Genomic DNA, 57,671 nt, shown 5'->3' with positions numbered 1-57,671 from the left:
AAACATCAAACAAGGTAACCACCATCATAGCGATTAAGAAAAAACCGCCCAGTAAGTGCATTCCATGCGTGATACGCTCTATTATTCGAGCTATTGCTTTCATTAACTCTCTCCAACTACCACTACTTTGCTTAAATATCTAAACAGCTTTTATTTACACGCTGTTTTGGACAGCTCAACTGCACGTGCATAGACCTTGTAAGAAGGTAGACCTTTCTTCTGCAGCTCATCCAAATACTCTTCAGTCGCTTGATAAAGAACAGGCTTCCACAATGGATTCTCAGCACCATCTTCGATTACAGTAATTTTATGACCCATTTCGATCGCTTGAGCACGGCCTTTCGCATCTAAATCATCAAATACGGTAGCGGCTTTTTTAGACCACTCCATACCAGAGTTATGATCAATGACTTTTTTAAGGTCTGCAGGCAGACGATTATAGAAAGACTTATTTATCGTCATGACAAAAGCCAATGTATAAAGACCACCAACTTCAGTGTGATAAGGCGTTAGTTCATTTAGACGGAACGTGTATTCACCTTCCCACGGTAAGGCAACACCATCAATTACACCGCGCTGTGCGGACTGATAAGCATCTGGCGCCGGCATACCAACAGGTTGCGCACCTAGACCTTCAAGCAACTTTGCAACCACCGCAGTTGGACGACGGATACGTAAGCCTTCTAAATCTTGAGGAACTTTGATTTCTTTATTTGTGGTATGAAGACCACCTGGTCCATGAGTAAATAAAAATAGCGGTTTGGTTTGGCTGTATTCATTAGAAATAAGGCCTTCATCGTACAAAGACTGCACAACACAAGAGCCTTGAGCTGCATTCTGCGACACACCAGGTAATTCAACAATTTGTGTTAGCGGAAAACGATTTGCTGTGTAGCCTTGAACGGTCACGGTCACATCTGCAATGCTATTCTTCACGGCATCATACTGAGCTGGTGGTTTTGCCAATGTACTAGAAGGATACATCTGAACGTCGATACGTCCGTTAGATTCTGCTTCAACTGCCTCAGCCCATTTTATAAATAGTTTTTGGCTTGGGTCTGATAATTCAGGAAAGAAGTGGCTGAAACGCAATGTATATTCTGCCGATGCATTTGCCTGAGCACTTACAATAGCGGAAGCAGCAACGACCGTTATGGCAGCGTGCTTTATTATTTTTATCATGTTCGACTCCAAAGTAGATTTATTATTGTATTCAGTTTTTAAAAACTGACTAATCAAAAAACAGATTAGCAATCTACTGTTCAGAAAGGTAATTGATTATGAAGGAAAGGCATTGAAAAATTAGATAGAACAACCGTATTTTATAAAAATACACACTCATTAAATTTATTAAAAAAAAACATAAAAAACATCTATATAATTGATATTTATAAATAAAATTTATTTTTAAAAAAATATCTCATCAAGAAAAATTACTTTCATTTTTGATGAGACTCATTCGTTTTTTATGACTCAGGATAGATCTTTGTACGGTAAAACAATGTATTGCATAGCGATGATACGACGAGCCGCTTCAGTGTCTGTGTAGAAGTTCAGTTCAAACTCATAAACTCTTCATAGGTTGCCTAATTACCACCATGAAAATCACGTTAGTCTTACTTGGCGTATACCAATATTTGAATACGTCGAGATACATTTTGGCCATCTTTTTTTGTAGACGGTTCATCACTTTATACAAGGTCATAACACCGGAAATACTCAACAAAAAATAATTCACCTCGACGCGAAAACACGCTATTTGGCGACATTAAAGATACGCGCTAACTACTCTAAATTCTGTTAGAATGCGCTGCATTGAGCCACTCGCTGTGAGTGGTTTTACATATCATTAGGAACACCTGTGTCAAAATTCTTTTATCGTGGTAGACCCGATATCATGGGCAAGCATAACCTAGGCAATTATCAGCCTAAGCCTAAAGTGAAATCTGGAAGCGAAGAAAACCCGCTAATTTTGCAAGTACAAAGTGCCGAGCGTGAGCATGAAATAAACGCTATATTGGCCGCTAACGGCTTATTTGCAGAGATTCGCATTGACAGTGAGATGCCTGAGGACATTACACCTTTAGACGTAGCCCTTAACAAACCTGTGCCTCAAATTGTTGAAAAAGCACCACAACGTAACGACCCATGTCCATGTGGCAGCAATAAGAAATACAAAAAGTGTTGCGGCTAAGCTAGTCAAGCCCTTTATAAAACGAAAAAGCGGCCGTAATAAAGATTACGTGCCGCTATTTTTTACTACAAGACCGTGCTTATCACTTAAACCAGATCTTCATACGGCAAACCAACATATTGCATAGCAATAATACGGCGCCCTTCTTCATTATCCGTGTAAAAATTCAACTCCGAACTCATAAATTTACCATGGGTTGCAGCGTCATTATCATGCTCATCGGCCTGACCAAAGTCGTGCAACATATTAGTCATCCACCATGAAAAACGCTCTCCATGCCAAACACGACGCAAACAAATGTCGGAATACTGAGAGATGCACTCTTTATCACCTTCTTTGTAAACACGAGTCATTACTTTATACAAAGTTGCTACGTCAGAAGCCGCCAGATTCAAACCTTTCGCCCCCGTTGGCGGAACGATATGCGCGGCGTCGCCAACAAGAAACAAATTACCATATTGCATTGGCTCACAAACAAACGAGCGTAGTGGCGCGATGCTCTTTTCGATACTAGGCCCTGTCACTAGTTTTTCAGCCACATCGTCTGGAAGACGGCGTTTTAGCTCTGTCCAGAAATCATCATCACTCCAATCTTCGACTTTGTCAGTCAAAGGCACTTGAAGGTAATAACGCGATCTCGTTTCAGAGCGCATACTTGTCATGGCAAAACCACGATCTGTCTTACAATAAATCAACTCTGGGTTTACTGGTGGCGTGTCAGACAAAACCCCTAACCAACCGAATGGATAAACACGCTCAAACTCTTTGCGAGAAGATTCAGGAATGGTTTGACGTGATACACCATGGAAACCATCGCAGCCTGCAATGTAATCACAATCCAACCTGTGTGTTTCACCGTTGTGCTCAAAAGTCACGTAGGGAGCGTCGCTTTTCACGTCATGTAAAGCCACATTACTCGATTCGTAATACGTGGTTAAACCAGCTTCGTCGCGGGCTTCCATCAAATCACGGGTCACTTCTGTTTGTCCATACACCATCACAGTACTGCCACCAGTGAGTTTTTCTAATTCAATCTTTACACGTTTGTTATTAAACGCTAACTCAACACCATGATGCACTTGGCCTTCACGATCCATGCGCTCACCAACACCGGCTTCACGCAGTAAATCTGTCATACCTTGTTCAAGCACGCCTGCACGAATTCGACCTAGAATGTACTCACCAGAAACGCGTTCAATAATGACATTGTCGATCCCTTGCTTTGCCAACAATTGTCCAAGTAATAGACCCGATGGACCTGCACCAATAATCGCTACTTGTGTTTTCATCTTTCTCTCCGATTTATTGTTATTTTCTCGACGTTGATTCAGTGATCAACGTGCTAGTGACAACATAATGGAAGATAAATGGATAATACGTTAGGTAATTTATGATCAAAAAATTGTACTTTTTGATCATGGGTGATTTTTTAAATTAGCAGCCAAAACACGATTTAAAATGACTTTATGGCACTTTTCGCTTATAAAAACCTATAAATATACGTCTATTTGTACATTTTAGACTCATAGAAACAAACAACTAAAAAAGTACATTTGTGTAACTTATAAAAAATTAAGAAGAGCGACATGCAGAAATCTAACATTCCTCACTTTGGACTTTATGGCGAATCCAGCTGGATAAATGACCCAGAGTTTTTTCATATTGAAGACATAGAATCTCGCAGCGGTGACTTAGGCTGGAAAATCAACCCTCATCGGCACGCTCAGCTTTTTCAAATTCTGATTTTAAAATCTGGTGAAGTAAAAGTTCAGCTCGACGAGCAACAACACAAGCTACAAGGTGCATGGGCGATTATTGTTCCCGCTGGCGTCGTACATGGTTTTCGTTTTGCACCCGATACCGATGGACGAGTCATCAGTATCGCCGAGCCTTTGCTTGAAGATGCCTACAAAGAAAAGGCAGCGAAATTTATCCAGCCATTGCTTAGTCAGGCTTGTTATATAGACTTTAATGGCCACCGCAATATGTTCTCTGAGCTTTGGCCGCTCATTCAGCAGCTTGAAAGTGAGTCTTCGTTTATACGCGAAGGTCGCGCTTTAATGAGTGAATACTTGATAAAAGCTATTTTGCTGCTGCTCCATCGCCAACATGTTAACGGCGAGAGCAATGTCACCAACAAAACAGAAAACAGTCATGCACATCAACTCAAAGAACTGATCGAAAAACACTACCGAGAGCATTGGAGCAGCAATCAGTATGCCGATGCGTTAGGCTCCTCCACCAGCCGCTTAAATAGGCTCAGTAAAACCACCTTTAACCAAAGCGTATTAGACTTAATTCACGATCGCGTTTTATTAGAAGCAAAGCGCAGTCTTATCTATACAGCACGTTCTGTAGAGGAGATCAGTTACGACTTAGGCTTTAAAGATCCGGGGTATTTTTCGCGTTTTTTCAAACGATCCACAGGTATTCCACCAGGGAAGTTTAGAGTCCTCAGCAATCAACCATCCATTTGATGAATTTTTCTAACCTATTAGCTGAAAATTGATCGTTTGCTGAATGATTGGTCAGAACCTAGAATAACAAGTGTCAAATATGACTGAACTTTTTTAGGAGAATCACTATGAAAAACGATCTTAAATATGATGCTTTCGGTAACCTTGATGCTGATTACTATGTAGAAAAAGCTTACGAATTGCGTCGTGCATACTACGCAGAATTAACTAAAAAAGCCGTAGCAAGCATTAAAGCATTCTTTGCAAAATTGACTGCTGGCCGTACATTAAAATCAGCTCAACCACAGCACTAATATTTTCAGTACAAAGCTTTTACGTCATCTGTATTTGACTGGTTTATTTCCGTTGTTGTCGCTAATAAATCAACAGCCGTTATAAAAGCAAATAAAGCACGACGATAAAGAACCCAATGTTCCCGATGATCGAAAGGCAAGAATAAGAAATCGATCCGGTAACGGGCTTCTCTTCACAAAGAGCCTTAAAAGGCTTCAATTTTTGTCTAGATAACACCTCCCTTAGCAAAGCATTTTCATCTCAACCCAAGTCATCAAAGTGTCATAAATTTGACATAAAATATCGCTCTAGCCACCTTTTTAACCTAGACGTATCTGAGAGAAAATGAGCCAAATAGACAATAATGCTCTACTTGAGAAAATCCTTTCGAATGGATTAATCACACCATACTTCCAACCTATTTACGATTTAAGTAATGGTGAAATATATGGGCATGAAGCACTTTCTCGTGGCCCAATGAATTCCACGCTTTTTTCTCCAGATCCATTATTTACACTGGCTCAGCAAGAAGGAAAACTTCATAAACTAGAGTTACTTTGCCGTGAAAAAGCCCTATCAAAATTCGCCAAACTCGAATTAAAAGGCCGCTTATTTTTGAACGTTAGCGCCTCTTTATTGGGGTCACCAGATCACCAGTCTGGTATGACATTGGCGATTTTAAATGAGCTGGGATTGGATCAAAAAGACATTGTCATCGAGCTTTCTGAACAGCATCCATACGACCATAATGGCTTGCCGCGCAGTAGTGTCGATCATTATCGTAAAATGGGCTTTCAAGTTGCCATTGATGACCTTGGTGTCGGTTATTCTGGCCTTCAGCTTTGGTCTGAATTGCAGCCAGACATAGTCAAAGTCGATAAACATTTCATTAAAGGAATCGACAAAGACGAAATCAAACGAGAGTTTGTCCGCTCGATTCTGACCATTGCTCAGCGACTAAATTGCATACTCATTGCAGAAGGCATAGAAACACAGCAAGAACTCGACCAACTCATTGAAATTGGCGTCACGCTAGGACAAGGCTATTTTCTTGGGCGTCCTGTGGAAAACCCTACTTTTTCGACTCATCCCTATCTGGTAAAACAAGCTCAGCGACGTTCGCAATTCCAAGTGGATCATGCAGAAACAGTACAAACACTGTGTCGTCCTACACCAAGCTTGCAAGAAAACAGCTTATTAGAAGACGCATCCCAATGCTTTAAAAAGCAACCAGACTTAGTGGCTATTCCCGTACTAAACCACAACAACGAGCCTGTCGGTGTGGTTCGCAGACATCAGCTGCATGAGCTTTTTTCTACACCTTATGGACGCGCTTTGTACGAACATAAACCGGTTACCAATTTACTCAGCAGTGATGTACTAATTGTCGAAAGTAATGTCAGCTTATCTAGTGTTTCCACCTTGATGACCAACCAAGAAGCCGACACACTTAACAACGAAATTATTGTGGTCCGAGAAGGCAAGTTTATCGGCACAGGTCATCTAAGAGATCTATTAAAACGTATTACCGAGCTAAAAATACAAAATGCCACCTACTCCAATCCACTAACCTTATTGCCCGGTAATGTCCCGATTCATCGAGAAGTCAGCCGTCGTTTATTAGCCAACGAAAACTTCTACGTGGCGTATTTTGATTTAAATGACTTTAAACCATTTAATGACTTCTTCGGCTATTCGATAGGCGATGAAGTGATTCAGCTGGTTGGTTCTTTAATCAAAAATCAGGTTAATCCCGATAATAATTTTATTGGGCATATTGGTGGCGATGATTTTGTAGTGATCTTTGGCGACCAAGATTGGCGACAACAATGCGACAACATTTTAGAAATCTTCGAACAACAAGTTAGAGGTTTTTATTCTGCAGACACCTTACAAGAAGGTGGTGTTTGGACGAAAAATCGCCAAGGCGATACCATGTTCCATCCAATTCTAAGCCTCGCTATTGGCGTCGTTCACCCTAACCCAAAACAATGTACCAATCATCACCAAGTGGCAGAACTAGCGGCTCAAGCAAAAAAATCGGCCAAGCAACAAGGCGGCAATCATATTTACCTGCAGCCTTATATAACGACACATACTGATGAGGTAATAAGCGAAAGCGTATTGTGACCTAACTGTCACAAAGCCCTCACAACTCAGTCACATAAGCACCTTATCTTTAAGATAGACCCTAGAGGAGGCGCTTATGCAGACCACATTTCGATCCGTATTTATTTCCGACGTTCATCTAGGCACCAAAGCCTGCCAAGCGTTGCATTTATTGGATTTTTTGCAAAGCATCAAAACCGATACCTTGTATCTAGTCGGAGATATTATCGACCTACAAGAAATGCGTCATCGTGCTTATTTTGTCGATGCTCATCATCAAGTGGTCGAACGCATTCTCGCTATGGCAAAGTCCGGTACCAAGGTCATTTATATTCCGGGAAATCATGATGCGTTTTTCCGCCAATTCGCCGGCCAGACGCTTTCTGGGATTGAGATAAAACTCAACGCTCGCCATAAAACTGCCAACGGCCGAACCTTTTATGTCAGCCACGGCGATGAATTCGATCAAATGGTGAAAATCAGCCCTCTCATGCTCGCCATTGGCGATAAAGCCCACGGACTCATGTTGTCGCTGAATCAATGGATCAACGGCGTGAGACGCCTTGTTGGCTTGCCTTACTGGTCATTGGCGGGCTACTTAAAAAGCCATATCAGCAAGGCAAAAGAGTTTATCGATCGCTTTGAAACCGCCGCACTAAAATCCGCTAAAAACCACAAAGTCGATGGCTACATCTGCGGACACATTCACTTCGCTTCATTTCGCATCAAAGACGATGTTCTCTATTGTAACGATGGGGACTGGGTTGAACACTGCACGGCACTAACAGAATCCACCGCAGGGGAAATGAGCCTGATACATTGGTCGGAAAACCCAAGAGTCTTAGCTACTGAACCAAAAGAAGAAGATTGGGGATTATCGCCATTACCTTCTAGAAGTTAGAGATAAGGCAAAACAATCCATGTTTAAAGAGGTCAGATCTCTTAAACACCAGCTGGATTGAGAAAATTAACAAACACTTATTTTTAAGGGATCTGGCCCCTTTAACCCTCTGAGCATTGAACGCACACAAGTTGATTAGCAGGGTTGAGTGATAACCTATCTAATATTTCTCGGTTTTTTGCTATCTCTCGTGTGTAAATTCCGCTACCCACAAGCACCACATCCACACTACTAAATGGCTATTTTTTCATCTACCCCCATTTCCACTAATGGCTAGAATAAGTGCACTCATTTGATAAACGACTTCAATAACTCGGCCAAATTTTGGCCTTCTAAATGCGTCATCAGTACGTCTTCCATTCCACCCAACACATTATCGAATACACAGTGAATGTTAGAACCTATTGGACAATCTTCATTCCCCATCCCCCTGCTCAACATAAGCTTTGAACTGAAAGAAGCCTCATATATCTGCTTCAGCGATACATCTTTTGCCTCTTTCGCTAAAGTAACACCACCACTCTTCCCTCTGTAAGTTTTGATTAAACCAGCTTCATTCAGCGGGACTAGCAGCTGACGAATCATTGTGGGATTACTTTTAGTGCTACTAGCCAGTTCGCTTGAAGACACAAGCCTTTCTGGGTCTCGATGAGACATATATGCAAGCGCCAACATAATGTGTAGCGAAGTTGAAAACCTGTAATCAACCATATAGTCAATATATCCATACTTCATTTAAATGTTAATTTAATAATAGCATTTAAAAGTAAATAGTACTACCCTACCCTTAAATGCTATTCCTAAACTAACATTAAAGGCAAATAAATGAAAAATCTAACTGGAAAAGTTGCATTGGTAACAGGTGGATCTAGAGGTCTAGGCGTTGCTATCGCATTAGAGCTAGCAGAAGCAGGGGCAGATGTTGTAATCACATACAATCAATCTGCTCAAAAGGCACAAGAGGTAGTCAGTAAGATTGAAAAACTTGGGCAGCGTGGATTGGCGGTACAAAGTGATCAGGGTGACACAAATGCTGCGCCTCTTCTTGTTAAACGAGTGATACAAGAATTCGGTAAGCTAGATATTTTGGTTAACAATGCTGGACTTGCTAATCAAGGCAGCAAAATTGATGATCCAAACGCCGACACTCAAGCTTGGGATCGTATGTGGCAAGTTAACGTTTTGGGCGTGATTTCTACAATTCGAGCAGCGTCACAAAAAATGAGTCATGGTGGCCGCATCATTTCAATTGGCACAGGGCTAGCGACACATGTTGGTGTCCCTGGTGTTACAGAATATGCAGCGACAAAAGCAGCGATTGTAGGCTATTCAAAGGGAGCAGCGAGAGATCTGGGTGCACGCAAAATTACAGTAAATGTAATACAGCCGGGCATCATGCTTACAGATATGCAAGCAGGGATAGAAGACGTACCTGACATCCTTCTGAACATGAAAGCTATTCCAAAAACGATTGAAATTGAAGATGTCGCATCGGCGGTTAGCTTTCTTTCAGGCCCCAAAGCAAGCAAGATCACTGGCGCCGTTTTAGATATCAGCGGTGGATGGACAGCCTAAATATAAGCTTCTCGCAATACCGTGCAAAGCACAGTATTTAACTTTTAGGGGCGGGTGAAAAATAAGGTGAATTTTTCACCCGCCCCTTTAAGGCTTTAAAACTTTGCCCCTTAAAGACCCATTCATGTAATTCACGGAGTAATGTATTTAAAACAACTAACGCGTTGTGAACCTCACTCGCCCGCCACCCAATTGGTTTAAGTCGTGTAGTCGGCAGTCTCTGCCTTGGTAGGCGATTTGTGCGAGTAGTAATTCTGCGGTAGCTAAGGCGTCGGTTAGGGCGTCGTGTCCTTGGTATTCTGGTAATCCGTAGCGTTCTCGGCAGGCGCCAAGGCGAAAGCCGCCGTCTTGAATAGGTTGCTGGGATCGATTGGCTTTGGTGCGTTCAATGGCGAGCGTGTCTAACCAGTTGGCAGAGAATGTCGGTAATGCTTCGGTTTGCCAAGCTTGTTTTAAAAAGCCCAGTTCCATTGGCGCGTGGTGCATAACCAAGACGCGTTCGCGTAGTAGATGCCGCAAGTAACGCAGTACGCTTTCTTGTTTTTTGCCTTGCTGCTGAACATCCGAGTCGGTAATCATGTGAATGCCAACGCTGTCACCAATTTGTGCGCTATCCAACACAATATGCCGTGCTGTATCCAGTTCAATCACGCCTTTGTGAATGCACACCCAACCAAAGCTGACGATATGGTCTTGTTTTGGATCTAACCCTGAAGTTTCGATATCCAATACGAGATAATCCCATTCTGACCAGGCACGTTTAACGGATTGCCGCGACACGTGCCACGCACTGAGTTTTTGCATTAACGCAAACGACATCTAGCTGTACCCTCTTAAAAACCGCTGCTGCGCCACGTCTTGTACATCACTGATTATGCTAAACGTCGTTTTCAGATGTTTGCGCTCTAACGAACTCAAGTCTTTCGGATCCAAGTAAGCGCTGGCTTTTCCGGTTGCTTGCCAGTGACGTCCTTGAGCTTCTAATCGCAAGCCATTGAGTTTGTCCCATGCGTCCATGAGGTTTCGAGCGGTATCGACACTAATGAGCTTTTCTCGAATGGCTTGCTCGATTCTATCCAAGGTACCAGCTCGATAGGTCTTGCATGACAAGCCATACAAGCGAGCTAAATCATTGATCAAGGCCAAACCTTGGTGCTTCAAATCCAATTGATTTTTGTGCTCACCAGATGATTCCAATACAAAATGACGGAAGAAGCCCAATGGTGGTTTGCTTGCTAAAGCAGTGCGCGTTAAAGTCGCCAAAAATACGCTGTTTTTGCTCACCTCTAACTGCATGGCTGTGATCAAATTGTTAACCGCATCACCTTGCCTAGTCCCCGTGTCATACACACAACGAATGTCGAAAAAAATGCTAGCGTGAAGCAAGGCACTGGGCGCACTGCTTTTTATCCAAGTGGAAAAGACTTGCTGCCAACCGACTGTCGTTCTGCGCCATTCAGGATTACTCGCCATAATATTGCCGGGGCAAAGACGAATACCACAAAGCCCCAAACCTTGGCAGATGAATTCAGATAGTTCAGCAAAATACTGGCTTTCTTCTGCCGTAGGTTCGCGTTCTAGCATCAAGCCGTTATCTTGGTCGCTGCCCAAAGATTGATCTCGCCTTGCTTGCGAACCAAACACTAAAAACTGAAATGCCATCGGGGCTGGGCCGAATTTATCCAGCGCCAGCTCAATGACACGGCGCGTCAGGTTATCACTCACGGTCGCTAGTACTTTGCCCACGTCGGCGGGTTTCATATCGGTCACAATCAGATTCATAATCAAAGTCGGCCATTGTTTGCAAACACGGGCTAAATCTTCGATGGATTGTTGACGATGAATCTGATTGATCAATAACAAAGGACTGAGTTCTTGATGTCGAAGTAAATCTGCGGCGGTTAACATGCCAACGGCTCTTTGCTCTTCATCAACGATGGGCAAATGGTGAATATTGCTTTCACTCATTAAGGTTTGCGCCTGCATCACCAAGGCGTCTGGCCTGAGGCTAACAGGATCCCGAGTCATCACATCTTTTACCAAAGAATCAGCCGAGCCGCCCAAAGCCAAAATACGCGAACGTAAATCTCGATCCGTGACTATGCCAGACAGCTTTTCATCTTCCACCACCAGAATCGAGCTGACTCGCGCTTCGGTCATGCGCATGGCAATAGTTTGAACACTTTCTTCTGGGGAAGCTTGGATCAATTGTCGCGTCATTATGTGTGAAACAGGTGTCGATAATTGCAAGGCAGGCGAGGCTAATTCATTACTTTGACTACGAGAAAGTTTGCGTAACCGATTGTGCCTCGTGTGTTCAAAGAAGAGTTCAAAAGCTTCGCTCTTTTCCAGCGTTTCCTTGAAACGAATTTTGTCGAAGCGATACACCAAGCTGTCTTCCATGGCGACCACTTGCAATCCATCTGGATTTTGCGCCATAAGGCTAGATATACCAAAGCATTCACCGTCGGCAATTTGATCCACCAACCCACCTTTGGGAGTGCGGATTTCACAAGCACCACGACGAATCAAATGCACGGTCGCCGCTTCATTTTTTAAGGTCAAAGTCTGCCCCTGGCGAACGTACAGCATAGAGACGCCCATCAGTAATTGCCTGCGCTCAAGCAGATTTAAACTCGAAAAGGGAGGAATCGTTTCAATGAACTTATGGACTTCAGGAATATCTATCGCAGCCATTTTATTATTCTCTTTTTTTGCAGCCGAAGTTTTTTGCAGACGAAGTTTTTTTTACAGACGAAGTTAGCTATCAAGAGTGTGCACTTTTATCTTAGACAACAAAACGTTTCTTAGACCAATGTCTAGGACATAAACCTAGAACTTATATAAAGCCTATATCTATATTGAATGTCTAGGAAAGGTCTCCACCCGTCTTGAATAAGATTTCTTTGCATATCAATCATCTATCATTTCTCAATAAAATTTTGTCGACAAAGGCTTGACTAACCTAAAATGTTATCGGTAACATCACACCTTAGTTACCGGTAACATTCATCGTAACTAAAAGCACTATTCCTAAAAACTGCTACTAACAAAGCGGTTCTTTCAAAAAAAAATAATGGGAAGCAATACCATGAATAAGTTCACTACCACGTTATTGACTGCCGCTACGGCCGGTATTCTATCGACTTCAGCGATTGCAGCGGATTACAACTTTAAGTTCCAATCTTCTGACCCAGCTGGCGACAAAAACTTCCAAGTTCAAAAAGAATGGACTCAACGCGTCGAAACAATGACTGGTGGCCGAGTTCATATCGACTTGCTTCCTGTTGGCAGTATCTTCAAACACACAGAAACACTAGACGGTATTAAAATGGGCATCTTGGATGGCCAAATTACCGCGACTGAATTCTTCTCTGGAAAAGATCCGGCTTTTGGCTTGATTGGTAATACTGTAGGCGCTTGGTCAAACACTCAGCAACTTCTGCAATACGTTAACTACGGTGGTGGTTACGAACTAATGAATGAGCTTTACGCACCTTACGGCGTGAAATTCATTGGCGGTTCTACGACTGGCGTTGAATCTTTGGTTTCTCGCGTTCCACTAGACAGCGTTGCAGATTTAAAAGGTCTGAAGATCCGTGCGCCTGAAGGTTTAGTACAACGCGTATTCGCAGCAGCGGGCGCAGCACCAGTAAACCTACCAGGTTCTGAAGTGTTCACAGGTCTAAGCAAAGGCGTTATCGATGCAGCTGACTACACTGTTTTCTCGACTAACCAGAAAGCAGGCATGAACGACATTGCGACACACCCAGTTCAACCAGGCTTCCATTCTTTGCCATTGATCGATATTTCAATGAACTTGAAAAAATGGGACAAACTGCCAGCTGACATTCAAGCAATCCTAACGGTTTCGGTTCGTGACTTTGCAGAAGACATGACAACGCAACTACGTATTGCTGACCAAGCGGCAGTAAAAGCTGCGAAAGCAGATCCAAACATCACTATTCATGACTGGTCTGAAGAGGAACGTAAAAAATTCCGTGCTATTGCTCGTACACAATGGAAAGAGTTCGCGAAAGGCTCTGCCAATGCGCAGAAAGTCTATGACTCTATTACAACGTACCTAGAAGCAAACGGCCTTCTATAAGCTTTTTGATGTCATGTGTTCGCTGAGTCGAAACACATGACATCAAAACAAACCCAATGCTTATAGTTGCTTTTAAACCTGCAAGATAGGCGCTATACACCCCAAATTGTTATAGCGCTTATTTTTCATTGGATAATGATCATGAAAGACGAAATTCATCCACAGACACTGGACAGTTCTGAACAGCCGAGAAACGCCCTAGATCGTCTGATCTACTGGTTCGGTAATCTCATCAGTTTGCTGTTTATCTTTACCGTTGGCATTTCTTTTTACGAAGTTTTGATGCGTTACATATTCAACGCACCAACCATTTGGGTTCACGAAACCGCCTCATTTCTAGGTGGATGTTTGTTCGTTTATGGCGGCATTTATGCCTTGGCCATCAACAAACACGTTCGTGTGGTGCTGATCTACGACATTGTTTCAGACACAACTCGTCGCTGGTTGAATGTTTTTCATCACATTATGGGCCTTATGTTTACCAGTTTACTTAGCTGGGCTGCTTATCAGATGGTTCAGGACTCATGGTTCACACCCTTTGGTGATCTACGTTTAGAAACATCTGGATCCGCTTGGGATCCCGTTTTCCCTGCCTTAGTTAAAGGCATGATTTTCGCCACCTTATGTATCATGTTTGTGCAGTTTTTCTTGCACCTAATACAAGAATTAAATGGTTTAAGGAAACGCAAAGATGTTTGATTTATCCACTATGGGCATAGGCTACGGCAGCCTACTCATGCTCGGTTCTATGATTTTATTACTGCTAACGGGCATGCAATTAGCCTTTGTTACCGCGTTAGTAGCGCTTATTTTTGCAATCGGTTGGTTTGGAGTTGGCGCTTTGCCGCTGATCACCAGCCGTTTGTACAGCTTCGTTGGCAGCTATGTGTTTCTTGCTGTACCGATGTTTGTTCTCATGGCCGCCTTATTAGATAGGTCCGGTATCGCCCGAGATCTATTTGATGCGATGAAGGTCTTTGGTCGCAAACTACGTGGCGGTGTTGCTGTACAGACGTTATTGGTTGCTATCGTTTTAGCTTCTATGTCTGGCGTTATCGGTGGTGAAACCGTGCTACTTGGCATCTTGGCTTTACCGCAAATGTTGCGTCTTGGCTATAACCGCAAACTGGCCATAGGTGTAACTTGTGCCGGCGGTGCGTTAGGCACCATGCTACCACCAAGTATCGTTTTGATTATCTACGGCTTAACGGCCAGCGTATCAATTGGCGACTTGTTTAAAGCGGCTTTCTTGCCTGCGTTTATTCTTGCCTTCGCTTACATGGCTTACGTGTTGATCATCTGTCGTCTTCACCCTGAATACGCGCCACTACCTAGCGAAGAAGAGCTGGCAGCGGACAAAGACGTCAACTATTTAAAAGCGCTGTTGTTCCCATTGCTTACCGTAATGATGGTACTCGGCAGTATTTATACCGGTGTGGCTTCTGTTACTGAAGCATCTGCACTCGGTGTTGTCGGCATCATCATCAGTGCGGCGATTCGTGGTGAACTGAATTTCGCCATGTTAAAAGACAGCGCCAAAGCCACCATGAGCACATGTGGCATGATCATCTGGATCGGTATTGGTGCAACGGCTCTAGTGGGCGTTTACAACCTAATGGGTGGTATCGACTTCGTTGAAGAAACCATTCTTGCCCTAAGCGGCGGCAGTGTGATGGGCACCATCATGATCATGATGATCATCTTGCTTGTACTCGGTATGTTCTTGGATTGGGTCGGTGTTGCGCTATTAACCATGCCAATCTTCGTACCTATCATTACCGGACTTGGTTTGGATCCTATCTGGTTTGGTGTGGTGTTCTGTTTGAACATGCAGGTGTCTTTCCTATCACCACCGTTTGGTCCTGCGGCGTTTTATCTTAAGTCTGTGGCACCAAAAGACATTAGTCTTGGCGAAATATTTAGCTCTCTAATGCCTTTCATTGGCTTACAGGTGTTTGTTCTGGGCTTGGTCATATTCTTCCCTGAGCTGGCCCTTTGGTGGAAATAACCCATTGAGACCATGCCGTTCAACACGGCTTTTTGAACGACACTGCTGCCTTGCTGACAACAGCAAGGCGATAAGGACTTAAGAAGATGACAAAGAAAATTGTAGTATTAGGCGTATCAGGGTCAGGTAAATCTTTAATAGGCAAAAGCATCGCGGACAAACTAGGCTATCAATTTTTTGATGGTGACGACTTTCACTGTCAAGCCAATGTAGACAAGATGCGCCAAGGCACGCCGCTGACTGATGAAGACCGCAAGGATTGGTTGGCGACACTTAATAGCATATTGACGGACAACCCTACGGCAGTAATTGCCTGCTCTGGATTAAAACCAGAATATCGCACCATGCTGCGTCATGGTCTAGATGATGTCACCATGATCTACCTAAAAGGTAATATCGATACTATTTGGCAGCGCCACCAAAAGCGCGACGGTCATTATTTTAATGGTCGAGAAATGCTAGAAAGTCAGTTTGCCACCTTGATTGAACCAACAGAAGACGAAGCGCTGGTAATCGACATTTCCCAAGATGCCGACGCTGTCTTAAATGAAGCGCTTACGCTTTTAGCGAATAAATAAATGCAAGCAAGAGGCACAACCATAAAGTTGTGCCTCTTTCATAAATAAATAAGTAAATACTCACTTTCAACATAAATCCTATTTTAATTAACACCTGCTCCACTAACAGCTAATTTTTTGTTTCTAGCCATGAATGGCTTATGATAATGTTACTTGTAACAAAACATGGATACGTCACTGGTATGAAAAGTCCGAACATGAAAAACAAGCGTCCTACTCTTCAAGATGTTGCTGACTTAGTTGGCGTGACCAAAATGACCGTGAGTCGTTTTCTTAGAAATCCAGATCAAGTCTCAGCTCCGCTACAAACTAAGATAGCTGAAGCATTGGAAGACCTAGGCTACATACCAAACCGAGCACCCGATATTTTATCCAAATCAAAGAGCCATGCGATTGGCGTTTTATTGCCCTCTTTGACCAACCAAGTATTCGCCGAAGTCATCCGCGGCATCGAGTCCGTAGTAGAACCCGCTGGTTATCAAACCATGCTAGCTCACTATGGTTACAGCAAAGAAGCCGAAGAATCTCGTATTGCCACGCTTTTGTCTTACAGTGTCGATGGGTTAATCATTTCCGAGAGCTATCACACAGAACGCGTGAGAAAGATGCTTGCTGTCGCGGGTATACCGGTGATCGAAATTATGGACTCAGTCTCGCCGCCAATCGAACAAGCTATCGGCATAGACAACGAAGCCGCCGCTTATGCGATGACAGAGTTTATGATCAAAAAAGGCCGACGAAAAATAGTCTATTTCGCTGCCCGAATGGACCAACGGACACTCTTTAAAATCAAGGGTTACGAAACAGCTATGCTCGACAATGGCTTAACGCCTTTGTGCTTAAAAACTAATAGCGCGTCATCCTTTACACTTGGCGCGACTTTTCTAAAAGACGCACTACAGCAGCAACCGGATACCGATGGTATTTTTTGCACCAACGATGACTTGGCTATCGGTGCTCTCTACGCTTGCCAAAAAGCGGGAATTAAAGTTCCACAAGACATCGGCATCGCCGGTTTTCATGGCCATGATATTTCTCGCGCCATGGTTCCCTTACTCACTACCGTGATCACACCTCGTGAAGAAATGGGACGTCTCGCTGCAGAACATTTACTATCTCGCTTACAAGGGAATCCTGTTTCACAAAGAATCATTGATTTACCGTTCAAAATAGAAGCGGGCGAAAGTGTCTAAAAGTCCGCAACACAGCATAAAGAGCGCTATTTAAAGCAGCAATAAACGTTGAAAGCACTTCAAATACTACTGAGAAGTGTTATCATTATCGCGTTTTCTTAACCTCTCAAAGGCTGTTTTATGAAGCGCTTGCTGTCGATTGCCCTCTCCACTCTCTTACTCAGTTCATCTCTTTCTGTTCAAGCCGTTTCTTCGACACAAGACAGCATTAAAAATAGTGTAGAAGACAGCAAAGGCACGTTTAGCATAGATTACGTTCCGAAACGTATCGTAGTTTTGGAGCTTTCCTTTGTAGATGCATTGGCGGCCGTTGGCGTCAGCCCTGTTGGTATTGCTGATGACAAAGATCCAGAACGTATTCTAAAAGAGATTCGCAAAGAAATTGGCGATTGGACTTCGGTTGGCACTCGCTCTCAACCCAGCCTTGAAACTATTTCTGCGCTAAAACCTGATCTCATCATTGCTGATATTTCTCGTCATGAAGGGGTTTATGCTGACCTACAAAAGATAGCACCGACATTAATCCTGCCTTCGCGCCGAGCTACCTATGAAGAGAACCTTCACGCCACAGCCATAATTGGCAAAGCCATTGGCAAAGACAAAGAAATGCAAGCGCGCTTAAAGAAGCATGCTCAAATAATGGCTGATTTTGCTAAACAATTACCAGAAGGCAAAGAAGTTCAATTTGGTGTTGCCCGTGATGACGCGCTGTTTCTGCATACCGCCGATTCCTATGCTGGCGGAGTCATTCGCGCCTTAGGTTTAAAAAATGCTAACACAGGCCGAAGCGACGATGCCTATCGTCAAACCAGTTTAGAACAGTTTCTTGCAGTGAATCCTGACTACTTTATTGTCGGCAATTACGTTACCCCAAGCATTGTCGACAAGTGGAAAAACGAACCGCTTTGGTCTGTCTTAAAAGCCGCTAAAAATCATCATATTTATTCGGTTAACCCTAATACTTGGTCTCGTTGCCGCGGCATTATTTCCGCTGAAACCATGGGGCAAGATCTTATTAAGGTCTTTAACGCGAACAAATGATCTCAATACGCCTGCCTTTTGTCGGCCAATGTCTAATATTGCTGCTGCTTTTATTGGTATGTTCATGGACCAGCTTATTTAGTTGGTCCGTGATCACGATTACACCAATGGATGCTCTACACGCTTTATATAATATGGATAAGGAAAGTATTGCTCAGCATATTGTTCATGATTTAAGGCTGCCTAGAGTCCTGATCGGGATTATGGTGGGTGCCAATCTCGCCGCTGCGGGCGTCATCATGCAAGGACTGACACAAAACCCTCTCGCCTCGCCTTCGGTTTTAGGCATCAATGCGGGCGCTGCGCTTGGCATGGCGACTGTTTCCACTATTGCACCTTGGTTTGGTCTACTCGGTTCTTCGGTCGCAGCCATCATTGGTGGTGGTATTGCTTGGGCGTTCGTCATGTTACTTGGTAGTGCATGGCGCGGTGGCAATGAGCACGGCCGATTGGTGTTGGCTGGCGTCGCTATTTCTGCTCTGTGCGCGGCCTTAACCAAAGCCGTCATTATCATCGCAGAAGATCAAGCCGCAGGCGTACTTACTTGGCTAGCTGGCAGTTTGACTGATGCTAGATGGCAAACCTTTGATTCCTTCTGGCCAGTTTGTGTGATTGGTTTATTGGGCGCTATGCTGATTGCCCCAACGCTCAATCTATTGCAACTTGGTGACGACAATGCGCGAAACCTTGGTGTCTCGCTCATGTGGGTAAAATTAGGCGGCAGCTTTTTAGTTTTACTGTTGGTTGGAAGCGCCATCAGTAGTGTGGGTGCGATTGGCTTTGTCGGGCTACTGGTTCCTCATATGGCAAGAATGCTAGCAGGACAAGATCATCGTAAGTTCTTACCCATTGCTATGATGCTGGGCGCTTGCTTAGTCGTCCTATCCGATACCGTCAGTCGAGCTATTATTTATCCGGCAGAAACGCCCGCTGGCGCTATTTTAGCCTTGATCGGCGCACCATTTTTCATCTATCTCGTCCGCAAGAGAACCTTATAATGGCCACGCGCTCGCTGCCTATTTTACTACTTGCCTTGTTAGGATTGTTGATCGCTAATCTGATGTTTGGCGCCGTTTCCATTCCCTTTAAAAGCATTCTTGAAGGGTTTCAGGTCGGCAATGCCAACTACTTCACCGTTCATGAATACCGTTTTCCTCGTACCATTCTCGCCATGTTAGTTGGCGCTATGATGGCACTTGCTGGCGCCTTGGTGCAGGGTGTGATTCGCAATCCATTAGCGTCACCCGATGTGCTTGGCGTCAGTCATGGCGCTGGATTGGCAGCTGTGTTTTATATGACATTTTTCCCTGATGCCGATATTCGCTGGTTACCAGCTGTTGCGCTAATCGGGAGTTTGATCGCTGCGTTAATGTTGTGGTGGCTGTGTGGTCAACATAGCAGCACCATTAAACTGGCGATTACCGGTGTGGCATTGGCGGCGTTATACGCCAGCTGTATAGACTTTCTGATGCTGGTTAAACCGCTGGAAATAAACAACGCTCTGTTGTGGTTAACGGGTAGTTTATGGGGGCGCGGCTGGAATCAGCTTTCTATGTTATTGCCTTGGTTGCTGCTCATTCCTTTTGCGCTTTGGCTGGCTAAACCTCTGAACCTAATCCACCTCGGCGACGACAGTGCCATTAGTCTTGGTATCAAGGCCAACAAACTGCGTTTAGCGTCTTTGGCGATTGCCGTTGGACTGACAGCTTCTTGTGTCGCGATTTGTGGTCCTATCGGATTTTTAGGCTTAGTGGCCCCGCATTTAACGCGTAAATTGGTCGGTGGACGCCATCAAATACTCTTACCTTCCACCATGCTAGTTGGCGCGATTTTGTTGCTGCTTGCCGATCTTGTGGCTCGTACCATTGATCCACCTATTGAATTACCCGCCGGTATTATGACCGCCATTATTGGTGCGCCGTATTTTCTTTGGCTACTCCTTAGGACGAAATGATTTATGTCTCTTAGCACTCATAATTTATCTGTTGGCTACCATGATAAAGCCATTGTAAAACAGGTCGACCTAACTATTCCTGAAGGAAAAATCATCGCGTTACTCGGCCCAAACGGCTGCGGCAAATCCACTTTGCTAAAAGCCATGGCGCGTATTCTTTCTCCGATGGAAGGCCAAGTTCACTGGCAAGGTAAAAACCTTCACGGCATTGCGTCCAAGAAACTGGCTCAACAGCTAGCCTTGTTGCCGCAAACTCAGCCTATTCCGGAAGGAATTAAAGTCAAAGATTTGGTCGCCTATGGACGCAGCCCATATACTGGATTTTGGGGACGGATTAACAAAGATGATCAAGTAATAATAGACAAGATGATGGAAGAGACGGGCATTACCGAGCTTGCGGATCAATTGGTCAGCGAACTCTCCGGCGGCCAACGCCAACGTGTTTGGCTCGCCATGACCTTAGCGCAAGATACGCCTTATTTACTGCTCGATGAGCCAACCACTTATATGGATTTAAGCCATCAAGTAGAGTTGATGCACCTATTGCGTAAGTTAAACTTGCAAGGCAAAACCATCATCACGGTGCTACATGACATCAACCAAGCCGCTCGATATTGTGACCATCTCATCGTGATGAAACAAGGGGAAATCATCACCCAAGGCTCGCCAGAATCAGTACTCACGCAGAAGCTACTTAAAAAGGTTTTTTCATTGGATGCGCAAATTCATCAAGACCCAATCGCCAAAACACCAATGTGTGTGGTGGAGTAATTAATCCTGGCAATAACCTTGCTGATTGACAAAAAAGTAGCCAACAAGTTTAATGAGACTAATTATCGTTTACACTTATTGCTTATTTCAATCATAGGAGCGATTCCATGCCGCACAATGCGGATCCAAGAGTGCAGCAAAGTGCTATGCACGCGCTATATTCAGATAACCATCATTGGCTGTATACATGGATACGTAAGCGCTTAGATAACCACTTTGACGCGGCAGATTTAACTCAAGATACCTTTCTGAGAATTCACGCTCGTCAAGACGTCGATACTATAACTCAGCCACGCGCCTACTTAATGACCGTGGCAAAAGGAATTGTCAGTCATTTTTATCGTCGTAAATCGTTGGAAGATACGTACTTAGAATACATCGCATTATTTCCAGACCCAGTAACATCTTCCCAAGAACAGCAGCAAATTATTTTACAAACATTAGAACAAATTGATGCGCTCCTTAATGAGTTACCACGTCACGTCAAAACCGTTTTTTTAATGTCGCAAATCGAAGGCAAGAAATATCAAACTATTGCTAACGAGCTGGGGATGTCACTTATCAGTGTAAAACGCCATATGAAACAAGCCTATGTGCAGTGTTTGACTCTTATGGAGGAGGATTTTTTTGAATAAGGCAAACACATTAATAGCAAAACAGAGTCTTGAAGAAGCCGCAGACTGGCTTATACGCTCACAAGAAGCACCGCTGACCAACGAAGAAAAGGCACAATTTAAACTATGGCAAGAAGCCAACTCAGATAACAGCAAAGCATGGTTGCGAGTACAACGACTCATGGGACATGTTGAGACCTTACCCAAAGGTGTCGCGGCAGCAGTGCTCAATCGTCCTGACGACGAAAGTCGTCGTTTCGCTATTGGGAAATTGGCGCTGTTACTGGCGGCTGGACCTACTTTATGGGGCGGCTACAAAGCGATTGAAGTTCAGCAATGGACAGCCGATTACCGGACAGCAAAAGGTGAGTTTCAAGAAATAACCTTGCCTGATGGATCCTTGGTGAAACTAAATACTGCGACCGCATTTGATATGACATTCAACTCTCGATCTCGCCTACTGTCACTGCGAGAAGGTGAAATCGAAATACGCAAAGCGCAAGTAGATCCGCAACAATTCGGCCCATTTCTCATTCAAACACAGGAAGGCACACTAACACCTTTGGGCAACAGATTAACCGTGCGTCAATGCGATGGTTTTACTCAGCTTGCTGCACTAAACGGACAAGTACAAGCCGCTCCAAAGCTCGCTCAAAATAACGAAATGATGACGATAAAGCCTGGCCATCAAGCCCAAATATCTAACTTTAAGTTGCTGTCTAGCCAATTGATATCTCCCACAACAACCGCTTGGTTAAATCAAATGATAGCCGCCCATGATATGCCCCTAAAACAATTTGCTGAGGAAGTTTCCCGTTATCGAAAGGGCTATTTACGCATCTCGCCTGACATCGAAAATATTATGGTGTCAGGTGCATTTCCAACTTCTAACACTGACACCATTATTAATATGCTGACTCACACTTACCCTATTAAAGCCAAGCATCATCTAGGCGGCTATTGGGTCACTCTTGAGCCAGCTTAATACGACATTAGCAAGCTAATAAATTAAACCGCAAAAATTAATGACAATTATTTTCATTTCGATTGATACCTTTTTTCTTTTCAAGTGGCTTATTAAATAGAAAACAAATAATCCAACGATTTTAAAAAAGGAGGTAGCTGTGGCTGCCCAAAGAGAACATTTTTTGAAAACACATTTTCTGAAGTCGCCTTTCTTGAAAACACCTTTCTTGAAAACACCGTTCTTGAAAACAAAGCTACACAGTGCGATAAGTGCCGCTATTATTGGCACAAGCTTGATCATGAGTGCTGGTGTCAGCTCATTTACCATGGCGGAAAATGCTCTGCAGGAAGAAACTCGTCAACAAATTATGATTCCAGCTGGAGAGCTTGGCAAAACGCTCACCGATATTGCGGTACGTCATCATATCGCACTCTCTTTTGATCCGGCTCTAACTCAAGGGCTCAAAAATGAGGCTGTTTCAGGTAACTTCTCTCCTCTTGAATTAATCGATGTCTTGCTGCAAAACACTAATCTCATCATGACACCAAACCAAGACGGCACATACAGCCTGATGGATCAAAGTGATTACACCATGTCCGGCTTGGCGGTTTCAGCCTCACAAATTAACGACAGCATACTGAGCGAATACAAGGGCGGACAAATTGAATCCGGTGGTCGATTAGGCGTGTTTGGTGAGCAGGATAGCTCTAATGTGCCTTTCAGCTTGGTGTCCTATACCAACAAAGCCATCGAAGATCAGCAGCTAGAAAGTATTGCAGAAGTGCTCGATAACGACGCTTCTGTTCAATCCGGGCATGGATATGGAAACTACTCAGAAAAATTCATGATTCGTGGCTTTGAGCTCGACAGCGACGCTATTTCCTACGGCGGACTCTATGGCATCCTACCTCGCCAAGTCGTTTCTACTAACGCTGTAGAAAGCGTGCAACTATTAAAAGGCTCAAGTGCTTTTTTAAACGGTGTCACTCCTGGTGGATCTGGTATTGGTGGCGCGATTAATCTAGAACCCAAACGAGCTGATGATGACCTTACTGCCTTAACACTAGATACAACAGCAGAAGGCCAATTCGGTATTAGCACGGATGTAGCGCGGCGTTTCGGCAGTAACAATCAATGGGGAGTTCGCGTCAACGCATTACACCGCGATGGTGACAGCGCCATCGACAACGAAACCCGTGAAGAAACATCCATCAGTGTTGGCGTAGATTACCAATCAAAAAAACTTAATGTTTCTACCGATGTTGGTTACCAAAAACAAACTATCGATAGCGGACGCTCAATTGTTCATGTGAACAGCAGTTTAACAGAGGTTCCAACCGTCCCTGACGCTGAAACCAACTATGCACCATCATGGGCAAACTCTGAACTAGAAACACTATATGGCATGGTCTCAGCAAATTATAAGTTAAACCAAGACTGGACATTAAACGGCGCGATTGGTGCTAATAAGAACAAAGAATATGGTGATTATTCTTCTCCCACCGTTAATAGTCTAAATGGTGACGCCACTGGCAGACGACTGTCCGTACCTTATGAATCTAATACTTTCTCCTCCTCTGTCAGCCTATTAGGAGATCTAACAACAGGCAGGGTGACCCACCAATTGAACCTTGCTTATTCAGGTTTTGTTAATAAGACCTATACCGCTTATACCATGTCTAATCCAACTTATGACACGAACATTTATAATCCGGTTGATATCGCTTATCCAGATACTGTTTTTGCTGATGGCAATATGGGCAACCCAAATATTCGTTCTAAAACCGATACCAAAGGGCTTTCGTTTGCAGATACTTTAGGCTTTATGGATGATCGTATTTTGCTTACAGCTGGTGTGCGATACCAAGAAATTAACGTCAACAACTACAATTACGATGGCTCTGTCGACACGACTTACGATGACTCAGCCACGTCGCCGATTTACGGCATTGTTTACAAACCGACTGACACCGTATCCTTGTACGCTAATCACATAGAAGCCTTACAAAAAGGAGAGAATGTCTCAACCAGCAGTAGCAATAACTATTCAAACGCAGGCGCAAGCTTAAAACCTTATACCTCTGAGCAAAATGAGGTGGGAATTAAATTCGAAGATGGAACATTGGGTGCTGGTGCTGCTCTTTTCGAAATAACCAAACCCGAAGCCTACGGTGAAGCCGGCAAAGCTTATGGTTACTACGGAGAACAACGTAACCGAGGCCTTGAGCTAAGTTTATACGGTGAACCACTAACAGGTCTGCGTATTAATACCTCGGCGACATGGTTAGACCCTAAACTAAAAGACACTCAAAGCGGCACTAATGATGGCAACGACGCGGTTGGTGTTGCTAAGTATCGAATAGTGCTGGGAGGCGAATATGACATTCGCTCGTTACAAGGTCTAACGCTAGGCGGAAAAGTCATTCGCAGCGGTCCACAATACTTGAATGCGAGCAATACACTTGAATTGGATCCTTGGACACGATTCGACGTAAACGCACGTTATGTCTCTAAAATTGCTCAACAAGATATTACTTGGCGTTTAAACATCACCAACTTGATGAATGAAGGTTACTGGGCATCGGCAGCTGGCGGTTACCTAACACAAGGTAACCCACGCGAAATCAAGTTATCTGTCTCCACCGAGTTCTAAATCACGCTAGTAATCTCGTGATGTTAATCGCCGATAAAATTCATTCCATTGGCGATTAACATCACTCTTCACAAGAAAAAGTCGTAAAACTCGCATTATTTTTTGAAATGACTAGACGAAAATTCCTCGCATTGAATGTCCAAAAACTCAGTTTTTTATGAGGTAACATATTCTCACTAGAGAAGTTCACCTCCTTTAAAAGCCGAGCAGAATAATGACCCTATCCTTTACAGATACAGCAACACCAATTGATTTTGACAAGGTAACTCACACGTTAAAAGAAGCCGGAATTCCCTCTTTGGCACGAGCCTCTATCCGTGAGCTTGTTGCGCTGGTTAATCGTATTGAATCCGCAACAGGTGAGCAATTCATCCGCATGGAAATGGGGGTTCCTGGCCTGCCTGCACCCAGTGTCGGCATAGAAGCAGAGATCGCAGCGCTGCATCAAGGCGTAGCTTCTAAATACCCAATGCTAGAAGGTATTCCTCAGCTGAAACAGGAAATCAGCCGTTTCTGTTCTTTGTTTATGAATATCAACGTCAGCCCAACAGGTTGCTTTCCAACAGTCGGTTCAGCTCAAGGAGCCTTGGCGGCTTTTTTAGTCGGCAACCGCACGAAAGAGCAAGGCGCTACATTATTTATTGACCCAGGCTTTCCAAATCAAAAACGTCAGCTCGATATGATAGGTCAATCTTGGGGCAGCTTTGATGTGTACAATCATCGTGGCGTAGCACTGAAACCAGAGCTCGAAAAACATCTGTCCTCAGGAAAATACGCCACTTTGCTGTATTCAAACCCAAATAATCCTGCCTGGATTTGTTTCAACGAAGAAGAATTACAGATCATTGCTGATGTAGCTAGACGATACGATGTCATTATCATTGAAGACCTAGCCTATTTTGGTATGGATTACCGCGAAGACTATGCAACACCCGGCCAAGCTCCTTATCAGCCTAGTGTTGCGCATTATACCGATCGGTACATTTTATTGATTTCAAGCTCTAAAGTGTTTAGCTATGCAGGCCAACGAGTAGCAAGTTTGGTCATTTCAGATGCGCTTTACCAACAAGAGTTTGCAACCTTAAAAACTAACTTTGGGCAAACACAGTTCGGCAAAGCCATTACCTTCGGTGCTATGGGAGGTTTATCCGCTGGCGTAACTCATTCGGCACAATATGGCTTAGCCGCAATGTTAAAAGCAGCCAATGACGGGGAATTGCCTTTTTTAAACCTAACTAAGGTTTACGAGAAACGCGCAGCCATCATGAAAAAGCTATTTATCGACCATGGTTTTGAAATGGTTTATGCCGAAGATAACGGCAAGGCCCTGAGCGATGGTTTCTATTTTACTTTCTCTTATCCAGGAATGGATGGTGATAGCTTACTGGAAACTCTGCTGTACCATGGAATTAGCGCCATATCATTGATAAATACAGGTTCAGAAAGAGTAGAAGGCGCTCGCGCTTGTGTTTCTCAGGTAAAAGATGAACAACTGGCGGATCTTGAAACACGATTAAGTGCCTTTCAAGCGCGTTTTAACCCTGCTTAACGCTTTACTCCCATTGCTCGCGATTTTTTCGATTGAAACGGAATTAATCAACTTAAATACCCTTCAATCGACACTATCGCGTTCTTTTTTGAAGCAACACCTTTAATTATCTGGCTAATTCAAGAAAGCAGAGCAAACGCTTCATCTTGGCTTATTACGGTAGCGTATTCGCCATGTAGATTGGCAAGTGACATAGCATGTACTTCATCGGCACTGCGCGATTGACCAAAGAAGTCATCCTTTTCAAAAGCGAAACAAGCACTACTAACCACATAAGTCTTAAAGCCTAAGTTACCAGCACTTCTCACGGTTGATTCCACTGAATTATTCGTGCTGACGCCAACGACGACCAAGGCTTGCGCATCTTGTTCCCGTAGCCAAACATTCAAATCAGAATAGGTAAAAGCGTCTGGAACCGATTTTTCAATGATTTTTTCATCGGCTAATGGCTGAAAGGCGTCTTGAAACAACACACCCTCTTGCTCTGGCCAAAACAAAGATTCGGGCTCTGTCGACAAATGACGTACATGAACAATCGGTGCATGACTGGCTCGCCAATGCGCTAATAACTCAGCAATTTCCTGCTCCGCATTTGGATTATTACGTTCACCAGCTTGTGGCCAAGACATGCCTTGCTGCATATCAATGATCACCAAAACAATCGATTTAGACATTACCCTTCCCTTTGATTTTAGTATTTGTATTTAGACGTCTTTCTTTTGCTGCTCACTGGCTTTTTCATCTTCTCGGCTTTCAAGCGCTAACAATCGCTTTTGCTGATTGCGCAATTTAAAAAAGAAAACCACTAACGCCATGCATAACAGAAAGGTTAGGTTGCCAAGAAAATTCACGCGATATTCTAATGATTTAACGTGGGCCATTTTTGTAGCAAGCGATTGGTAATCACCTAAAGACGCAGTGGACAATTGCAAAATAGCCACGCTTCGCTCTAACTCAAAGACAGTTTGAGTTAGCTTCTGCTGGTCTTCCGAAACATTATTGGCGGCCATAGAAACCGATACAAAGCTTCCAAGAAGCAGACACAACAACAATCGATATAACATAACATTCCCTCTGTATAACACGCACAAAAGCATGAATTATAAATTAGTTACTTGGTATACGTACTCTATCTGCTTCTTCGACTTAATGCTGCCTTCATTCTATAAATAAAAATATCTATTTACGACAAAGTACATTACTCAAAGCAAATAACAAAACAAACAAAAATCCCTGAACTACACTTTTATTTTGCATCGACATAATAAGAACACAAATCAAACATAAGGATGTAACTCCATGCGCACAAATCTAACGACCGCTAACCGACTTTGGCTTTTTGCTATTATTGCTATCCTTGGAGCTGCCTCGATAGGAATAAACGGAGTATTAACTATTTCCTCTAGTGGTAAAACCACCCACAACAACCTTGAGACTATTCAGCTTAAAAGCAATAACTTGCTTGCGATTGAAAATGCAAAAATGAACTTACTTTTGCAAGTAAAAGCCTTTAAAGATGCCTTAATAAGAGGAAATGACCCGCAAAACTATACGAAATATAACGCAGAATTCAAACAACATCGTGAAGCAGTTCATGAAGATCTGGTTGAGGCCAAAGCATTAATGAAGGAACTTAATATAGGATCAGAAAAGATCGATGAACTGGCATTACTTCACAATCAACTGAGTGATAGATATCAATCGGCATTAGATAAATTCGATACAAAAGATAGTAATTCTGGTCAAAAAATAGACTTAATGGTGAAAGGAATTGATCGCCCGGCTTTAGCAGCTATGGATACACTTGTAGAAACATCCGAAAAAGAATACGGCACCTTAATTACAGAGCAAATAGGCTTTCTTGATGAGACAAGCCAAAGCGCGTTAAGCCAATCACTAGTCATTTGCTTTACCATCGTTTTACTGATTATTGTAATGGCACTTTGGATTAATCGTAATGTAATGAGCCAGCTTGGTGGCGATCCGGCCTATGCTGCAGGCATTGTTAAAAGTATTTCAGAAGGTAACCTGACCACTGCAATCACTCTAAAATCAGACGATAAAACTAGCTTGCTCGCTCAAATGCACACCATGCAAATAGCCCTCAGGGGCGTCATAGAACAAATCCGAGATGCTAGTCACTCCCTTGTCAGTTCATCTCAGCAATTAGCGGCCTCATCCCATCAAGTTGCGGTTAGCAGCACTCTACAAAGTGATACTTCAGCTACTATTGCCGCGTCAGTAGAAGAGCTCACTTACGGTATCAGCCAAGTCTCAGGCAGCGCAGATGAAGCTCATCAGTTATCGAGTAATGCTCGTGATGCTTCATCAAGTGGTGCTATACAGATGCAAAAAAACATCACCGACATCAAAAACATTGCTCAATCCATTCAAGAAGCCACTCAGTCCATGCATAAACTGGGATCTCAATCGGAAAAAATCTACAGTGTCATCGGCGTCATCCAAGAAATAGCAGATCAAACCAATTTACTAGCATTAAATGCTGCCATAGAAGCAGCAAGAGCTGGAGAAACAGGACGAGGTTTCGCTGTCGTTGCCGATGAGGTGCGAACGCTTGCTGAAAAAACCGGCAAATCCACCGCAGAGATTTCTGACACTATCAACATGATCCAAAGAGATACCAAAATTGCAATTGGCGTTATGGAAAGTAGCGCAAGCCAAATGCAGCCTGTCATAGACGGTGTCGATGCAACTGGCATTGCCATGCGTGAAATAGAAAATGGCACGAGACAGGTTCTAGACTCGCTAGACCAAATAACCATGATACTAGCAGAACAGAGCAAAGCGAGTAACGAAGTAGCACAAAGTGTCGAGGAAAGTGCTCAGCTTAATAAATCAAATAGTGAAGCGGTCAATGAGGTTTCTACTGCCGCCCATCACCTTAAGGATATTGCGCAAAGCCTAATAATCAGCGTACAGAGATTCTCGATTTAACATGCAATCAGCCAAACATTCTAACCAAGCTCTTTTAGTTGAATGTTTGGCCTCATCTATCTCAAAGTTCCTTAACCTAAGGACTTTAATCTAAGTCTTCTAGTTATTTTTTTGGCTATTTCTATCGCAACCTATATCACACTTTAAAAATCGAAATGCTACGGTTTAACGATTCAGCCTGATCTGCAATAGCCTGGCTCGCCTTAGAGTTCAACGCCACAGATTCTGACGTGTCTTCGGTGATTTCACGTATTGTGTCGACGTTCTTACTAATTTCGTTTGCAGCGATAGTCTGCTGTTCAATCGCGGTTGATACAGAACCCGCCATATCTGAAATTTCTTCTACATCAAGAATAATCTGCTCAAGTACGGTTCCAGTCGTCGCCGCTTCATCGCGACTTAACACACCATCCTGACGGCAATTTTCCATCAGAGCTACAATACCTTTGGTGCGTTCTTGCAAGGTAACAATAATGTCAGAAATCTCTTCCGTCGCGGAATGAGTTCGACTTGCCAAGGCACGTACTTCATCGGCAACAACAGCAAAGCCTCGGCCTTGCTCACCTGCTCTTGCGGCTTCAATAGCGGCATTAAGCGCTAGCAAGTTAGTCTGTTCGGCAATACCTTGGATAACGTTCAAAACAGTTCCAATGCTTTCGCTTTCTTTTGCTAATGCACTGACGGTTTCGACCGAGCCTTCAAGTCTGTCTGAAAGCTGACGAATACGATCAATCGCAGAGTTCACTTTAGACTGCCCTTGTCGTGCATTTTCTTGCGTTGAATGAGCCTTCGCCGCAGCCATTTCCATGCTACGGGAAATATCTTCCACTGTGCCCACCATTTCGGTGACCGATACAGCAACCATATCTGTCTCTGCTCGCTGTTTCTGTGCATCGTCTGAGGTTCTTGCTGCGTTCTGCGACAACTGCATTGTGGTGGTATTCATCTCTTGTACAGTAAGATTTGCATTCGCAATGACACGACTAAAATCCGTCAACATGTCGTTAATACTGGAAGCAACAAAACCAATCTCATCTTTCGCCGGCAAATCGACGCGTAAACCTATATTGTGAGTCGTTTGAATGTCTCGCATCGTCGTTTGGATAGTATTCAATGCCGAATTGATCGTACGATTAATGATCCACGCTACAAATACTCCAACAACAATGATGACGCCACAAAGAATAGTTGTCATCATCATGGCGAAGGATGTTTTAGCTTGAATAACCGACGTTAACTGAGCTTCCAATGAATCGAGCGCGGTTTCGGTTTTATGAATAGACTCACGCATGGCCAGTAGTTTTCCTTCCTTACTGGTCAAACCTAAGGCTTTTTTTCCATCCGCATATTGGTTAAAACCTTTTCTATATTGGTCAGAAAGAGACACTAATAGCTGAACCTTATCCGCTGGCAATGAAGCACTGGGTAAGTTGCTTTCTAACTGGTCTAAGGTTTTATTAAAAGAGGCAATATATTTAGGATTACTGCGCAGCATAAAGTCTTTTTCATGTCGACGAAGCTGCAACATAGTCACCAGTAACGCATCTTGGTTCAGAGCAGATAATTCACTCTCAATATTATGAACCGCTCCACGAAGCTCCCCCTGCAATCCTGTCTCTGGTGTTAGGCCCAATACTTTAGATGCCGTTACAACAGAGGTAAAATCTGTCTGATATTCTTTAAAATCGCCGGTGAGCTCCAGCAAAGTATCAGTATCGATGGCAAAGTCACTCATCACGTTTTCAAGTAATGTTTGATCCGCAAAAAGAGAAGTCATTGTCTCGTTGAATTTTGTTTCATAAGAAAGGTCGAGACGAGCAAGAAAATCTTTCTCATTACGGCGCAAGGTAAGCATATTAACTTGTTGGTGTACTACAAGATTCTTGGCATAGTTCAGCTTTTCTAGATTGCTCTGCGTACTATAAAAAAGCCCTAACATGGCAACGAGCGCCACAACCAATAATACGGTATTTAAAATTAATTTATGTTTAATGAGCACAATTGGCTCCTGTCATTCAAAAAAAAACGATCCCTTACTTACACTAAAATAATTCCATCTATCTATATGATAATTCATAAAAAACAGAAGATCCTCGATTCGCACAATTCAATAATAAACATCACAGGAAATAACAAAGCTAACCAAGGTTTGTTACAGAAAAACATCGCGCATCAAAACCGAGCAAAGGACGCTTTTAGAAAATCCAGCAATAAGCGTAACTTTTTAGACTCCGCTGTTCCTGGCGGAAAGACGGCGTAAACATCAATTCCTGTGCATTTATAATCCGGCAAAATTCTTTCTAAACTGCCATTGGCGATACGAGGTAGCGCGTCGTACATAGGAATTCGCCCTATGCCATTACCGCCTTCTAAAAATATTGTCCTTGCTGCAGCGTTGTTGGTACTAACGCCACCATGAACAGACAAACTAAACGACTTGGAACCTTGGCTAAGATGCACTGTATTTGCTGCCGGTGTATACACAACCCAATCGTGGTCATAAAGTTCCTCGGGTTGAGTTGGTAGGCCACGACGGCGAAAATACTCTGGTGAGCCACATAAACAAGTTTCGAAGGTCTTTAACTTACTGGCTTGCAAACCGGAATCTAATAACGGCGCACCGCGAATCGCCAGATCAACACCGTCTTTGATGATATTGACCACTTCATCGCTTAGGGAAACATTCAATTCAATTAAAGGGTAAAGCCTTCGAAATTCATTAAGCGCCGGCACAATCACCTGCAAGCCCAAATTCACCGGACAAGAGATCTTCAATTTCCCTTCTGGCTCTTGCTTGGCTTTTTCTATCTGTAGGTTCGCTTCATGAGCTTGAAATGCAATGGCTCGGCAACGCTGATAATAAGCTTCGCCCGTTTCGGTCAATGACAAAGAACGAGTAGTACGGTTCAGCAACTTCACTCCAAGCTGCTCTTCTAGCTTTTTCAGGTGATAACTCACTACGCCTCGGGAAATCCCCATGAACTTAGCGGCGGCCGTCAAACTGCCTTGCTCCACCACTTGGGCAAACACCACCATACTTTTTAACTGCTCAAAGGAGACTTCCATAGTGACGACTCTTTTTTTAAGATGAATAGTAATAGATTTTTATTGTATCAATTATTTGACTAATGAAGTCAAAATTCACCCCATTATGCTCATTCGATTAATTAGATAGACTAATCACAAGTTAATAAAACAACTCATTCAAACATTTAGGATTCACTTATGAACAGTCTTATGAGCAGCAAAAAAATTCTAGTCGTTCTAACATCACATTCAGATTTGGGCGACACAGGTCACAAAACAGGTTTTTGGGTAGAAGAATTCGCCGCACCTTATTACGCGTTTCTTGATGCTGGCGCAGAAGTAACTGTCGTTACACCAAAAGGTGGCCAAGCACCAATCGATCCAAACAGCACAGCGCCAGATGCGCAAACCGAAGCAACTGAACGCTTCTACAAAGATCAGGCCGCACAAGATGTTATTACTAACACGCAAAAGCTTAGCGATGTGAAACAAGATGACTTCGATGCCATCTTCTATCCAGGCGGCCACGGTCCACTTTGGGATCTAACTGAAAACGAAGAATCCATTGCCTTGATCGAAAGCTTCATCGCAGCGAATAAGCCAATCTCTTCTGTTTGCCACGCACCAAGCGCTTTCTTGAACATTAAAGATGCAGACGGAGAGTACTTCATCAAGGGTAAAACCGTGACAGGTTTCACTAACAGCGAAGAAGCAGCCGTGCAATTAACAGAAGTTGTGCCTTTCTTGTTAGAAGATGAAATGAAAAAACGCGGTGCAGATTACAAAAACACGGCGGACTGGACACCATTTGCAGTTCAAGACGGTTTGATGATCACAGGTCAAAACCCTGCAAGCTCTGAATTAGTGGCTGAAAAACTATTGGCTCAATTGGCTAAATAAGCGCCAATCACCATAACCACTAAAAAACCCGCCGCAAGGAAACTTGAGGCGGGTTTTCTATTTTGCATGACTAAAAAGTGACTAAATATTATTAACAAGATGCTATAAGGCGTAATCGAAAACGATAATGTCTTCTAAAATCGGCCCTAGTTGTGCTTTTAATACTTCGTGTTCTGGGTGAGGAATGTAGGCATCACGCGCGGCTTCGTCCACAAAGGTCATAAACACACAATGGGTATACTCTTTATTGCGCCCTTCTGGACTATTGTTTAGTCCCCACTCAACCGACTCAATGCCATCAATTTTACTTTTAATCGTCTCAAAATTGGTCAAAGACGTGACAATATCCGCTTCGCTGGCTTGCGCTTTATATTGAATAAACAACACATGACGAATCATAAAGACTCCTGATTAGATAAATGATTTAGCAAAATCATACTCCGCTCTTCCCGCTAAAAAAACGCGAATCGTAAACAATCCTTAAAAGGTCAATTTTGTTCAATACTCAACCACCCTAAAAAACGATAGTAAGCATCTATTTGATAGCTTATTTCTTTCTAGGAACACCTTATGACTCTCTCGTTAATCACGTCTATGTCTTTGTTTGCCTTGGCTGCGTCTTTGTCTCCCGGGCCGGTAAACCTTGTCTCGCTAAGTGGCAGCGCTCGTTATGGAATCAAAACTGGGCTTATTTTTGTGACGGGAGCGACGCTCGGCTTTATTGTGCTGTTTTTACTGATTGGCTTTGGACTGCATTACTTAATTGACCAATTAAGCTGGATCACTCAAGTGCTGCAATGGTTAGGCATCGCTTTTCTACTGTACTTGAGCTATCAGTTATTCACCGACAATGGCGAGCTAAATTCGGATAAGCACAATAACGCGCCAACCTTTATGACGGGTGCCATTATGCAATGGCTCAATCCAAAAGCTTGGCTGGCATCGTTGTCTGGTATTGCGGCCTATATTCCCAATGCGGAAGCGATAGAAGTGATGATTTTTGCGAGCTTATATTTACCAATTTGTTGGCTGTCTTTAGGTATTTGGGTGTGGATAGGAAAAATACTCGGGCAATATTTTCAAAGCCCTGCCAAGATGCGCTTGATGAATAAAACCTTGGCGATATTACTGGCAGGAAGTTGTGTATTGATACTTGTTTAGAAGGTCATAGGTTTAGAAGGCGACAGGCCTAGGAAGAAACCGAGCGCCGATACTGGTCTGGTGTTGCTGCTACTCGCTGCTTAAACACGCGCTGGAAATGTGCTTGATCGCTAAAGCCAATAGTCTGAGCAACGTCTGCAATGGCTTGACCCTGTTTCAACGCTTGCTGACCAAGTTGAACACGACGATTCAAACGATATGCGTGTGGCGTCATATTAAAGTGGCGCTTAAACGCACGTACTAAATAGCCAGTACTGAAACCAAATTCAGTACTGATTTGCTCAATCGAGGTATCGTGCAAACAGTATTGGTGCAAATAATCCGCCACTTGATACAAGTTATTCGTAGGCAACGCAGTGGAGGATTCGGTGTTATTAGCGTCTAATTGAGTGAACAAATCCACCAGCATCGCTTCCAGCCTTTGGCCTTTTTCTGCAGACGAAAGATCGCCTGACATTAAACATTCACACACTTTAACAAATGCCTGATACGTCAGCGCTGACAGCAAAGTATCAGACAAGGTATCTTGCCAATGCTGTGTCTGTCTTATGCCATTAGAAAACAATAAGGACGCCAACCAATCCTTATCTAGATGCATCATGTAATAAGCCCAAGGAGAGTCTTGGCGAGGATTACAAGCATGAACGACATTAGGGTTCATCATCACCAAAGTACCACGTTCAACCGCGTGTAAGCGATCTGCACAGCGGAATTCGCTCTGACCATCAATAATGGCACCAATCGACCATTCTTGATGGGAATGCGGTGCGTAGCTCACGTTTCTACCATCCAATACTTGGCGAAGCTCCACATAAGGAAAAGCCTGATCTCGCCAAAAAAGAGGATGGGTAGAAGGTGTCATCTTGTCGTCCTATTCAATCAGGTAGTTTATGGTAAACAACTTAGGCGAAACTTGTCATCTAAAGTGACAGGCAAAACCAAAGTACTAAATTCTAACGCCAACGACTGCTTACACATAGCATTTCGTTGTGCTTCATCATCCACATAAATTCGACGATATTCCGCATTCAATACAGGCTTACCAGCTTTAATAAAACTTGAATAAGAACGGCATTCGGAAAATTCAAAGCATTGCTCTGTGATTGCAAAATCAAAGTCACTACTCAACGCCCGAGCCTGATCAGGGTCATTTTTCAAACCAATTGCCAAACCTCTGGCGTGGGCTTGCGCGGCTAAAAAGCGATTGTAATCTAATTGGTCATTGGCTCGGAATGAAAAACCTGTATTAGTTCGGTAACTGTCGACGTTATCTGGCTCTATACCATCACATCCTTTTGAGACGGCTAGATCAAGACGACGAATCATGACATCACGCACTTGGCTAGAACGAATATCTAACCAGCGCTCATTGTCCCAACCACTCAAGGTTTTACCCAAATCTTTGGCAGCAAAATCGACTGCGTCAGGCCGCCAATCTTCGTATGAACCGGCTGAAAAATAACAAATGACTTTCTTACCGGACGCTTGCAGACGTTGAATCAGTTCAACAGACGAATCAAATAAATCAATGTCGTATAAATCCACGTCGTAACCTTCGTTTACAACACCATCAAGCTGCCACTGCCAAGTCACGGAAACCGGTGGACGATACCAATCATCCGCCGCATAAAGAGGGGAAAAGAGAGACGACAGCAGCACACACAACATAGAGAATGGAAAAAGTAGAACGCGCATAGTGGACTCCATATGCTCAAAAGGCTAAAAAGCCCGCGACAGGTCTTGCCGCAAGCAACCACTCTACTCTGTTATGAGGTGAAAGGCTCTCAATCTAATGGCTTAGATTCTAGTGGAACAGCTGAGACAGGCATTCTGTGGAAATACTGCCATGACAGATGGATGTGACACCGCCGCTCATGCTGACACGAAAATCATCGTTAATTTCAACATCGATCTGGCCGCCCGGCATCATCACCTTGATAGACGAGTCACATAAACCTAACTTATACGCCACTGCGGCAGCGGCGCAACTGCTACTGCCAGATGCCAAGGTATAACCTGCTCCTCGCTCCCAGATTTCGATCACAATGTGATTACGATCAATGATTTGCATAAATTGCACATTGGTTCGATTAGGAAAGTTGGGATGTGTTTCAATCAAGGGGCCAAATTCTTTTGCCATGATTTCGGTTGGCGACTCGACCAAAATCACGCAATGAGGATTGCCAATGGTGACCGCGCTGTAAATATGATTCAGGCTCATTACATTAAGATTTTCTAACAAGACTTCGCGAGATTCACCCCAAACTGGAATGTCTTGGCTAAGAAAAGACACCTTACCCATTTCCACATCCACTCGCAGTCCATTGTCAGACACTTGTGCTTTGACCACACCACCTTTGGTTTCAATGGTAAAAGGTTTATCTTTCACCAAACCTTGATCCCATAGAGAACGACAAAATATCCGCAAGCCGTTACCGCTTTTCTCCGCTTCGCTGGCATCGGGATTAAATATACGTAAACCAAAGTCTGCGACATTAGAAGAAAATGGACCAATCAACACACCATCTGACGCCACGCCATAATGTTTGTGGCAAATGTTTTTAATGATCAAGGCGGCAGGCTCATCAGGAAACTCATCTGGCGATACAACTAAATACACATTACCTAGCGCATGATACTTACGAAAATCCATTGCCTTATTCCTCTGGTTATTCAATTAACTGATTGGCTAAAGCGTATTTTATCAAGCCTGCAGATGTATGAATATCCAACTTGTTTTTAATATTCTGTCGATGTGTTTCGACTGTTCTCACACTGATATTCAAGGATTGACCAATTTCTTTATTAGATAACCCTGCCGTCAGTGCTTTCAACACAGCCACTTCTCGCTTGGTTAAGTCATCAGACTGTTTGGGTGAAGCCGCCAATGAAAACAGCGAATCAGACGCTCCTGAGCTAAAATACGTGCCACCTTGGCACACGGTATTAATCGCTTGGACTAACTCTTCTGATGACACATCTTTTAAAACATAGCCATTCGCACCTGACTGAATTAATGACAAAATATACTCTTTGTCATTATGCATACTAAGCATCAAAATTTTGACATTGGGCTGCTCTGCTTTAAACCGTTTAGTGGCTTCTAGTCCATTTAATATCGGCATAGAAACATCCATCAGAACCAGATCTGGCTGGGCTTCTTTGGCTTTTTCTAACGCTTCCAAGCCATTAGATGCCGTTGCAATAATGTCGATATTGCCCTCTAGTTCCAAACGAGCTTGCAGCCCATCCAAAACTAACATGTGGTCATCAACTAAGAGAACTCGAATATTTTTTATCATTATTAATCTTCTCTATGTACTAAAAGCGTTGCTCAAGAGGCAACAAAGCATGCACTTTTGTGCCCTTGCCACGTTGTGATTCCAACATAAAATCACCACCAATTAATTCGATTCGTTCACGCATATTGATCAAACCAATCCCTGAAAACAGATCTGATTTTTTCGAGATGCCTTTGCCATCATCCAAACACTCAAACATCACATGTCGATGAGATTGCAAAACTTGCAGTGAAATATTTTTGGCTTGAGCGTGCTTTTCAATATTGGTTAACGACTCTTGAGTTAGACGATAAACTGTAATCTCTATTTCATCAGGTAACTTAGTAGACACATCAAAACGATACGTGACCTGAATTTCAGTGCGTTCCATAAATTGGTCAATCAAGGCTTTAAGCGCCGTATCCAAACCTAAATCATCCAATAAGGTTGGTCGTAAATTATGGGAAATCTGCCGCACCTCACTGATGGTCTGATTAATCAGATCACCCGCTTTCGCCAATTCTTGATGAATCACTTCTTTTTCATGACCACGCTTTAATTTATTTTCCGCTAACTCAATACGAAACTTACAACTTACCAATAATTGATTAATGCCATCGTGAAGTTCACGAGAAAAGCCTCGTCTTTCATTAACTTGCAGACGCATAAAACGTTGAGCCAGCTCTTTTAGTCTTGAGTCCGCCAATTTGTGCTCATGAAGATTAATCGCCAAACCTAACAAAATAACCAAAACTACGGTTACTACAACCACGGCAATCACGGTAAAAAAACTACGCTGAATATTGTCATTCATGGTGGCTTTGGTTTTGGCTAGCTCTGCGTAAATATCATCAAGATACAGTCCGGTGCCCATTATCCAATGCCACCGATCAATGGCGACTACATAGCCCAACTTATCTTCTTGCTTCATTAGTGGCGGCTTTTCCCAAATGTATCTGTGATAACCGCCACCAGCCTGAGCCGCACGAATTAAGCCTTGGATTAAATAGTTTCCAGTGCGATCCTGAAAGTTCCATAAATTTTTACCGACAAAATCCGGCTGAGTTGGATGGACTAAATTTATCCCAGACATTTCATAGGCGAAGAAATAACCGTCATCTTCGTAACTTAATCCTTCCAGAATTTTTTTCACTCTACTTTGTGCTTCAGCATCACCTAACTGGTCATCCTCCAATATTGGACGAATAGCTGACATAGCGATATTAACGTGATTCTTCAACGCTAACTTTTTAGCATTTACTAAATTGAATTCATAAATAGACAGTTCTTGCGAAGCCAACTCGCGAGCAGATTGAAAGCCCAGATAGGTAATGATGGCTGTCGCGACAATTAAAGGCGCAACGGCAAGGAGAATAATTTTACTTTTTAATCCCACGGATAAAGACCTTTTTTATTATTTTATGCTGTCAAGATCACACATTTAACTCATTCTTAGTATTCCTGAAATAGCAAAAAAGCGGGCAATACCCGCTTTTAAACTAAAGTCTAAACTATCTTAGAATCAGTCCATTCCATATAACTCAGGAAAAACCATAATACTGACCAAAACGAGGATCTGGATCAATATAAACGGCATGACGCCTTTATAAATATCCATTGTTCTAATCGAACTGGGCGCAACCCCTTTTAAATAGAATAGACTAAAACCAAACGGCGGGGTTAAAAAGGATGTCTGTAGATTCATCGCAATCAAAATCGCGAACCACACCATATTGATACCCAATGCTTCGGCAACAGGAGCCAAGATAGGCACAATGATAAATGCGATTTCAACAAAGTCGATAAAGAAGCCCAAGATCAAAATGGCAATCATCGCTAAGATAATAAAGCCCCATTTTTCACCAGGAAGATTCAGTAAGACTTCTTCGACAATCGCATCGCCACCCGTGTAACTAAACGCCATAGAGAAGGCGGTAGCGCCCATCAGAATAGCAAATACCATTGCCGTAACTTTTACTGTTTCCAATCCACTGTCGTAGAGCATTTTCCAGCTAAATTGACGATAAATAAGAGCCAATACTATCGCGCCCATGCCACCTAACGCAGAAGACTCGGTTGGTGTCGCAATCCCTGTAAAGATCGAGCCCAACACAATCAACACCAAAGCCAAAGGCGGGATAATCGCTTTTAGTGCGCTACGGATTTGTTGTGCGCGTGTTTCATTATCTAAATCCTGCGGCATAGCTGGCGCTAGCTCAGGTTTTAAAAAGGTAAGGATCAAGATATAAACAATATAACAAACAATTAAAATCATGCCGGGAAACAAAGCAGCATGAAAAAGATCGCCAACAGGAATGCCCAAAACATCCCCCAAGATGATCAAAATAATCGACGGTGGAATGATTTGCCCCAAGGTACCAGAAGCACAAATCGTTCCGCAGGCTAAAGATTTGTTGTAGTTATATTTCAGCATCACAGGCAAAGATATTAGCCCCATTGCCACGACACTCGCACCAACCACACCGGTCGATGCAGCCAATAACGCGCCCACTAGAATAGTAGAAATTGCCAAGCCACCGCGAACGCCACCAAACAGTTTGCCCATGGCTTCTAATAACTGCTCTGCTAGCCTCGTCTTTTGCAACACGATGCCCATAAACACAAACAAAGGCACCGCCATCATCACCGTATTTTCCATGTAGCTTTGAATGCGGAACGGCATGAAAGCGAACATATCAAAACCTTCGGCAAAAACACCGAAGATCAAGGCCACACCACCAAAGGTAAAGGCCACAGGGAACCCCAGTAAAAGCAACACTAGGGCAACAAAGAACATGATTATTCCAATCATAAATAACCTATAAGCTTAAAATGGAGACAAGAATTAATGTTGAATAGGCGGATGTGAAAAACCTTCTTCACTTACGCCGCGCAGCACATTGATGCAGCGAATAATCATTCCTAATCCACTGATTGCCATAGAGAAAAAAGCAACAGGAATAACCGCTTTAATGATCCAACGATAAGGCAAACCACCAGGATCACCACTGGTTTCACCAAGGGAAAAAGCCTCGTAAGAAAAGCCTACACCGTAATAACCAACCAATAAGGTGAAAGGCATTAGAAATACGACACAACCAAACAAATCTATCCAAGCTTTACCGCGAATCGATAAATTTTCATAAATCAAATCCACACGTACATGACCACCATGCTGAATACCGTAAGGTATGCCTAATAAGAAAATCGCAGCATATAAATGCCACTCCAGCTCTTGCATACCGATCGACACATCGTTAAAGGCATAACGCATCAAAACGTCGTAAAAAACGTTAAATAACAGGCCAATAAACAATATGGTAGAAAGAATACCCAGTAGATTCGAAAAACGAGCGATACCCCGTTCTAGGCCGATTAACCACATAACAAACTCCTAGAAAAGACAAAGGGCGAGGTCATACTAAGTACTCACTCACCCTGTCAGAGGTTTTATTGATCTAGACGGTCAACGCTTTCAAGATAAGCGCGATCGGAGATATTCGACCAAACACGTGCTGTTTTCATGTACGCGGCCTGAGAATCGATAATTTCTTTCGCCAATGGATCTTTCGCCGCTTCTTCCGTCAAAAGTTCGTCGTTGGCTTTTTTCATCGCATTCAAAACAGGTTGAGGAAAGGTTTTAACTTGAATATCTGGGTATTCAGATTTCATTGTTGCCCAGTTCACACCACTTTCATGGTAGCTCTGAATATACATATCATAAGCTGACACCTTCATAGCTACGCGCAATATTTCACGAAGATCGTCTGGCAGTTTTTTCCACGTCCGTTCGTTCACAAGGAACTGAAGTTCCGTTGCAGGCTCATGCCAACCTGTGTAGTAGTAAGGCGCAATTTTGTGGAAGCCCATACGCAAATCAAGTGACGGCCCAACCCATTCAAGCGCATCAATCGTGTTACGCTCAAGCGCTGTGTATAACTCGCCTGGTGGAATATTCGTTGGTTTTGCGCCTAGTTTTGCTAAAACTTCACCGGCAAAACCTGGAATACGCATTTTCAGACCTTGTAGGTCCTCAACGGAATTGATCTCTTTTCTGAACCAACCGCCCATCTGTACGCCAGTATTACCACCTGGGAAAGAAAGCAAACCGAATGGTTGATACACTTTTTCCATCAACTTCATACCATCACCATAATAGAACCAGCCGTATTGCTCTGGCGCAGTCATACCAAAAGGCATAGTGGTGAAATAAACAGTATTAGGAACTTTACCTTTCCAGTAATAAGACGCGGAGTGGCCTAGGTCGTATTGGCCAGAACGCACCATATCAAACACACCCAAAGGTGCTTTATGTTTGTTAGCAGAATCGATGGTGATTTTAAGACGGCCACCAGACATTTCTTCTGCAATACGAACCATGTTTCTTGGTGCATCACCAAAGATAGGAAAGTTAGTTGCCCAAGTCTCGGCCATTTTCAATTTGTAGACTTTTTCTGCTGCGAGAGCAGGTAAAGAGAAAGCGCTTAATGCCACTGCGGTTGCAGCAACAAGAGTTGTGAGTTTTAAGGATTTCATTGTTTTTATCATCCTGTAGTCTTATTTTTTATAATTTAAGATCGAGCAGGATTAATAATCGCGCGTACAGAAAGTGCAAACAATTCGTACGAATACCGACTTTATAAAGCGGAAACTACGTACTAGACTCAGTATTAATACGTAGAATTAAACGAAAAACCTTCACCATAAAATTAATTTTCTGCCATTAACTCAACTATATAAGGCTCTATGGCATCAGCAAAAATTTGATATTGGCTAGCGTTGGGGTGTAAAAAATCACTCATAATATTACTGGTTAAGCGACCTTTTTCATCCAGAAAAACGTGATTAATGTCTTGGAAAAATATCTTTTTATCATCTGCATAGCTGCAAATAATCTGATTCACTTCGTTGTTCAACATACGCAGTTTCTGCGTTGGTTTCGCACTACGAGGGAAAATAGCCAAGAGCAGAATTTTTGTCTGCGGTAACTTTTCTGCCAATACAGACAAAATCTGCTTAATACCCAACGCTGTATCTTCAGCTTTGTCCATGCGATGACCTGCGTTATTCGTACCAACTAATAAAACCAATAACTTAGGCTGAATATTATCGACTTCCCCATGGGCAAGTCGCCATAAAACGTTCTCTGTTTTATCACCATTGAATCCTAAATTCAGTGCATGCCTTGGTTGATAAAAAGCCTGCCAAACATCCGCGCCTTCTTTCTCCCAAGCTTGCGTGATGGAATCCCCAAGGAACACCAAATCCACTCGCTCCATGGCATTTTTTTCGGCGAGCTTTTCCTCATGACGAGGCAACCACCAAATGGTTTCTTGTGGCATTGCCTTGATAGATAAAGGTTCTGTAGGTAACTTTTTTGATGCTTTCATCACAAATCACACCCTAGAAAATGCGTTCCCGGAATTGGGTTGTAACTCACCGGATCACAAGGCTCAAAACCCAAACGAACATACAAGCGTCTTGCGGTTTCAAAATCTGCCAATACATCAAGACACATACGTTGATAGCCATTTTCCTTGGCACAAGACATAAGCGCAGTGACTAATTTCTCGCCCAAACGATGACCGCGTTCTGTTGGACGAACATAGACTCGCTTCATTTCGCAAACTTTCACATCAACTCGCCGAAAAGCCCCGCAGCCGACGACCTCGTTATCTTTCCAAATAAGTAAAACCACACCATTAGGAAGCGAGTATTTACCATCTAAAGCAACAAACTCTTGTTCATTCTGCTGATAGTCCAAGCTTACTGGTGCCGACGCGATATACTCACGAAAAATAGCTAACACACTGTCATTGTCTTGCGGAAAATCGGCAGGGCGAATGGAAAACATGTAGTGTCCTTACGTTGAAAACTTGATAAGCAAAATAATACCGACAAAACAACCTGAAAAACAAAACTTAATAGAGTCCTTTTAAGCTTTAAGGCAAAACCATACTCCTTTATCATCGCTGCATTCTAAACTGACACGATTAAAGAGATATAACACCTTGGGCATTGTTCTTTTTTACATCAAGAAAATCATCGGCTATATGCTGATGCCAATTCCTCTAACCTTAGTAGCTATGTGCCTTGCGTTTTTACTGATGAAGAAATGGCCGAAAATCGCCCGATTTTTCTTGTTATGCGGCATATTAATGTTGGGATTAACCAGCTGGAACCCTGTCGCAAATACATTGATTGCGACGGTAGAACACGACTTCCCAGTATTTGATACTAAGCAACCTGTTGATGTCGTTATCGTCCTCGGTAGTGGCCATAAAGATCTTAGCAATACACCAACGATCATGGCGCTAGGCAACAGCGCACTGTTTCGACTCGAAGAAGGTTTGCGTATTCTAAAAGCCAACCCAAACGCGCAATTATTTGTTTCTGGTTATTCTGGTGAAATGACAGAACCCCACGCAGAAGTCATGCGCCGAGCTGCCATTGAATTAGGAATACAACCAGACAGGATCAAAGCCTTTCCTCTCGCCAAAGACACAGAAGAGGAAGCCAATATGATGAAACCTTACCTAGAAGAAAAACGAGCAGCGCTGGTAACCGAAGCGTCACACCTAAAACGTGCGTCTATCTTCTTCGAAAAAGCAGGCGTAAATATCATTCCAGCACCGGCGATGTATTTAGGATCAGAAAAAAGTGATTGGCAAATCGACGCCACTGCCAACTACAAAAGCCAAAGAGCATTTTACGAATGGCTTGGACGTACTTGGCAATGGATTAAAGGCTAAAACTTATTTTGCCACTTTTGGAAAGCAGCTAAATGATTCTCTGAAGCATCATGTAAGCGAACAAACACGTCTCTCACATCACTTGGTAAATCTTGCTTCAAAAAGCGTTCATACATTTCAATATTGGCGACTTCTGCAGCGACACCGACAGGGAATGTTTCGGCATAACTCGCAGGCATCACCGCGCTTTCTACGCCACGATCCACCGGTAAGGCGAAACCATAACGCTCAAACAAAGGCTCTAGCCAAGAAATGTGTCTTTCTTCGGCCTTAATGATATTAGTAAAAGGTTTCTGTCCACCAAAAGTACGAATCACCTCTTGATATTCTCCTCGCGCTAAATATTCATCTTCCAAGGCATAGCTCAGCATGGACTCCAACGTCAGCACTTTATCTACTTCATTCTGTGCGCCAGCAGCACCATAGCCTCCAGCCGCAGCAATAGACGGAAAACAAACAATCACCCAAGAGACAAGTACACCACTCAACCATAATTTAACGCTCTTCATTTCGCTCTCCTATCAAGCAATAATACCAGTGCAAAAAAACATTAGAAAACACTAATATATAAATTAAAGCACAGATAATCAGTTACTCCAGCAATAGAAGAGAATTTATTGATATAGGTCGTTAAATGGATGGAAAAATGATTCAGTAGAGTTGGTTGTTATACGTCATGTCTCCTACTAGCATTTATACGACAAAGGACCTTATAAGGCTAAAGAATGAACTCTATAATTACATACGAAGTTGATGAAAAAGGTAACCAAATATCTCATGATGCTTGGTTAACACAGCAAGTAAACGTCGCTTTCGATCGAATGGAAAACGGCCTTGCTGTATTTGTGTCGAACGAAGAAGCTAATGCTCTTCAATTCAAAAAAACAGCACCCACCTATGAGCACTGCTTATCCTTCATTCATAAGCTGAAATTATCGAAGCCAATATATTAATGCGAAACAGTAACCGAGTTCCGCAACGATTCCCCAACTCTCTCTTTGGCAATTTCAATTACCGCATGGGCGAGTTGAACCAAGGTCGCAAAGTTAGGCTTAGTTTCAGGTTTAAGAGATCGATAAGCACTGGTTCGGCTTTTAATCCCCGCTCTTGCAATCACGACACTGTGTCCGAATAACTCAACATAGGAACGAATAGCGGCTTGCAAAATGTCTGGGCGACCTTCTTTCATAGAGTCCCATGAAGCCTGTTTAATCACTTCTTCCATTTGTTCAACATCAAACCGTACGTTTGATGTCTGATAAACACCTTTTGTGATGCCTCGTAATATGCTCGCAGTAAGTTCATTGCCATTCCAATTCAATGCTCCGTCAGAGGTTAAAGCGAAGCGTTTAAAATCTTTCACGTTAGCAAATGGCTGTCTTGAAAAGTAATCAGACAAGTCTGCTTCGCCTTCAAAACCATCGCTAAAGGTTAAAGCCAAGGTGAGATCTTTAACCCAATCTACATCAATAATTTTTAAAATAAATCCTCCAACTTCCCCGGGTTCTCACCTTTCACAGCTTTATTCCACATTTGCACGAGTTGATATCTAAAACTATAGGTTAGTCTCTCAAAAGAGACAAATATTTTATAAACACAAAAAAAGCAGCACCCATTACCGGACACTGCTTTTTAATATTTCAAAGGCACTTAATTTCTAATTAATCAAACCTGAAACAAGAAGTTTTTGATCAGGTCTTTTCCGCCTTCTGTTGCGAAGGATTCTGGATGAAATTGAATGCCTTGGATTGGGTATTCTTTATGACGAACGCCCATCAATTCAAATTTCCCACCTTGGTGGATCTTCGCGATATCCTTGAAGTCAGCGTCTTTTAAATCACCAACTGAGGCTGTGACTTCCAACACGTCAGGAAAGCTTTCTGCTTCGGCGATTAGCGAGTGGTAACGCATGACTTCTAGTTGATCAGGAATGTCGTGGAAGATGCCTTCGCCGTTGTGAGTAATCGGGCTGGTTTTACCGTGCATTGGCAATGGTGCTTTGACCACTTTGCCACCGAATACGTGACAAATCCCCTGCATGCCCAAGCAAACGCCCAACAATGGAATGGTTTTGCCAAATTCCAAAATCACGTCAGCACACACACCAAAGTAAACTTTGTCGTCTGGCGAACCTGGTCCTGGGGAAATAATAATGCGGTCTGGCGCGGCGGCACGAATGTCGTCTAACGTCACTTCATCGTTACGCTTAACAATCACCTCAAACGCGTCAATTTCACCACGGCTTTTCTCGGTTTCTAACACTTCACCAATAAACTGATACAGGTTGTAAGTGAAGGAATCGTAGTTGTCGATAATATAAACTTTCATGTTTCCCTTACTCCTGATTCGCTTTTGGCGCGAAGCTGTCTAACACACGTTTGGTGCCGGCAAATTTGCGTTGAATTTCTTCGTATTCGTCTTCGGCATTGGAGTCATACACATTGCCGCCACAGGTTTGCACATAGGCTTTGTTGCCATTGGCAAACACGGTACGAATCGGAATCGCAAACATACAATCGCCATTGAAAGAGAACTGACCAACCGCACCGCCGTAAGGACCACGACCGTCATTTTCCAAATCGTCGATGATCTTCATCGCTTCGATTTTTGGCGCCCCCGTCAGGGTTCCAGCTGGGAAGTTACTCGCTAAAGCGGAGAACATGTCGTGATCTTCCGCCATAATGCCAACTATTTCGCTAGAAATGTGTTGAACGTGACTAAAACGTTTAATGTCCATCAAGCTACGTACTTTCACTGTACCGAAGCGCGCCACTCGGCCAATGTCGTTACGATGCAAATCGACAATCATATTGTGCTCGGCGATTTCTTTTGGATCGTTCAACAAAGCACGGGCAAAGGCGGTGTCTTCTGCCGCGTCTTTACCACGTTTCGCCGTGCCTGCTAATGGGAAGGTTTCCATTTCCCCTTGGCGCACGCGAAACAAGGATTCAGGGCTAGCGCCAATGACTTTTTGCTCAACAAATTTAATGTAATACATTTGCGGGGATGGATTCACCACACGTAATTGCTCGTACAAATTGATAGTGTCGCCTTCTAGATCAAACCATTTTTTAAAGCCCACTTCACACTGGAAGACCTTCCCTTCGATGATGTCTTGTTTCACCTTAGCAACGGCATCTGCGTGATCGATTTTGCTCATAGACTCGCCCGCAGGACGAACCACAAAAGGGCCATTTTCAGGCGTCGGTTCCGCCATCATGCTGTTCACTAAATCCACACGATTCCCTGTGGAATCGTCGTCGTAATAGAAGTAGAAAACCTCGCCTGTCATCTTGTCCAGAATCAGACCATCTTTGTACAAACCAAAACGAAACGCATCGAACATCTCGCTCGATTGCAGATCCAACGTCGGCTCAAAATAGTTCATGCTGTCATAACCGATATAACCCGTTAAACCACCAGCATAACCGCGCGATAAAATATTCTGCGGCACGATATCGCGCAGCAAATAATAAGGGTTATCAGACTCGAAAGACTCAGTGCTGCCATCTCGTTCTTGGATAAACAGCTGCTTACCTTCGGCCCAGATTAATTTTTCAGGATCAAAACCAATAATCGAGTGGCGAGAAATGTAACTTTCTTCACCAAGGGATTCCAACATAAAACAGTTATCAAAACGCTTCTCGACTTTCTTAAACAAGTCAAAAAAATCGCAAGCAGAACTGATGGTGACATACTTAGGTTTACGCGGCAGCGTGATGCGCTGCGGCTTTTTATTATATGAACTCATATCTCTTTTAATTCCTTCAATGCTCGGGAGCCACGGGTCACAGTGGCAATGCCCACACCTAATTGTTTCGCAATGTCTCGCTGCGGCACGCCTTCGTCTAACAAGGCAATGATCTTCAAACGGCTCACCATTTCATTAATTTCATTCGGTGTCAGTAGCACTTTTAAGCGCTTCTCCAACACCGCTTCATCACCGGCTTCGGTTAAAAACTGGACCAAGTCCTTCATAGGATTCGACTCTCACAAGGAGGTTTGTATTCATGTACTAGTACAATATAGATTTGAAAGAAGAGAAGCAAGATAGAAATGAATTATTGTTTAGGCAAATCAAAAAACACTTCATATTGTTAATAGGCGACTATTGACCTATAGTTTGTACAAATAAACGTACAAATGAGATTATGTATGAGCCGCATAAATTTAGATCAAGACATACAACCATTATCAGAATTTCGTTCTGGTGTGACTTCATTTATTAAACAAATTAACGAAACTCGTCGCCCTTTGCTCATTACACAACGTGGCAAAGGTGTCGCCGTCGTGCTTGATGTTGCTGAATACGAAGCCATGCAAGAAAAGATAGAATTACTCGAAGAAATACGCACTGCTGAATCACAGTTTGCCGAAGGATTAGGCATCTCGAATCAAGAAGCAAGAAAACAAATTTTAGGACGTTTAAAAAAATGAGAGTTAGTTGGTCACCTCTCGCTATAGAAAAGCTTGGGCATGCTGCCGATTTTATCGCTCTAGATAATCCTAATGCGGCAGAAAAATGGGTAAACGATCTATTCGATAAAACAGAGTTACTAACTAGTCAACCAGAAATGGGACGACTCGTTCCAGAACTCCAAAAAGCAAACCTCCGTGAACTCATTTTTGGTAACTATCGAATCATCTACATGATCAGTACCGAAATCCGAATATTAACGGTGCGTAACTGCCGACAGATGCTTACGGAAGATGATTTATAGCTCTAGTCGACTAGAGTTTAGAAATCTGATCTAACTCTTCTTTTAGCTTAGCCTTATCTTTATGTTCTTCGAAGAAACGCGCAAAGGCTTCGACTTGTTCTTTGCGAGGAAATTCTAAGTTTTCAATAACAGGACGAATTTCGTTAAAGCCCCATTCTATAGTTTCGCTTTCAGGGATATCTGCAATCTTGCTGAGCACATAACTAACTGTCGATTCATCAATAATGAAGTTAAGTATTTCCATAATGGCTCGTTTTTCTTTAAAGCCATCTTTCATAAATACAATACCTTCTTCAATAGCTCCTTTAGCTACCCCCTTCTTTTGCAAAACCAGAGTAAGCTTTGCTTTGTTTAACAGCGCGTTTATAAGTTGTTCCTGAACATCAGGATCTTCACTTCCAGTTAATCTATTAACAACATCTTCATAAGCCCTGATTTTATTTTCAATGTCACCAATTAAAGCCAGTTTAATTTTCATATTTACCATGGCTTTCATGACTCTATTTTTAATCCTCTCATCTTTACTATTCTGAAACCTTTCGATCAAAGTCTTATACACATCAACGGCTTCGATTGGACGACTTTGAGCACCTAAAATAACCCCTTTATTAAATAGAACATTAGATATTCTATTTTGAATTTTTCTGTCTTCAACTCCATTAAAGTTTTCAACGATTTCATCAAACAAACTAATCTGCTCTTTATAAAAACCAGGCTTATCTAAGGCAAAAGACTTACCATAAAGAGCATCAACAACTAACCGTTGATGCTCTACTAAATCACTTGAGTTAAATTTTTTAATTACACTATCAAATATAGGAATAGCTTCTTCAGACCTGTCTTTTGCTAAGGCTAACGCTCTATTTATATCAGTCTCAGCCGATTGAATCACTGCATCGTCACGAATCTTCTGGAACTCTTTTTCATGACGATCACTAAGTTCCGTTAACTTGTGACCAAACTTTTCAGTTAGTTCTGCTTCTTTTTCTTGTGTCCACTCAACCAACTTTTCATTCGCTGCCTCTTTAGCCCCATTTACCGCTGCACTTCTAGCAGTTATATTAAAGAAGGCTGCTAAACCAGTAACAATAGTGATCACTATTCCAATTAACCAGCCCATTTGACTAATAAATGAATGAATATCTCCAATCCGCCCACTCTGTTCACTTAGCTTCCCATCAACCCTCAATTGAGACTCTTCAAGCCGCACTTCTACCTTCCCAATCCGTTCTTTCAATTCTTGGATTTGCTCTTTCGATGCGCCCGTTGCATCAAGCACGCTGACGTCTTTGCGAATTGACGAGAGTTCTCGATAAAACCATTCAGGAATTTGAGTATTCGATGTAGATTGCGGCGAAATTTGTGGAGCACTTGGCTCTGTTGAGTTGGATACATTACCTGCCGAGAAGACAGCCGCTGAGGAAAATAGAAAACTGATAAAAGCAAAACGAATGAAAGAGGTGAGCACTCTGTTACGTCCTTGTGAATAAATGAAAGTGAAACAAGAGTAGCGCCTAATAGCGCGTTCAGGCAATTCATACTGACCTTTTTAACCATGCAAAATCGACTTATCTAATTTTCAGACTTGGAAAACAGAAACGAAGGAGTACTATGTACACTATTAAAGTTTACTTAGAGAAACCCTATGACTCTTTTCAACGAATTAAAATCTTCTCTAGAAGAAGCAGTAGAAATCCACCATGGCCGAAAAGAAGCCTCTCGTATTACTCGCTTTGAGATCGCTGATGTGAAGTCTATTCGTGATAGTCTTCAAGTATCTCAGGCTGAATTTGCCAAAGCACTTGGCACCAGCGTAGATACGATTAAAAGCTGGGAAAGTCGACGCCGTAACCCAACAGGTTTGGCGGCTAAAGTGCTGGCAACGATTCAAGATAATCCAAGCTTTTATCAAGAGTTATCTGAACACTGACTAAACCAAGATTAGGAATAGAAGCCTTTAATAGACTTGGCTATACTGAATCAGCACACTCGCTAAAGGAATCAAAATGAGACACAAGCCAACGCTATCATTGACTTCTAAACAGCAAGCCTACTCAAGCAAAAAAGGCGACAACTTCGTTGAAAGCATGCGTTTAGAGGGATATTCTGTAGACAAATCCTTACTTTCTCTTAGCGCATCAGAAAGAAAAGCAAAGAAAGAAGAAATCTTAGAAAAGTATTCCGCTGCAAAGAATAGCCCGTAGATCGTTTTAAAAACGATCTCGTATCAACATTATCATCAATCCTCAGCATCAAACACTTTACCGCACTCAGCCCGTAGTTTGACTTTTATTACCGTCATTTTAACCTAAGTAATATCGACGCCTTGTCTTCAATGCTATGACCTTCTAACGTCGTGTTATCTCTATTATTTAGGAATCAAACCATGATATTCATCAAAGCCAAAGACTTCACTGCAGATCGCGCTTGGGGCGCGTTGGACATTGCTAATATGAACGGTGTGACGACACGCTTGCATTGGACAGATCAGCCGTATAAATGGCACATCAATGATGGAGAAGAAGTGTTTGTGGTGTTAGATGGTAAGGTGAATATGCATTATCGAATCGATGGCAAAGAGCATATTCAACTGATGACGGTAGGCGATATTTTCTTCGCGGCAATTGGCACAGAACATGTTGCACACCCGATTGATGAAGCCCGTATTTTAGTAATCGAAAAAGAAGGCAGCGTTTAAAGTCATGCGTTTATTTACTTCACTATCTTGTTGTTTATTTTCACATTTTCTTACAGAAGAGCCACTGATTTAGACAATAGATTCAATTACTGTGGATTAATAAATTTTATATGATGCTCGCTCATGAATTTTCCACCACCTTCTGATTACAGTGCATACCCTTCCCTTAGTACTACTCAGGTGATCGTTCGTATTGCTGCGATTATTATGGTGTGGGAATTTGTCATCATGCTAGCGCTAGGCATACTAAAGGTAGATATTGGCCTTTATTGGTTAGCGTTTCTGGATATTTTGTTATTATCGATGCTATCTACACCGTGTATTTATTGCTGGGTAATACGCCCTTTTACTCTGGCTCGCGATCAAGCTATTACGCAGATCCATCACCTTGCTCATACCGATCCTCTCACGCAATTAGCCAATCGACGTGGTTTATCTTTGTTTTTAGAAAAATTAATCGCGCAGACACAGCGTCACGGAGCATCTGGGGCTGTGTTAATTATTGATTTAGATGGTTTTAAAGTAATCAATGATATTGAAGGACATGCTGCGGGGGACGCAGTACTTATCGAAATCGCACGGCGCTTAAATGATAATGTTCGTACAGAAGACAGTGCTGGGCGTTTAGGTGGCGATGAGTTTATGGTTCTGCTGACCAACTTAGACAATCAGGAACAAATTTCACGTGCCTCTGCTATGCAGGTCGCCAACAAACTTTGCCACATCATCAAGCAGCCCATAGAGTTTAAAAACAAGCGACTTCATGTGGGCGCGAGCATTGGTATCCGCATATTAGGGTTTGAAAAACTAGATACAGAAACTGCTATTAAAGACGCCGACACAGCAATGTACTTTGCCAAGCAAGCAGGAAAAAGCTGCGCGGTTGTCTTCACACCCAGCCTCACTAATACCTAAGCTCTTTATTGGGCAAGCTCTATCTTAAGCAGTAATCAAATCATCCAACAGCGATGATGTTGCTTTCTATCCTCGGTTTCACCCAGACTTTTAATCCAATAATAAAGAGGATTAAAAAAGCGGCTGCAATGCCAATCGTAACCAACGAACGAACCGGATGATCACCAAAAGTTAATAGCTGAAAGCTGAATACCGCAGCAACATAGGCTACCGTGGTACTCCATGCAACCACTACGCTAGACCACAGTATGCCGCCTTCTTTTACCAAGGCGCCAATAGTCGCAGCACAAGGTGTATAAAGCAGCACAAAGACCAGATACGAAAACGCGCCTTTCCAACCTTCAAATAAAGACACCATGTTGCGATGACCCGGCGTCATAACTTGGCCTTTGGCTTCGCTGACACTGGTCAAACCTAGTGGATCGGTTAATGTCGTTACAATGCCCGCAAGATTACTACCCAATAATGTCACAGCGCCGACGATATTGCTTATTGGAGATTCGTATTCAATGTTGCTCGGCTCATTTGCGGCATTCGAATACAAAGCATCCATGGTGCCGACGACGGCTTCTTTCGCTAAGATACCAGTAAACACACCAACGGCCGCTGGCCAATTGTCATCGCCCATACCAATCGGTGAAAACACAGGCGTTATGACTTGACCGATTTCAGCCAAGGCGGAAGGCTTGCCACTTTCGTCTGCGGCGCGCCAAGATGGTACTGAATTTAAAATGGTTAGAATCGCTGAAACAAGCACTATGGTCTTGCCAGCACGCAGAATAAAGCTGCGCACTTTATGCCAGCTGGACAAGCCGACGTTGCTCCAACGCGGACGATGGTAATGGGGCATTTCCATCAAGACGCTAACGCGCGTATTGCGAAACAGTTGTTTTCTGAAAATCCACGCCGTGCCAACGGCCATGATGATGCCAAACAAATATAAACCGAACACCAGCAGTCCACCGTACTCGCGGAAAAACACCGACACAAACATCACGTACACAGCCAAACGCGCACCACAAGACATAAAAGGCGCCATCGCCATAGTCAACATCCGTTGTCGAACATTGGTCAAACTTCGCGTCGCCATAATAGACGGCACATTACAGCCAAAACCTAATAGCAACGGAATAAACGCCTGACCGGGCAGACCAATCGACGACATAATACGATCAACAATAAACGCCGCTCGCGCCATGTATCCGCTGTCTTCCAAGATACTTAAACATAAATAGAGGAAGCCAATGACAGGGATAAAACTCGCCACCAGCTGAATACCACCGCCTAAGCCATTGGCAAGTATGACAATGATCCACTGAGGAATGCCTAACTGCGCTAGCCAGTAGCTTGGAAAGGTCACAAACCAATAGCCTGCAAACATATCGATAGGATCGATAAATAAGGTGCCAACACCAATAGCCACCGCAAACATGGCGTACATGGCAAACAAAAAGATCGGAATACCAAACCAAGGATGCAGCACGATTTGATCTATTCTGTCAGTGAAATTTTTCGCCTGCGCACGTCCTTTTGTCACGTTAGACAACCAAACTGCCACACTCGGAACGCTTAAAGAATCGGAATACTCATCACTGAGGCTTCGTTGCAGGGCCAATTCACGATCCGTTGGCAAAGCATGAAAATGTGCTAATAGTTGGCTTTGTAAATCAGTTACTGACAACTGAAGACCATCAACTACTGGCACGCCGATATTCTTCGATAATATCTCTAGATTCGGCATAACATTCAGCTTGCGAGCCAAATCGGTCATGGTGAGAACGATCAACATTGGACGACCCAGCGCGACAAGTTCTTGCGTCAATTTGAGATTACGTTTTAAGTTGGTAGCATCCACCACATTGACAATAACGTCGTAATCGCTCTCGGTTAAAAAACGTCGCGCGATGACTTCATCCATGCCGCCAGTCTGATTGTTCAAACTGTAAATACCCGGCAGGTCAGTCATGTCGACACGTTGATCCGAGCTAGTAAAAAAACCTGTCTTACAATCCACTGTAACGCCGGCCCAATTACCTACTTTTTGCCGAGTTCCTGCCAGCTTATTAAATAAAGTCGTTTTCCCTGTATTTGGATTACCGACTAAAGTGATGTGGAATGTCATGCTTGTGGTGATCTCTTGTTGAAGCTAAATACTAATCGCAGAGGTGAATATAGCTTGCGTCTTCAGAATGAATGGCGACCAAAGTAGAGCCGACCTTTATTTGCAAAGAATGGCCAAATGGTGCTTTTGTCATCAACTGCACAGTTTCACCGGGGTCAAAACCTAATGCTAAAAGCTGGCGTTGCATGTCTTCTTGTGGATGAGCAACAGAATGGATTTCAGCAACCGTACCTTTCGGTAACTGTGATAGAAGCATTATCTCTCCAAGAACAAACGTGATAATAATTATCAAATAAAATTGTGCTCATATTATGGCTCACACAGGTAGAAAGTCACCAGAACAAAAATGTAACGATTCGGTAAACACAAACAAAAAAGTCTAAATCTAGAAAGGCATAAAAAAGATGAAAGCCCTCACGAAGAGAGCTGTTGAAGAGTAGAAAAATAAGCAGCGCGGATTATCAAATAGATATGATTAAAGAAGGCATTGATTGCGTGATTCGAGTGGGTAACCTCGACGATAGCAGTCTCATCGCTCGACCTTTAACGCAATACCGAAGCCTCAACTGCGTCTCACCCAGTTATGCGGAACAATTTGGCATTCCGCAAACAATCGAAGAGCTAGCGAATCATAAGCTGATCGAGTATTCCCATTCGCTAGGTAATCTCGACGCACAATTTGAATACCTAGAAGGCGACAAGGTAAAACAACAATCCATGCAAAGTAGCCTAGCGGTTAATGGCACAGATGCTTATTAAAATGCTTGTTTAGCAGGGCTTGGAATTGCCCAAATCCCCGCTATTGGCGCAAAAAACCTCATCAAAAAAGGCCTACTGATTTCTGTCCTACCTCAATTTGAAGCCGAGCCAATGCCAGTATCTTTGCTCTATTCATCACGTAGACAACCAACCAAACGCCTGACTGTCCTTATGGATTGGCTGCAATCAATAACTCTAGCAACGTAATAAAAGTCACAGCGATTTTGGTCAAGTTATTGAAAAATATCTGGTTTGAAAAAAACCTTATGCATATTCCAAAAAAGTTTATTTACAGTCATTGTAATAACTAAATCTTTTAAGTAATCTCTCACTTAATGAAATATTAAGCTTCCCAGATGAGGTCACTATGAAATCTAAGCCACGCTTTTTAAAATCTATTATTGGTACATTATTGTTGAGCGGAGCCGTTCAAGCGTCGGCCGCAGATCAAACTATCCTTAACACATCTTACGATATCGCTCGTGAGCTGTTCGCCACTTACAACCCAACATTTGAAAAACATTGGTTAGAAAAAACTGGCAAAACTATTGAGATCAAACAGTCTCATGCAGGATCTTCAAAACAAGCCAATGCCATCATGAATGGCTTGTCAGCGGACGTTGTAACCTTTAACCAAGTAACCGATGTTCAAGTTTTGCATGACAAAGGCAAGATGATCCCAGCAGATTGGAAAAACGAATTTCCAAATGCCAGCTCACCTTACTACTCGACGATTGCCTTCCTTGTGCGTAAAGGCAATCCAAAAAATATCAAAAGCTGGGGCGATTTAGCGGGAAATGATGTGGCATTGGTGTTCCCAAACCCTAAAACATCAGGCAACGGTCGTTACACTTTCCTAGCAGCTTACGGTTATGCACAAAAAACCTTTGGTAAAGACAACGAAACTAAGATCGACGATTTCCTTGGCACTTTCCTGAAAAACGTCTCTGTGTTTGATACGGGCGGCCGTGGTGCGACCACAACTTTCGTTGAACGTGGAATCGGTGATGTGTTGATTACGTTTGAATCTGAAGTAAACAATATTCGTAACCAATACGGCGCAGACAACTACGAAGTGGTTGTACCAAAAACCTCTATATTGGCGGAATTCCCAGTAGCCGTCGTTGAGAAAAACGCGAAGAAAAACGGTACAGAGGAAGTTTCTCGTGAATACCTAAGCTACTTGTACAGCGAAGAATCTCAGCGTTTATTGGCAGGTTTTAACTACCGCGTACACAACGATGTTGTGAAAAAAGAATTCGCTGATAAGTTCCCAGAAGTAGACTTATTAACAGTAGAAAATATTGCAGGTGGTTGGCCACAAGCAACTAAAGAAATATTCACAAATGGTGGTAAACTAGACCAACTTCAGCGTCGCTAATATCAGAATAGATAACAACTAGCCGGATTCGCTT

60 protein-coding genes and 1 pseudogene (1 of these 61 running past the window's edge) are annotated in these 57,671 nt (G+C 43.0%); 32 read left to right on the top strand and 29 right to left on the bottom strand.

From position 1 onward, the window contains the following. Window positions 1-103, bottom strand: partial view of a TRAP transporter small permease gene (locus BUA59_RS06610; RefSeq protein ID WP_072838926.1) — the 5' portion only. Its footprint begins 407 nt before the window's first position; only the first 103 of its 510 coding nucleotides appear in the window; it begins with the start codon at window positions 101-103; the stop codon falls past the left edge of the window. 47 nt (window positions 104-150) lie between these two features. Beyond that, window positions 151-1,182 carry a TRAP transporter substrate-binding protein gene (locus BUA59_RS06605; protein WP_072838925.1) on the bottom strand — a complete coding sequence of 344 codons (1,032 nt, stop codon included), beginning with the start codon at window positions 1,180-1,182 and terminating at the stop codon, window positions 151-153. A gap of 679 nt (window positions 1,183-1,861) precedes the next feature. On the opposite strand from BUA59_RS06605, the gene BUA59_RS06600 reads away from it, so the two are divergent. Beyond that, the gene (locus tag BUA59_RS06600) at window positions 1,862-2,194 is read left to right on the top strand and encodes a PBPRA1643 family SWIM/SEC-C metal-binding motif protein (RefSeq protein WP_072838924.1); all 333 of its coding nucleotides are present in this window, start codon (window positions 1,862-1,864) and stop codon (window positions 2,192-2,194) included. Window positions 2,195-2,280: 86 nt separating this feature from the next. On the opposite strand, the gene pobA is transcribed toward BUA59_RS06600, so the two are convergent. Next, a complete protein-coding gene (pobA, locus tag BUA59_RS06595; protein WP_072838923.1) occupies window positions 2,281-3,483 on the bottom strand; it encodes a 4-hydroxybenzoate 3-monooxygenase in 1,203 nt (400 codons plus the stop codon). 297 nt (window positions 3,484-3,780) lie between these two features. Here pobA and BUA59_RS06590 point away from each other — a divergent pair, with 297 nt between their 5' ends. The 4 genes from BUA59_RS06590 to BUA59_RS06575 all read left to right on the top strand — a co-directional run bounded on the left by BUA59_RS06590 (window position 3,781) and on the right by BUA59_RS06575 (window position 7,954). Then, a complete protein-coding gene (locus BUA59_RS06590) occupies window positions 3,781-4,671 on the top strand; it encodes a helix-turn-helix domain-containing protein (protein WP_072838922.1) in 891 nt (296 codons plus the stop codon). Window positions 4,672-4,778: 107 nt separating this feature from the next. After that, window positions 4,779-4,964 carry an RSP_7527 family protein gene (locus BUA59_RS06585; protein WP_072838921.1) on the top strand — a complete coding sequence of 62 codons (186 nt, stop codon included), beginning with the start codon at window positions 4,779-4,781 and terminating at the stop codon, window positions 4,962-4,964. Between the two features lie 325 nt (window positions 4,965-5,289). Further along, window positions 5,290-7,074, top strand: coding sequence for a GGDEF domain-containing protein (locus BUA59_RS06580; RefSeq protein WP_072838920.1), 1,785 nt, complete (start codon window positions 5,290-5,292; stop codon window positions 7,072-7,074). A 76-nt stretch (window positions 7,075-7,150) separates the two neighbouring features. Beyond that, window positions 7,151-7,954 (top strand): UDP-2,3-diacylglucosamine diphosphatase, encoded by an 804-nt coding sequence (locus BUA59_RS06575; protein ID WP_072838919.1) that lies wholly within the window; start codon window positions 7,151-7,153, stop codon window positions 7,952-7,954. Window positions 7,955-8,242: 288 nt separating this feature from the next. Here the strand turns inward: BUA59_RS06575 and BUA59_RS06565 are convergent, their stop codons facing one another. Beyond that, complete coding sequence (locus BUA59_RS06565; RefSeq protein ID WP_072838918.1) at window positions 8,243-8,665, bottom strand: Rrf2 family transcriptional regulator; 423 nt, start codon at window positions 8,663-8,665, stop codon at window positions 8,243-8,245. Between the two features lie 114 nt (window positions 8,666-8,779). Between BUA59_RS06565 and BUA59_RS06560 the strand changes: the two genes are divergently transcribed. Continuing rightward, window positions 8,780-9,529, top strand: coding sequence for an SDR family NAD(P)-dependent oxidoreductase (locus BUA59_RS06560; RefSeq protein ID WP_072838917.1), 750 nt, complete (start codon window positions 8,780-8,782; stop codon window positions 9,527-9,529). 156 nt (window positions 9,530-9,685) lie between these two features. Here the strand turns inward: BUA59_RS06560 and BUA59_RS06555 are convergent, their stop codons facing one another. Next, window positions 9,686-10,348, bottom strand: a complete 663-nt coding sequence (locus BUA59_RS06555) for a 3'-5' exonuclease (protein WP_072838916.1) — start codon at window positions 10,346-10,348, stop codon at window positions 9,686-9,688. Then, window positions 10,349-12,226: a DUF294 nucleotidyltransferase-like domain-containing protein gene (locus BUA59_RS06550; protein ID WP_072838915.1), complete on the bottom strand. Its 1,878-nt coding sequence runs from the start codon at window positions 12,224-12,226 to the stop codon at window positions 10,349-10,351. It abuts the gene before it with no gap. Between the two features lie 394 nt (window positions 12,227-12,620). Here BUA59_RS06550 and BUA59_RS06545 point away from each other — a divergent pair, with 394 nt between their 5' ends. The 13 genes from BUA59_RS06545 (at window position 12,621) to BUA59_RS06485 (ending at window position 26,965) form a co-directional block, all read left to right on the top strand. Continuing rightward, the gene (locus BUA59_RS06545; protein WP_072838914.1) at window positions 12,621-13,637 is read left to right on the top strand and encodes a TRAP transporter substrate-binding protein; all 1,017 of its coding nucleotides are present in this window, start codon (window positions 12,621-12,623) and stop codon (window positions 13,635-13,637) included. Between the two features lie 141 nt (window positions 13,638-13,778). Beyond that, window positions 13,779-14,336, top strand: a complete 558-nt coding sequence (locus BUA59_RS06540; protein WP_048813902.1) for a TRAP transporter small permease subunit — start codon at window positions 13,779-13,781, stop codon at window positions 14,334-14,336. Next, window positions 14,329-15,645, top strand: coding sequence for a TRAP transporter large permease (locus BUA59_RS06535; RefSeq protein WP_072838913.1), 1,317 nt, complete (start codon window positions 14,329-14,331; stop codon window positions 15,643-15,645). Before BUA59_RS06540 ends, BUA59_RS06535 begins: the two co-directional genes overlap by 8 nt. Before the next feature lie 86 nt (window positions 15,646-15,731). Beyond that, complete coding sequence (locus BUA59_RS06530; RefSeq protein WP_072838912.1) at window positions 15,732-16,223, top strand: gluconokinase; 492 nt, start codon at window positions 15,732-15,734, stop codon at window positions 16,221-16,223. A 182-nt stretch (window positions 16,224-16,405) separates the two neighbouring features. After that, window positions 16,406-17,416 carry a gluconate operon transcriptional repressor GntR gene (gene gntR / locus BUA59_RS06525; RefSeq protein WP_342742470.1) on the top strand — a complete coding sequence of 337 codons (1,011 nt, stop codon included), beginning with the start codon at window positions 16,406-16,408 and terminating at the stop codon, window positions 17,414-17,416. A 120-nt stretch (window positions 17,417-17,536) separates the two neighbouring features. Next, a complete protein-coding gene (locus BUA59_RS06520) occupies window positions 17,537-18,457 on the top strand; it encodes a Fe(3+) dicitrate ABC transporter substrate-binding protein (RefSeq protein WP_072838911.1) in 921 nt (306 codons plus the stop codon). Continuing rightward, window positions 18,454-19,455: an iron chelate uptake ABC transporter family permease subunit gene (locus BUA59_RS06515; RefSeq protein ID WP_072838910.1), complete on the top strand. Its 1,002-nt coding sequence runs from the start codon at window positions 18,454-18,456 to the stop codon at window positions 19,453-19,455. Before BUA59_RS06520 ends, BUA59_RS06515 begins: the two co-directional genes overlap by 4 nt. Beyond that, window positions 19,455-20,411, top strand: coding sequence for a Fe(3+) dicitrate ABC transporter permease subunit FecD (gene fecD / locus BUA59_RS06510; RefSeq protein ID WP_072838909.1), 957 nt, complete (start codon window positions 19,455-19,457; stop codon window positions 20,409-20,411). The genes BUA59_RS06515 and fecD overlap by 1 nt, the downstream gene beginning before the upstream one ends. A gap of 3 nt (window positions 20,412-20,414) precedes the next feature. Next, entirely contained in the window at window positions 20,415-21,182 is a 768-nt protein-coding gene (gene fecE, locus BUA59_RS06505; RefSeq protein ID WP_072838908.1) for a Fe(3+) dicitrate ABC transporter ATP-binding protein FecE, read from the top strand. A gap of 107 nt (window positions 21,183-21,289) precedes the next feature. Further along, window positions 21,290-21,817 carry a sigma-70 family RNA polymerase sigma factor gene (locus tag BUA59_RS06500; protein ID WP_072838907.1) on the top strand — a complete coding sequence of 176 codons (528 nt, stop codon included), beginning with the start codon at window positions 21,290-21,292 and terminating at the stop codon, window positions 21,815-21,817. Continuing rightward, on the top strand, window positions 21,810-22,781 hold the full coding sequence (locus tag BUA59_RS06495) for a FecR domain-containing protein (protein WP_084122233.1): 972 nt from the start codon (window positions 21,810-21,812) through the stop codon (window positions 22,779-22,781). The genes BUA59_RS06500 and BUA59_RS06495 overlap by 8 nt, the downstream gene beginning before the upstream one ends. Window positions 22,782-22,920: 139 nt before the next feature. Then, entirely contained in the window at window positions 22,921-25,416 is a 2,496-nt protein-coding gene (locus tag BUA59_RS06490; RefSeq protein ID WP_072838905.1) for a TonB-dependent receptor, read from the top strand. A 214-nt stretch (window positions 25,417-25,630) separates the two neighbouring features. Continuing rightward, window positions 25,631-26,965, top strand: coding sequence for a pyridoxal phosphate-dependent aminotransferase (locus tag BUA59_RS06485; RefSeq protein ID WP_072838904.1), 1,335 nt, complete (start codon window positions 25,631-25,633; stop codon window positions 26,963-26,965). A gap of 119 nt (window positions 26,966-27,084) precedes the next feature. Here the strand turns inward: BUA59_RS06485 and BUA59_RS06480 are convergent, their stop codons facing one another. Together BUA59_RS06480 and BUA59_RS06475 are read right to left on the bottom strand one after the other, a co-directional pair. Further along, window positions 27,085-27,639, bottom strand: coding sequence for a cysteine hydrolase family protein (locus tag BUA59_RS06480; protein ID WP_072838903.1), 555 nt, complete (start codon window positions 27,637-27,639; stop codon window positions 27,085-27,087). 30 nt (window positions 27,640-27,669) lie between these two features. Next, complete coding sequence (locus tag BUA59_RS06475) at window positions 27,670-28,029, bottom strand: hypothetical protein (RefSeq protein WP_072838902.1); 360 nt, start codon at window positions 28,027-28,029, stop codon at window positions 27,670-27,672. A gap of 235 nt (window positions 28,030-28,264) precedes the next feature. Here BUA59_RS06475 and BUA59_RS06470 point away from each other — a divergent pair, with 235 nt between their 5' ends. Beyond that, on the top strand, window positions 28,265-29,920 hold the full coding sequence (locus tag BUA59_RS06470) for a methyl-accepting chemotaxis protein (RefSeq protein ID WP_072838901.1): 1,656 nt from the start codon (window positions 28,265-28,267) through the stop codon (window positions 29,918-29,920). 136 nt (window positions 29,921-30,056) lie between these two features. Here BUA59_RS06470 and BUA59_RS06465 read toward each other — a convergent pair whose 3' ends face one another. Both BUA59_RS06465 and BUA59_RS06460 read right to left on the bottom strand, forming a co-directional pair. Then, window positions 30,057-31,919: a methyl-accepting chemotaxis protein gene (locus BUA59_RS06465; protein WP_072838900.1), complete on the bottom strand. Its 1,863-nt coding sequence runs from the start codon at window positions 31,917-31,919 to the stop codon at window positions 30,057-30,059. 173 nt (window positions 31,920-32,092) lie between these two features. Further along, complete coding sequence (locus BUA59_RS06460) at window positions 32,093-32,986, bottom strand: LysR family transcriptional regulator (RefSeq protein WP_072838899.1); 894 nt, start codon at window positions 32,984-32,986, stop codon at window positions 32,093-32,095. Between the two features lie 159 nt (window positions 32,987-33,145). Here BUA59_RS06460 and BUA59_RS06455 point away from each other — a divergent pair, with 159 nt between their 5' ends. Beyond that, window positions 33,146-33,847, top strand: coding sequence for a type 1 glutamine amidotransferase domain-containing protein (locus BUA59_RS06455; protein WP_245813103.1), 702 nt, complete (start codon window positions 33,146-33,148; stop codon window positions 33,845-33,847). Between the two features lie 102 nt (window positions 33,848-33,949). On the opposite strand, the gene BUA59_RS06450 is transcribed toward BUA59_RS06455, so the two are convergent. Next, the gene (locus BUA59_RS06450; RefSeq protein ID WP_072838898.1) at window positions 33,950-34,246 is read right to left on the bottom strand and encodes a Dabb family protein; all 297 of its coding nucleotides are present in this window, start codon (window positions 34,244-34,246) and stop codon (window positions 33,950-33,952) included. Between the two features lie 171 nt (window positions 34,247-34,417). Here BUA59_RS06450 and BUA59_RS06445 point away from each other — a divergent pair, with 171 nt between their 5' ends. Then, window positions 34,418-35,008: a LysE family translocator gene (locus BUA59_RS06445; protein WP_072838897.1), complete on the top strand. Its 591-nt coding sequence runs from the start codon at window positions 34,418-34,420 to the stop codon at window positions 35,006-35,008. A 28-nt stretch (window positions 35,009-35,036) separates the two neighbouring features. Here BUA59_RS06445 and BUA59_RS06440 read toward each other — a convergent pair whose 3' ends face one another. From BUA59_RS06440 to BUA59_RS06395, 10 genes are all read right to left on the bottom strand, one after another. Next, window positions 35,037-35,870 carry an AraC family transcriptional regulator gene (locus BUA59_RS06440; protein ID WP_072838896.1) on the bottom strand — a complete coding sequence of 278 codons (834 nt, stop codon included), beginning with the start codon at window positions 35,868-35,870 and terminating at the stop codon, window positions 35,037-35,039. A gap of 26 nt (window positions 35,871-35,896) precedes the next feature. Further along, complete coding sequence (locus tag BUA59_RS06435) at window positions 35,897-36,703, bottom strand: endo alpha-1,4 polygalactosaminidase (protein ID WP_072838895.1); 807 nt, start codon at window positions 36,701-36,703, stop codon at window positions 35,897-35,899. Window positions 36,704-36,812: 109 nt separating this feature from the next. After that, window positions 36,813-37,661 carry a diaminopimelate epimerase gene (gene dapF, locus BUA59_RS06430; protein ID WP_072838894.1) on the bottom strand — a complete coding sequence of 283 codons (849 nt, stop codon included), beginning with the start codon at window positions 37,659-37,661 and terminating at the stop codon, window positions 36,813-36,815. 16 nt (window positions 37,662-37,677) lie between these two features. Further along, a complete protein-coding gene (locus BUA59_RS06425) occupies window positions 37,678-38,310 on the bottom strand; it encodes a response regulator transcription factor (RefSeq protein ID WP_072838893.1) in 633 nt (210 codons plus the stop codon). A 19-nt stretch (window positions 38,311-38,329) separates the two neighbouring features. Further along, window positions 38,330-39,685, bottom strand: a complete 1,356-nt coding sequence (locus tag BUA59_RS06420) for a cache domain-containing protein (RefSeq protein ID WP_072838892.1) — start codon at window positions 39,683-39,685, stop codon at window positions 38,330-38,332. Window positions 39,686-39,811: 126 nt separating this feature from the next. Beyond that, entirely contained in the window at window positions 39,812-41,101 is a 1,290-nt protein-coding gene (locus BUA59_RS06415; protein WP_072838891.1) for a TRAP transporter large permease, read from the bottom strand. Between the two features lie 33 nt (window positions 41,102-41,134). Beyond that, the gene (locus BUA59_RS06410) at window positions 41,135-41,674 is read right to left on the bottom strand and encodes a TRAP transporter small permease subunit (protein WP_072838890.1); all 540 of its coding nucleotides are present in this window, start codon (window positions 41,672-41,674) and stop codon (window positions 41,135-41,137) included. Between the two features lie 65 nt (window positions 41,675-41,739). After that, complete coding sequence (locus tag BUA59_RS06405) at window positions 41,740-42,825, bottom strand: TRAP transporter substrate-binding protein (RefSeq protein ID WP_100186651.1); 1,086 nt, start codon at window positions 42,823-42,825, stop codon at window positions 41,740-41,742. 173 nt (window positions 42,826-42,998) lie between these two features. Next, a complete protein-coding gene (locus BUA59_RS06400; protein WP_072838888.1) occupies window positions 42,999-43,679 on the bottom strand; it encodes a GDSL-type esterase/lipase family protein in 681 nt (226 codons plus the stop codon). Further along, window positions 43,679-44,143 carry a GNAT family N-acetyltransferase gene (locus tag BUA59_RS06395; RefSeq protein WP_072838887.1) on the bottom strand — a complete coding sequence of 155 codons (465 nt, stop codon included), beginning with the start codon at window positions 44,141-44,143 and terminating at the stop codon, window positions 43,679-43,681. The genes BUA59_RS06400 and BUA59_RS06395 overlap by 1 nt, the downstream gene beginning before the upstream one ends. A gap of 157 nt (window positions 44,144-44,300) precedes the next feature. Here BUA59_RS06395 and BUA59_RS06390 point away from each other — a divergent pair, with 157 nt between their 5' ends. Beyond that, entirely contained in the window at window positions 44,301-45,041 is a 741-nt protein-coding gene (locus tag BUA59_RS06390) for an ElyC/SanA/YdcF family protein (RefSeq protein ID WP_245813102.1), read from the top strand. On the opposite strand, the gene BUA59_RS06385 is transcribed toward BUA59_RS06390, so the two are convergent. Continuing rightward, entirely contained in the window at window positions 45,038-45,550 is a 513-nt protein-coding gene (locus tag BUA59_RS06385) for a ferritin-like domain-containing protein (protein WP_072838886.1), read from the bottom strand. The two genes, BUA59_RS06390 and BUA59_RS06385, sit on opposite strands and share 4 nt — an antisense overlap. Before the next feature lie 216 nt (window positions 45,551-45,766). Between BUA59_RS06385 and BUA59_RS23815 the strand changes: the two genes are divergently transcribed. Next, on the top strand, window positions 45,767-45,994 hold the full coding sequence (locus BUA59_RS23815) for a hypothetical protein (protein ID WP_072838885.1): 228 nt from the start codon (window positions 45,767-45,769) through the stop codon (window positions 45,992-45,994). On the opposite strand, the gene dhiA is transcribed toward BUA59_RS23815, so the two are convergent. The 4 genes from dhiA to BUA59_RS06360 all read right to left on the bottom strand — a co-directional run bounded on the left by dhiA (window position 45,991) and on the right by BUA59_RS06360 (window position 49,019). After that, on the bottom strand, window positions 45,991-46,512 hold the full coding sequence (gene dhiA, locus BUA59_RS06375) for a type II toxin-antitoxin system antitoxin DhiA (RefSeq protein WP_281251012.1): 522 nt from the start codon (window positions 46,510-46,512) through the stop codon (window positions 45,991-45,993). The two genes, BUA59_RS23815 and dhiA, sit on opposite strands and share 4 nt — an antisense overlap. A 194-nt stretch (window positions 46,513-46,706) precedes the next feature. Then, window positions 46,707-47,369, bottom strand: coding sequence for an anthranilate synthase component II (locus BUA59_RS06370; protein WP_072838883.1), 663 nt, complete (start codon window positions 47,367-47,369; stop codon window positions 46,707-46,709). A gap of 7 nt (window positions 47,370-47,376) precedes the next feature. After that, window positions 47,377-48,792, bottom strand: coding sequence for an anthranilate synthase component I family protein (locus BUA59_RS06365; RefSeq protein WP_072838882.1), 1,416 nt, complete (start codon window positions 48,790-48,792; stop codon window positions 47,377-47,379). Then, on the bottom strand, window positions 48,789-49,019 hold the full coding sequence (locus tag BUA59_RS06360; RefSeq protein WP_072838881.1) for a Trp family transcriptional regulator: 231 nt from the start codon (window positions 49,017-49,019) through the stop codon (window positions 48,789-48,791). Before BUA59_RS06360 ends, BUA59_RS06365 begins: the two co-directional genes overlap by 4 nt. A gap of 177 nt (window positions 49,020-49,196) precedes the next feature. Between BUA59_RS06360 and BUA59_RS06355 the strand changes: the two genes are divergently transcribed. Continuing rightward, complete coding sequence (locus BUA59_RS06355) at window positions 49,197-49,478, top strand: type II toxin-antitoxin system Phd/YefM family antitoxin (protein WP_072838880.1); 282 nt, start codon at window positions 49,197-49,199, stop codon at window positions 49,476-49,478. Then, complete coding sequence (locus tag BUA59_RS06350) at window positions 49,475-49,762, top strand: type II toxin-antitoxin system RelE/ParE family toxin (protein ID WP_072838879.1); 288 nt, start codon at window positions 49,475-49,477, stop codon at window positions 49,760-49,762. The genes BUA59_RS06355 and BUA59_RS06350 overlap by 4 nt, the downstream gene beginning before the upstream one ends. A 10-nt stretch (window positions 49,763-49,772) precedes the next feature. Here BUA59_RS06350 and BUA59_RS06345 read toward each other — a convergent pair whose 3' ends face one another. Continuing rightward, window positions 49,773-51,230, bottom strand: a complete 1,458-nt coding sequence (locus BUA59_RS06345; RefSeq protein ID WP_072838878.1) for a hypothetical protein — start codon at window positions 51,228-51,230, stop codon at window positions 49,773-49,775. A 177-nt stretch (window positions 51,231-51,407) separates the two neighbouring features. Between BUA59_RS06345 and nadS the strand changes: the two genes are divergently transcribed. From nadS to BUA59_RS06325, 4 genes are all read left to right on the top strand, one after another. Beyond that, window positions 51,408-51,692: a NadS family protein gene (nadS, locus tag BUA59_RS06340; protein ID WP_072838877.1), complete on the top strand. Its 285-nt coding sequence runs from the start codon at window positions 51,408-51,410 to the stop codon at window positions 51,690-51,692. Window positions 51,693-51,768: 76 nt separating this feature from the next. Beyond that, window positions 51,769-51,966 (top strand): YhfG family protein, encoded by a 198-nt coding sequence (locus tag BUA59_RS06335; RefSeq protein WP_072838876.1) that lies wholly within the window; start codon window positions 51,769-51,771, stop codon window positions 51,964-51,966. A gap of 182 nt (window positions 51,967-52,148) precedes the next feature. Then, complete coding sequence (locus BUA59_RS06330) at window positions 52,149-52,460, top strand: cupin domain-containing protein (protein WP_072838875.1); 312 nt, start codon at window positions 52,149-52,151, stop codon at window positions 52,458-52,460. Between the two features lie 123 nt (window positions 52,461-52,583). Beyond that, entirely contained in the window at window positions 52,584-53,375 is a 792-nt protein-coding gene (locus BUA59_RS06325; RefSeq protein ID WP_072838874.1) for a GGDEF domain-containing protein, read from the top strand. A gap of 40 nt (window positions 53,376-53,415) precedes the next feature. Here BUA59_RS06325 and feoB read toward each other — a convergent pair whose 3' ends face one another. Both feoB and BUA59_RS06315 read right to left on the bottom strand, forming a co-directional pair. Further along, window positions 53,416-55,497, bottom strand: a complete 2,082-nt coding sequence (gene feoB / locus BUA59_RS06320) for a ferrous iron transport protein B (protein ID WP_072838873.1) — start codon at window positions 55,495-55,497, stop codon at window positions 53,416-53,418. A gap of 31 nt (window positions 55,498-55,528) precedes the next feature. Further along, window positions 55,529-55,753 (bottom strand): FeoA family protein, encoded by a 225-nt coding sequence (locus BUA59_RS06315; RefSeq protein ID WP_072838872.1) that lies wholly within the window; start codon window positions 55,751-55,753, stop codon window positions 55,529-55,531. Between the two features lie 173 nt (window positions 55,754-55,926). Between BUA59_RS06315 and BUA59_RS24110 the strand changes: the two are divergent. Continuing rightward, window positions 55,927-56,463 (top strand): annotated as a pseudogene (locus tag BUA59_RS24110) (LysR substrate-binding domain-containing protein). A gap of 160 nt (window positions 56,464-56,623) precedes the next feature. Continuing rightward, window positions 56,624-57,637, top strand: a complete 1,014-nt coding sequence (cysP, locus tag BUA59_RS06300; RefSeq protein ID WP_072838870.1) for a thiosulfate ABC transporter substrate-binding protein CysP — start codon at window positions 56,624-56,626, stop codon at window positions 57,635-57,637. Window positions 57,638-57,671 lie beyond the last annotated feature (34 nt).

The organism is Marinomonas polaris DSM 16579, assembly GCF_900129155.1.
Taxonomy (GTDB): domain Bacteria; phylum Pseudomonadota; class Gammaproteobacteria; order Pseudomonadales; family Marinomonadaceae; genus Marinomonas; species Marinomonas polaris.
The sequence above is the reverse complement of the archived record's forward strand: the minus strand, read 5'-3'. Positions and strand labels throughout refer to the sequence as shown.

Bases quoted from the DNA above. Each gene is read 5' to 3' on its own strand.
- BUA59_RS06605 (WP_072838925.1), bottom strand. From the start codon at position 1,182: ATGATAAAAATAATAAAGCACGCTGCCATAACGGTCGTTGCTGCTTCC.
- pobA (WP_072838923.1), bottom strand. From the start codon at position 3,483: ATGAAAACACAAGTAGCGATTATTGGTGCAGGTCCATCGGGTCTATTA.
- BUA59_RS06590 (WP_072838922.1), top strand. From the start codon at position 3,781: ATGCAGAAATCTAACATTCCTCACTTTGGACTTTATGGCGAATCCAGC.
- BUA59_RS06585 (WP_072838921.1), top strand. From the start codon at position 4,779: ATGAAAAACGATCTTAAATATGATGCTTTCGGTAACCTTGATGCTGAT.
- BUA59_RS06580 (WP_072838920.1), top strand. From the start codon at position 5,290: ATGAGCCAAATAGACAATAATGCTCTACTTGAGAAAATCCTTTCGAAT.
- BUA59_RS06575 (WP_072838919.1), top strand. From the start codon at position 7,151: ATGCAGACCACATTTCGATCCGTATTTATTTCCGACGTTCATCTAGGC.
- BUA59_RS06565 (WP_072838918.1), bottom strand. From the start codon at position 8,665: ATGGTTGATTACAGGTTTTCAACTTCGCTACACATTATGTTGGCGCTT.
- BUA59_RS06560 (WP_072838917.1), top strand. From the start codon at position 8,780: ATGAAAAATCTAACTGGAAAAGTTGCATTGGTAACAGGTGGATCTAGA.
- BUA59_RS06555 (WP_072838916.1), bottom strand. From the start codon at position 10,348: ATGTCGTTTGCGTTAATGCAAAAACTCAGTGCGTGGCACGTGTCGCGG.
- BUA59_RS06550 (WP_072838915.1), bottom strand. From the start codon at position 12,226: ATGGCTGCGATAGATATTCCTGAAGTCCATAAGTTCATTGAAACGATT.
- BUA59_RS06545 (WP_072838914.1), top strand. From the start codon at position 12,621: ATGAATAAGTTCACTACCACGTTATTGACTGCCGCTACGGCCGGTATT.
- BUA59_RS06540 (WP_048813902.1), top strand. From the start codon at position 13,779: ATGAAAGACGAAATTCATCCACAGACACTGGACAGTTCTGAACAGCCG.
- BUA59_RS06535 (WP_072838913.1), top strand. From the start codon at position 14,329: ATGTTTGATTTATCCACTATGGGCATAGGCTACGGCAGCCTACTCATG.
- BUA59_RS06530 (WP_072838912.1), top strand. From the start codon at position 15,732: ATGACAAAGAAAATTGTAGTATTAGGCGTATCAGGGTCAGGTAAATCT.
- gntR (WP_342742470.1), top strand. From the start codon at position 16,406: ATGAAAAGTCCGAACATGAAAAACAAGCGTCCTACTCTTCAAGATGTT.
- BUA59_RS06520 (WP_072838911.1), top strand. From the start codon at position 17,537: ATGAAGCGCTTGCTGTCGATTGCCCTCTCCACTCTCTTACTCAGTTCA.
- BUA59_RS06515 (WP_072838910.1), top strand. From the start codon at position 18,454: ATGATCTCAATACGCCTGCCTTTTGTCGGCCAATGTCTAATATTGCTG.
- fecD (WP_072838909.1), top strand. From the start codon at position 19,455: ATGGCCACGCGCTCGCTGCCTATTTTACTACTTGCCTTGTTAGGATTG.
- fecE (WP_072838908.1), top strand. From the start codon at position 20,415: ATGTCTCTTAGCACTCATAATTTATCTGTTGGCTACCATGATAAAGCC.
- BUA59_RS06500 (WP_072838907.1), top strand. From the start codon at position 21,290: ATGCCGCACAATGCGGATCCAAGAGTGCAGCAAAGTGCTATGCACGCG.
- BUA59_RS06485 (WP_072838904.1), top strand. From the start codon at position 25,631: ATGACCCTATCCTTTACAGATACAGCAACACCAATTGATTTTGACAAG.
- BUA59_RS06480 (WP_072838903.1), bottom strand. From the start codon at position 27,639: ATGTCTAAATCGATTGTTTTGGTGATCATTGATATGCAGCAAGGCATG.
- BUA59_RS06475 (WP_072838902.1), bottom strand. From the start codon at position 28,029: ATGTTATATCGATTGTTGTTGTGTCTGCTTCTTGGAAGCTTTGTATCG.
- BUA59_RS06470 (WP_072838901.1), top strand. From the start codon at position 28,265: ATGCGCACAAATCTAACGACCGCTAACCGACTTTGGCTTTTTGCTATT.
- BUA59_RS06460 (WP_072838899.1), bottom strand. From the start codon at position 32,986: ATGGAAGTCTCCTTTGAGCAGTTAAAAAGTATGGTGGTGTTTGCCCAA.
- BUA59_RS06455 (WP_245813103.1), top strand. From the start codon at position 33,146: ATGAACAGTCTTATGAGCAGCAAAAAAATTCTAGTCGTTCTAACATCA.
- BUA59_RS06450 (WP_072838898.1), bottom strand. From the start codon at position 34,246: ATGATTCGTCATGTGTTGTTTATTCAATATAAAGCGCAAGCCAGCGAA.
- BUA59_RS06445 (WP_072838897.1), top strand. From the start codon at position 34,418: ATGACTCTCTCGTTAATCACGTCTATGTCTTTGTTTGCCTTGGCTGCG.
- BUA59_RS06440 (WP_072838896.1), bottom strand. From the start codon at position 35,870: ATGACACCTTCTACCCATCCTCTTTTTTGGCGAGATCAGGCTTTTCCT.
- BUA59_RS06435 (WP_072838895.1), bottom strand. From the start codon at position 36,703: ATGCGCGTTCTACTTTTTCCATTCTCTATGTTGTGTGTGCTGCTGTCG.
- dapF (WP_072838894.1), bottom strand. From the start codon at position 37,661: ATGGATTTTCGTAAGTATCATGCGCTAGGTAATGTGTATTTAGTTGTA.
- BUA59_RS06425 (WP_072838893.1), bottom strand. From the start codon at position 38,310: ATGATAAAAAATATTCGAGTTCTCTTAGTTGATGACCACATGTTAGTT.
- BUA59_RS06415 (WP_072838891.1), bottom strand. From the start codon at position 41,101: ATGATTGGAATAATCATGTTCTTTGTTGCCCTAGTGTTGCTTTTACTG.
- BUA59_RS06410 (WP_072838890.1), bottom strand. From the start codon at position 41,674: ATGTGGTTAATCGGCCTAGAACGGGGTATCGCTCGTTTTTCGAATCTA.
- BUA59_RS06405 (WP_100186651.1), bottom strand. From the start codon at position 42,825: ATGAAATCCTTAAAACTCACAACTCTTGTTGCTGCAACCGCAGTGGCA.
- BUA59_RS06400 (WP_072838888.1), bottom strand. From the start codon at position 43,679: ATGAAAGCATCAAAAAAGTTACCTACAGAACCTTTATCTATCAAGGCA.
- BUA59_RS06395 (WP_072838887.1), bottom strand. From the start codon at position 44,143: ATGTTTTCCATTCGCCCTGCCGATTTTCCGCAAGACAATGACAGTGTG.
- BUA59_RS06385 (WP_072838886.1), bottom strand. From the start codon at position 45,550: ATGAAGAGCGTTAAATTATGGTTGAGTGGTGTACTTGTCTCTTGGGTG.
- BUA59_RS23815 (WP_072838885.1), top strand. From the start codon at position 45,767: ATGAACTCTATAATTACATACGAAGTTGATGAAAAAGGTAACCAAATA.
- BUA59_RS06370 (WP_072838883.1), bottom strand. From the start codon at position 47,369: ATGAAAGTTTATATTATCGACAACTACGATTCCTTCACTTACAACCTG.
- BUA59_RS06365 (WP_072838882.1), bottom strand. From the start codon at position 48,792: ATGAGTTCATATAATAAAAAGCCGCAGCGCATCACGCTGCCGCGTAAA.
- BUA59_RS06360 (WP_072838881.1), bottom strand. From the start codon at position 49,019: ATGAAGGACTTGGTCCAGTTTTTAACCGAAGCCGGTGATGAAGCGGTG.
- BUA59_RS06355 (WP_072838880.1), top strand. From the start codon at position 49,197: ATGAGCCGCATAAATTTAGATCAAGACATACAACCATTATCAGAATTT.
- BUA59_RS06350 (WP_072838879.1), top strand. From the start codon at position 49,475: ATGAGAGTTAGTTGGTCACCTCTCGCTATAGAAAAGCTTGGGCATGCT.
- nadS (WP_072838877.1), top strand. From the start codon at position 51,408: ATGACTCTTTTCAACGAATTAAAATCTTCTCTAGAAGAAGCAGTAGAA.
- BUA59_RS06335 (WP_072838876.1), top strand. From the start codon at position 51,769: ATGAGACACAAGCCAACGCTATCATTGACTTCTAAACAGCAAGCCTAC.
- BUA59_RS06330 (WP_072838875.1), top strand. From the start codon at position 52,149: ATGATATTCATCAAAGCCAAAGACTTCACTGCAGATCGCGCTTGGGGC.
- BUA59_RS06325 (WP_072838874.1), top strand. From the start codon at position 52,584: ATGAATTTTCCACCACCTTCTGATTACAGTGCATACCCTTCCCTTAGT.
- feoB (WP_072838873.1), bottom strand. From the start codon at position 55,497: ATGACATTCCACATCACTTTAGTCGGTAATCCAAATACAGGGAAAACG.
- BUA59_RS06315 (WP_072838872.1), bottom strand. From the start codon at position 55,753: ATGCTTCTATCACAGTTACCGAAAGGTACGGTTGCTGAAATCCATTCT.
- cysP (WP_072838870.1), top strand. From the start codon at position 56,624: ATGAAATCTAAGCCACGCTTTTTAAAATCTATTATTGGTACATTATTG.